55 protein-coding genes and 3 tRNA genes (1 of these 58 running past the window's edge) are annotated in these 57,671 nt (G+C 47.8%); 34 read left to right on the plus strand and 24 right to left on the minus strand.

The features are described 5' to 3' along the window. Positions 1 to 136: 136 nt before the first annotated feature. Positions 137 to 586: an RDD family protein gene (locus tag AC4IE7_RS06445; RefSeq protein ID WP_490775995.1), complete on the minus strand. Its 450-nt coding sequence runs from the start codon at positions 584 to 586 to the stop codon at positions 137 to 139. A gap of 142 nt (positions 587 to 728) precedes the next feature. Here AC4IE7_RS06445 and AC4IE7_RS06450 point away from each other — a divergent pair, with 142 nt between their 5' ends. From AC4IE7_RS06450 to cmoB, 6 genes are all read left to right on the plus strand, one after another. Continuing rightward, positions 729 to 1,124, plus strand: a complete 396-nt coding sequence (locus tag AC4IE7_RS06450; RefSeq protein ID WP_490775996.1) for a PilZ domain-containing protein — start codon at positions 729 to 731, stop codon at positions 1,122 to 1,124. 541 nt (positions 1,125 to 1,665) lie between these two features. After that, the gene (locus tag AC4IE7_RS06455) at positions 1,666 to 4,224 is read left to right on the plus strand and encodes a PAS domain-containing sensor histidine kinase (RefSeq protein ID WP_490775997.1); all 2,559 of its coding nucleotides are present in this window, start codon (positions 1,666 to 1,668) and stop codon (positions 4,222 to 4,224) included. Between the two features lie 2 nt (positions 4,225 to 4,226). Then, positions 4,227 to 4,859 (plus strand): response regulator transcription factor, encoded by a 633-nt coding sequence (locus tag AC4IE7_RS06460; protein ID WP_490775998.1) that lies wholly within the window; start codon positions 4,227 to 4,229, stop codon positions 4,857 to 4,859. A 4-nt stretch (positions 4,860 to 4,863) separates the two neighbouring features. Then, positions 4,864 to 6,150, plus strand: a complete 1,287-nt coding sequence (locus AC4IE7_RS06465) for an MFS transporter (protein ID WP_490775999.1) — start codon at positions 4,864 to 4,866, stop codon at positions 6,148 to 6,150. A 9-nt stretch (positions 6,151 to 6,159) separates the two neighbouring features. After that, entirely contained in the window at positions 6,160 to 6,885 is a 726-nt protein-coding gene (gene cmoA / locus AC4IE7_RS06470) for a carboxy-S-adenosyl-L-methionine synthase CmoA (RefSeq protein ID WP_490776082.1), read from the plus strand. Continuing rightward, a complete protein-coding gene (gene cmoB / locus AC4IE7_RS06475) occupies positions 6,882 to 7,865 on the plus strand; it encodes a tRNA 5-methoxyuridine(34)/uridine 5-oxyacetic acid(34) synthase CmoB (RefSeq protein WP_490776000.1) in 984 nt (327 codons plus the stop codon). Before cmoA ends, cmoB begins: the two co-directional genes overlap by 4 nt. Positions 7,866 to 8,218: 353 nt before the next feature. On the opposite strand, the gene AC4IE7_RS06480 is transcribed toward cmoB, so the two are convergent. Beyond that, the gene (locus AC4IE7_RS06480) at positions 8,219 to 8,611 is read right to left on the minus strand and encodes an OsmC family protein (RefSeq protein ID WP_490776001.1); all 393 of its coding nucleotides are present in this window, start codon (positions 8,609 to 8,611) and stop codon (positions 8,219 to 8,221) included. A gap of 14 nt (positions 8,612 to 8,625) precedes the next feature. After that, positions 8,626 to 10,032 (minus strand): dihydrolipoyl dehydrogenase, encoded by a 1,407-nt coding sequence (locus AC4IE7_RS06485; protein ID WP_490776002.1) that lies wholly within the window; start codon positions 10,030 to 10,032, stop codon positions 8,626 to 8,628. Positions 10,033 to 10,402: 370 nt separating this feature from the next. Between AC4IE7_RS06485 and AC4IE7_RS06490 the strand changes: the two genes are divergently transcribed. Continuing rightward, positions 10,403 to 10,855, plus strand: coding sequence for a hypothetical protein (locus AC4IE7_RS06490; protein WP_490776003.1), 453 nt, complete (start codon positions 10,403 to 10,405; stop codon positions 10,853 to 10,855). 59 nt (positions 10,856 to 10,914) lie between these two features. Here the strand turns inward: AC4IE7_RS06490 and glcE are convergent, their stop codons facing one another. Both glcE and AC4IE7_RS06500 read right to left on the minus strand, forming a co-directional pair. Then, positions 10,915 to 11,982, minus strand: coding sequence for a glycolate oxidase subunit GlcE (glcE, locus tag AC4IE7_RS06495; protein ID WP_490776004.1), 1,068 nt, complete (start codon positions 11,980 to 11,982; stop codon positions 10,915 to 10,917). Further along, positions 11,982 to 13,442, minus strand: a complete 1,461-nt coding sequence (locus AC4IE7_RS06500) for an FAD-linked oxidase C-terminal domain-containing protein (protein ID WP_490776005.1) — start codon at positions 13,440 to 13,442, stop codon at positions 11,982 to 11,984. Before AC4IE7_RS06500 ends, glcE begins: the two co-directional genes overlap by 1 nt. A 468-nt stretch (positions 13,443 to 13,910) precedes the next feature. Between AC4IE7_RS06500 and AC4IE7_RS06505 the strand changes: the two genes are divergently transcribed. The 8 genes from AC4IE7_RS06505 to AC4IE7_RS06540 all read left to right on the plus strand — a co-directional run bounded on the left by AC4IE7_RS06505 (position 13,911) and on the right by AC4IE7_RS06540 (position 22,108). Beyond that, positions 13,911 to 14,684, plus strand: coding sequence for a DUF3450 domain-containing protein (locus AC4IE7_RS06505; RefSeq protein WP_490776006.1), 774 nt, complete (start codon positions 13,911 to 13,913; stop codon positions 14,682 to 14,684). Next, positions 14,681 to 16,018, plus strand: coding sequence for a MotA/TolQ/ExbB proton channel family protein (locus AC4IE7_RS06510; protein WP_490776007.1), 1,338 nt, complete (start codon positions 14,681 to 14,683; stop codon positions 16,016 to 16,018). Before AC4IE7_RS06505 ends, AC4IE7_RS06510 begins: the two co-directional genes overlap by 4 nt. 13 nt (positions 16,019 to 16,031) lie before the next feature. Next, positions 16,032 to 16,448 (plus strand): MotA/TolQ/ExbB proton channel family protein, encoded by a 417-nt coding sequence (locus AC4IE7_RS06515; RefSeq protein WP_490776008.1) that lies wholly within the window; start codon positions 16,032 to 16,034, stop codon positions 16,446 to 16,448. Further along, positions 16,448 to 16,858 carry an ExbD/TolR family protein gene (locus tag AC4IE7_RS06520; protein ID WP_490776009.1) on the plus strand — a complete coding sequence of 137 codons (411 nt, stop codon included), beginning with the start codon at positions 16,448 to 16,450 and terminating at the stop codon, positions 16,856 to 16,858. The genes AC4IE7_RS06515 and AC4IE7_RS06520 overlap by 1 nt, the downstream gene beginning before the upstream one ends. Then, positions 16,858 to 17,475, plus strand: a complete 618-nt coding sequence (locus AC4IE7_RS06525; RefSeq protein ID WP_490776010.1) for an energy transducer TonB — start codon at positions 16,858 to 16,860, stop codon at positions 17,473 to 17,475. The genes AC4IE7_RS06520 and AC4IE7_RS06525 overlap by 1 nt, the downstream gene beginning before the upstream one ends. A gap of 44 nt (positions 17,476 to 17,519) precedes the next feature. Next, positions 17,520 to 18,707, plus strand: coding sequence for a tetratricopeptide repeat protein (locus tag AC4IE7_RS06530; RefSeq protein WP_490776083.1), 1,188 nt, complete (start codon positions 17,520 to 17,522; stop codon positions 18,705 to 18,707). A gap of 166 nt (positions 18,708 to 18,873) precedes the next feature. Beyond that, positions 18,874 to 20,961 (plus strand): TonB-dependent copper receptor, encoded by a 2,088-nt coding sequence (locus AC4IE7_RS06535; protein WP_490776011.1) that lies wholly within the window; start codon positions 18,874 to 18,876, stop codon positions 20,959 to 20,961. 235 nt (positions 20,962 to 21,196) lie between these two features. Next, the gene (locus AC4IE7_RS06540; protein ID WP_490776012.1) at positions 21,197 to 22,108 is read left to right on the plus strand and encodes a DMT family transporter; all 912 of its coding nucleotides are present in this window, start codon (positions 21,197 to 21,199) and stop codon (positions 22,106 to 22,108) included. Between the two features lie 199 nt (positions 22,109 to 22,307). On the opposite strand, the gene AC4IE7_RS06545 is transcribed toward AC4IE7_RS06540, so the two are convergent. Together AC4IE7_RS06545 and AC4IE7_RS06550 are read right to left on the minus strand one after the other, a co-directional pair. After that, a complete protein-coding gene (locus AC4IE7_RS06545; protein ID WP_490776013.1) occupies positions 22,308 to 22,595 on the minus strand; it encodes a DUF2934 domain-containing protein in 288 nt (95 codons plus the stop codon). Positions 22,596 to 22,704: 109 nt separating this feature from the next. Continuing rightward, positions 22,705 to 24,339, minus strand: coding sequence for an alpha-D-glucose phosphate-specific phosphoglucomutase (locus AC4IE7_RS06550; protein WP_490776014.1), 1,635 nt, complete (start codon positions 24,337 to 24,339; stop codon positions 22,705 to 22,707). 515 nt (positions 24,340 to 24,854) lie between these two features. On the opposite strand from AC4IE7_RS06550, the gene AC4IE7_RS06555 reads away from it, so the two are divergent. The 3 genes from AC4IE7_RS06555 (at position 24,855) to adk (ending at position 29,440) form a co-directional block, all read left to right on the plus strand. After that, on the plus strand, positions 24,855 to 26,309 hold the full coding sequence (locus AC4IE7_RS06555) for a TIGR03016 family PEP-CTERM system-associated outer membrane protein (protein WP_490776015.1): 1,455 nt from the start codon (positions 24,855 to 24,857) through the stop codon (positions 26,307 to 26,309). Positions 26,310 to 26,500: 191 nt separating this feature from the next. Then, on the plus strand, positions 26,501 to 28,408 hold the full coding sequence (gene htpG / locus AC4IE7_RS06560; RefSeq protein ID WP_490776016.1) for a molecular chaperone HtpG: 1,908 nt from the start codon (positions 26,501 to 26,503) through the stop codon (positions 28,406 to 28,408). Between the two features lie 387 nt (positions 28,409 to 28,795). Further along, on the plus strand, positions 28,796 to 29,440 hold the full coding sequence (gene adk, locus AC4IE7_RS06565) for an adenylate kinase (RefSeq protein ID WP_490776017.1): 645 nt from the start codon (positions 28,796 to 28,798) through the stop codon (positions 29,438 to 29,440). Here the strand turns inward: adk and AC4IE7_RS06570 are convergent. After that, the gene (locus AC4IE7_RS06570; RefSeq protein WP_490776018.1) at positions 29,437 to 29,700 is read right to left on the minus strand and encodes a hypothetical protein; all 264 of its coding nucleotides are present in this window, start codon (positions 29,698 to 29,700) and stop codon (positions 29,437 to 29,439) included. The two genes, adk and AC4IE7_RS06570, sit on opposite strands and share 4 nt — an antisense overlap. 58 nt (positions 29,701 to 29,758) lie before the next feature. Between AC4IE7_RS06570 and trxA the strand changes: the two genes are divergently transcribed. From trxA to AC4IE7_RS06605, 7 genes are all read left to right on the plus strand, one after another. Then, positions 29,759 to 30,136: a thioredoxin gene (trxA, locus tag AC4IE7_RS06575; RefSeq protein WP_490776019.1), complete on the plus strand. Its 378-nt coding sequence runs from the start codon at positions 29,759 to 29,761 to the stop codon at positions 30,134 to 30,136. 95 nt (positions 30,137 to 30,231) lie between these two features. After that, entirely contained in the window at positions 30,232 to 30,723 is a 492-nt protein-coding gene (locus tag AC4IE7_RS06580) for a DUF1249 domain-containing protein (protein ID WP_490776020.1), read from the plus strand. 187 nt (positions 30,724 to 30,910) lie between these two features. Next, on the plus strand, positions 30,911 to 31,558 hold the full coding sequence (locus AC4IE7_RS06585) for a response regulator (RefSeq protein WP_490776021.1): 648 nt from the start codon (positions 30,911 to 30,913) through the stop codon (positions 31,556 to 31,558). Then, entirely contained in the window at positions 31,555 to 32,184 is a 630-nt protein-coding gene (locus tag AC4IE7_RS06590; RefSeq protein ID WP_490776022.1) for a uracil-DNA glycosylase, read from the plus strand. The genes AC4IE7_RS06585 and AC4IE7_RS06590 overlap by 4 nt, the downstream gene beginning before the upstream one ends. A 159-nt stretch (positions 32,185 to 32,343) precedes the next feature. Further along, entirely contained in the window at positions 32,344 to 34,164 is a 1,821-nt protein-coding gene (gene uvrC / locus AC4IE7_RS06595; protein WP_490776023.1) for an excinuclease ABC subunit UvrC, read from the plus strand. A gap of 28 nt (positions 34,165 to 34,192) precedes the next feature. Continuing rightward, positions 34,193 to 34,825, plus strand: coding sequence for a CDP-diacylglycerol--glycerol-3-phosphate 3-phosphatidyltransferase (gene pgsA, locus AC4IE7_RS06600; protein WP_490776024.1), 633 nt, complete (start codon positions 34,193 to 34,195; stop codon positions 34,823 to 34,825). 94 nt (positions 34,826 to 34,919) lie between these two features. Next, complete coding sequence (locus AC4IE7_RS06605; RefSeq protein WP_490776025.1) at positions 34,920 to 35,351, plus strand: Hsp20/alpha crystallin family protein; 432 nt, start codon at positions 34,920 to 34,922, stop codon at positions 35,349 to 35,351. Between the two features lie 429 nt (positions 35,352 to 35,780). Here AC4IE7_RS06605 and AC4IE7_RS06610 read toward each other — a convergent pair. From AC4IE7_RS06610 to AC4IE7_RS06620, 3 genes are all read right to left on the minus strand, one after another. Beyond that, positions 35,781 to 35,867: transfer RNA gene (locus AC4IE7_RS06610), tRNA-Leu, on the minus strand. Positions 35,868 to 35,904: 37 nt separating this feature from the next. Further along, a tRNA-Cys gene (locus AC4IE7_RS06615) sits at positions 35,905 to 35,978 on the minus strand. An 85-nt stretch (positions 35,979 to 36,063) separates the two neighbouring features. Next, positions 36,064 to 36,139, minus strand: a tRNA-Gly gene (locus AC4IE7_RS06620). Positions 36,140 to 36,355: 216 nt separating this feature from the next. Between AC4IE7_RS06620 and AC4IE7_RS06625 the strand changes: the two genes are divergently transcribed. The 6 genes from AC4IE7_RS06625 to hemN all read left to right on the plus strand — a co-directional run bounded on the left by AC4IE7_RS06625 (position 36,356) and on the right by hemN (position 42,477). After that, positions 36,356 to 37,561 carry a cyclic di-GMP phosphodiesterase gene (locus AC4IE7_RS06625; protein WP_490776026.1) on the plus strand — a complete coding sequence of 402 codons (1,206 nt, stop codon included), beginning with the start codon at positions 36,356 to 36,358 and terminating at the stop codon, positions 37,559 to 37,561. A 234-nt stretch (positions 37,562 to 37,795) separates the two neighbouring features. Beyond that, positions 37,796 to 38,932, plus strand: a complete 1,137-nt coding sequence (locus AC4IE7_RS06630) for a GNAT family N-acetyltransferase (RefSeq protein ID WP_490776027.1) — start codon at positions 37,796 to 37,798, stop codon at positions 38,930 to 38,932. A gap of 150 nt (positions 38,933 to 39,082) precedes the next feature. Further along, entirely contained in the window at positions 39,083 to 39,550 is a 468-nt protein-coding gene (locus tag AC4IE7_RS06635; protein ID WP_490776028.1) for an Rrf2 family transcriptional regulator, read from the plus strand. A gap of 208 nt (positions 39,551 to 39,758) precedes the next feature. After that, positions 39,759 to 40,664, plus strand: coding sequence for a 50S ribosomal protein L3 N(5)-glutamine methyltransferase (gene prmB / locus AC4IE7_RS06640; RefSeq protein WP_490776029.1), 906 nt, complete (start codon positions 39,759 to 39,761; stop codon positions 40,662 to 40,664). A 63-nt stretch (positions 40,665 to 40,727) separates the two neighbouring features. After that, on the plus strand, positions 40,728 to 41,045 hold the full coding sequence (locus AC4IE7_RS06645) for a hypothetical protein (RefSeq protein WP_490776030.1): 318 nt from the start codon (positions 40,728 to 40,730) through the stop codon (positions 41,043 to 41,045). 46 nt (positions 41,046 to 41,091) lie between these two features. Then, complete coding sequence (hemN, locus tag AC4IE7_RS06650; protein WP_490776031.1) at positions 41,092 to 42,477, plus strand: oxygen-independent coproporphyrinogen III oxidase; 1,386 nt, start codon at positions 41,092 to 41,094, stop codon at positions 42,475 to 42,477. Between the two features lie 115 nt (positions 42,478 to 42,592). On the opposite strand, the gene AC4IE7_RS06655 is transcribed toward hemN, so the two are convergent. The 13 genes from AC4IE7_RS06655 to AC4IE7_RS06715 form a co-directional block, all read right to left on the minus strand. Beyond that, complete coding sequence (locus tag AC4IE7_RS06655) at positions 42,593 to 42,883, minus strand: tetratricopeptide repeat protein (protein WP_490776032.1); 291 nt, start codon at positions 42,881 to 42,883, stop codon at positions 42,593 to 42,595. A gap of 58 nt (positions 42,884 to 42,941) precedes the next feature. Beyond that, the gene (gene gspF / locus AC4IE7_RS06660) at positions 42,942 to 44,153 is read right to left on the minus strand and encodes a type II secretion system inner membrane protein GspF (RefSeq protein ID WP_490776033.1); all 1,212 of its coding nucleotides are present in this window, start codon (positions 44,151 to 44,153) and stop codon (positions 42,942 to 42,944) included. Positions 44,154 to 44,159: 6 nt separating this feature from the next. Beyond that, positions 44,160 to 45,716 (minus strand): type II secretion system ATPase GspE, encoded by a 1,557-nt coding sequence (gspE, locus tag AC4IE7_RS06665; RefSeq protein ID WP_490776034.1) that lies wholly within the window; start codon positions 45,714 to 45,716, stop codon positions 44,160 to 44,162. Positions 45,717 to 45,732: 16 nt separating this feature from the next. Then, positions 45,733 to 47,703, minus strand: a complete 1,971-nt coding sequence (gspD, locus tag AC4IE7_RS06670; protein ID WP_490776035.1) for a type II secretion system secretin GspD — start codon at positions 47,701 to 47,703, stop codon at positions 45,733 to 45,735. 218 nt (positions 47,704 to 47,921) lie between these two features. After that, positions 47,922 to 48,677, minus strand: coding sequence for a type II secretion system protein N (locus tag AC4IE7_RS06675; protein WP_490776036.1), 756 nt, complete (start codon positions 48,675 to 48,677; stop codon positions 47,922 to 47,924). After that, positions 48,674 to 49,168, minus strand: coding sequence for a type II secretion system protein M (locus AC4IE7_RS06680; RefSeq protein ID WP_490776037.1), 495 nt, complete (start codon positions 49,166 to 49,168; stop codon positions 48,674 to 48,676). Before AC4IE7_RS06680 ends, AC4IE7_RS06675 begins: the two co-directional genes overlap by 4 nt. Next, the gene (gene gspL, locus AC4IE7_RS06685) at positions 49,168 to 50,394 is read right to left on the minus strand and encodes a type II secretion system protein GspL (protein ID WP_490776038.1); all 1,227 of its coding nucleotides are present in this window, start codon (positions 50,392 to 50,394) and stop codon (positions 49,168 to 49,170) included. The genes AC4IE7_RS06680 and gspL overlap by 1 nt, the downstream gene beginning before the upstream one ends. Then, positions 50,394 to 51,380 (minus strand): type II secretion system minor pseudopilin GspK, encoded by a 987-nt coding sequence (gene gspK, locus AC4IE7_RS06690; RefSeq protein ID WP_490776039.1) that lies wholly within the window; start codon positions 51,378 to 51,380, stop codon positions 50,394 to 50,396. The genes gspL and gspK overlap by 1 nt, the downstream gene beginning before the upstream one ends. Beyond that, complete coding sequence (gspJ, locus tag AC4IE7_RS06695; protein ID WP_490776040.1) at positions 51,380 to 52,072, minus strand: type II secretion system minor pseudopilin GspJ; 693 nt, start codon at positions 52,070 to 52,072, stop codon at positions 51,380 to 51,382. The genes gspK and gspJ overlap by 1 nt, the downstream gene beginning before the upstream one ends. Next, on the minus strand, positions 52,072 to 52,497 hold the full coding sequence (gspI, locus tag AC4IE7_RS06700) for a type II secretion system minor pseudopilin GspI (RefSeq protein ID WP_490776041.1): 426 nt from the start codon (positions 52,495 to 52,497) through the stop codon (positions 52,072 to 52,074). Before gspI ends, gspJ begins: the two co-directional genes overlap by 1 nt. After that, positions 52,484 to 52,960 (minus strand): type II secretion system minor pseudopilin GspH, encoded by a 477-nt coding sequence (gene gspH, locus AC4IE7_RS06705; RefSeq protein WP_490776042.1) that lies wholly within the window; start codon positions 52,958 to 52,960, stop codon positions 52,484 to 52,486. The genes gspI and gspH overlap by 14 nt, the downstream gene beginning before the upstream one ends. Positions 52,961 to 53,031: 71 nt before the next feature. Next, entirely contained in the window at positions 53,032 to 53,520 is a 489-nt protein-coding gene (gspG, locus tag AC4IE7_RS06710) for a type II secretion system major pseudopilin GspG (RefSeq protein ID WP_490776043.1), read from the minus strand. A 180-nt stretch (positions 53,521 to 53,700) separates the two neighbouring features. After that, complete coding sequence (locus tag AC4IE7_RS06715; protein WP_490776044.1) at positions 53,701 to 53,952, minus strand: hypothetical protein; 252 nt, start codon at positions 53,950 to 53,952, stop codon at positions 53,701 to 53,703. A gap of 170 nt (positions 53,953 to 54,122) precedes the next feature. On the opposite strand from AC4IE7_RS06715, the gene prsK reads away from it, so the two are divergent. From prsK to prsT, 3 genes are all read left to right on the plus strand, one after another. Beyond that, entirely contained in the window at positions 54,123 to 56,228 is a 2,106-nt protein-coding gene (prsK, locus tag AC4IE7_RS06720) for an XrtA/PEP-CTERM system histidine kinase PrsK (protein WP_490776045.1), read from the plus strand. 4 nt (positions 56,229 to 56,232) lie between these two features. Continuing rightward, a complete protein-coding gene (prsR, locus tag AC4IE7_RS06725) occupies positions 56,233 to 57,594 on the plus strand; it encodes a PEP-CTERM-box response regulator transcription factor (RefSeq protein ID WP_490776046.1) in 1,362 nt (453 codons plus the stop codon). Positions 57,595 to 57,656: 62 nt separating this feature from the next. After that, positions 57,657 to 57,671: the 5' portion of an XrtA/PEP-CTERM system TPR-repeat protein PrsT gene (prsT, locus tag AC4IE7_RS06730; protein ID WP_490776047.1), read on the plus strand. Its footprint extends 2,763 nt past the window's final position; 15 of the gene's 2,778 nt are visible here — the first part of the coding sequence; its start codon is at positions 57,657 to 57,659; its stop codon lies off the right edge, out of view.

The raw sequence follows: 57,671 nt of genomic DNA on the forward strand, positions 1-57,671 counted from the left end.
ACTCAAGCCGCGATTGCGGCGTTGCACCCCTTGGTAAGGGAACAACCATTACCTGCGGGCTGCGCCTTGCACTCACGGCTTGAGCGGCTTTCTAAATACAGGGTTTATATGACGCACCACACTAGTGTGTCACTCGTCACTTTTCGACTATTACCAGACGGGTTTGTGAGAGCCTGTCGTGCCACGCCATCTTATCTCGATCGAACACTATCCAAATAAACCCCAAGCCCGCGATTAAAAGGGAGAGAATTGCTGCAAAATGACGTTTTAAAGCATCTCCCCACGCAACTGGATTGCCATCTAGGCGTACCACTTTAAGTCGCCAGGCACGCATGCCAAGTGTCTGCCCCCCCCATACCCAAAACCCTGCAAAAAACAATAAGGGTATGATTTCAAATACAAATAATTGAAATATTAAAAGCCAGGTACCACTCGGGTTACCAAAAGGCAGGGTTATGGTCGCGGTGGCGACAAACACCAGAGCGGTTAACAGCAGTCCATCATAAAATATGGCGCCGAGACGTCGGAGTAACCCAGGCGCAACAGCCTCAGTAAGATCATTTGAGATATTGGTTTTTGAAATCATTAACAGTGATCAGAAAATAAAGATGAGAAAATCTAGGGTAATCCCTAATGTCCGAGAGCAATAATCCGGATTTGAAAATTGGCAGTAACCAACCATACTTAGAGTTCATGTTGAATGGCATGCGAATACGGGGAGCCATAGTATGGAACACAGATGTGACCATAGAAAGCTGATCTCTTGTGAAATCATAATACAAGATCGCAAACTCGGTAGAATGAAAGGGATAATTCGTAACATAAGCCTTAGTGGTATGTTAATCGATATTGGCGAAAGCTCACAGCAGCTTAGTACCATTGTCGAAGTTTCTTTTCCAGTTGAGGCGTGTGGAGGCACAAGTCAATGCAGGGCCAAAGCGATGGTTGTGCACCAGCAATCGGGTTGTCTCGGGCTGATGTTCAGCGAATTGGATGCCAGTGTCAGGCAGATGCTGCGAAAAATGCTGTATGGGTATGCAACCGTGGCTGAAAGAGCATATCTCTACCAGGGTTACAGCGGCAGTAAACGGGGTATGGTCAAAGGAGTGAGTGCTACTACCTAATGAATTTTAATTACCTCCTGAAGAATAATAAATAGAAATCCAGTTAACTGGATAGTAATTCAAAGACGCTTCGAGCGTCTTTTTTTTTGCCTGAAAACTACATTTTAAAACGCTATTTTAATGTTGCACTGCAGTGATAATTATCAGGCTGTTGATGGGAGGAACTAATTTGAATGCCTTTTTTGTCGACAATCTGTTCTACCCGGACTTATTCAGGTATGTTGTGCATTCATTCCGCTGAAAAGAGCAAAAATAAGCCTTTGATTTTCAATAGTATAAAACCTGGATTCTGCAGCTGACCGCTGAAATCTTGCATCAGGTAATGATATCCCACTTCAAATAATGGTATTTATGCTCACCGAATGGGTGAACTCACTTACGCTACATGAATTTATGAAAAATCTCAGCGCACCATGCTGCATTGTCGATCTTGTTAAAGGAATAGCCGGTAGTGACACAGAGCCTTGCCAGGCACACCGGGATTTTCTGAATGCAGTTGTAGACCAGGTAGTCTGCGATCCCTGCACTGGATGTGCCTGATATGAGTGGTTTAAGAGGTGTTAAGTGGCAAGCGAGGTTAGCCGCTGTTCCTTTGCCGGCACTCTCTCTATTTGTAGGCATATTATGCGGACTGTTGATGTGGTTGGTGCTGGAGCCCATTCAGGATAAGCGCCTGGCGAAAGTTTTTCATGAAGAGCTGGTCAGAAGGCTGGATGTTCGGGCGGTTGAGACTCGCTACCGTTTCGAGCAGTTTTTGCAAGAGTGGCAATATATTGGAAACGGCTTGTCCAACCACTGGCGGATAAAAAATTATCTCAGTTCGCACTCATGGATTGATACTGAATCTGAAAATACAGAGATAATTCGACACAATCAGGTGCCTGAATGGCTTGATCCTGGTAGTCCTAAACTCAGATTCTTAGAACCCAATCAGGTGGTGCTATTCAACAATCGAGCTACTCCAAGAGAAGTTTATCTGAAAAATCCTCTCACTTTCGATCTTGATCAGCTGTTCGAGTTCTACTCAGGACGAAATGAGACGCTGATTACACTGATTGATCAGCAGCCGTTCTTACTTGTCTGGTCAAATGTCTCCTATAAAAAGGAAGATCTGGCAGCCGTACTGCTGTTGATCGTGCCCGTGGATGAGCGCTTTCTAATAGAATCACAAAGCATGTCTCACGACACAGATACATTAATTGCCTTAATTGACGCTAATTCAATGAAGCTGTTGGCAAATAGTAATACCAAGTTGATTCCAATGGACTCTGTGTTAAATGACTGGCGTGAAAACTATCTTCTTACCTCTCAGGCCATAACCCGCTTTCAGTCTATGGAGCAGAGTCTTTTATTTACCACTATGGTCTCTCGAGATGCTGTGGAAAAGACTATTCATAATATTACCGAGCTAGCGCAACAAGATAGGTTTTTGGCCGCGCTGGTCTATATTGCTGTATTTTCAGTAATCTTCTATTTGATCTCTGCAAAAATCAGTCATGTATTAATGCGTATTTCCCGCTTCGGTCAGCAGGCATTGGGTATTGAGCAACCGGTATATAAGAAGGGAAATCAACTACTGCTTTTGGAAGATTGGGTAAAAGCGTTCTTTCGTCAATTGATCAGAGCCCGCGATGCACTTCGCAGTAAGCAGGAAGAGCGTTTGCGGGAGACGGAGGTGTTAAAGAGTGCCCTATTTGACAACTCCATGGTCTCTATCATTACTCTGAATCAAGAAGGGATTATCGTTGAAGTCAATGGCACGGCTATCAAAACATTCGGCTACAACAGGAATCAGTTGATTGGCCGTCATCTTGAAGAGATGGTAATTCAGCTTAGTGACCGAGCACGTTTTCGCACCATGCTCAGTGGTTGCATCAGTATGAGCGCTTCAAACAGCTCATGCAGAGGACAACCCATGCAGGCATCGACCGTGAATGGAGAGGAAAAGTCAGTTGAATGTTCTGTCATATCGATTCATCTGCAAGAGCAAACAGTTTTCAATGTCTATTTACGCGATATTTCTGGAAGAAAACAGGCACAGCGTGAAATTACCAGTCTGGCAAAACTGGCGAGTGAAAATCCAAGTCCTGTGCTACGAATCAATATGCGCGGCGTCATCCTCTATGCTAATGCTGCCAGTGAGCCGCTACTGCAGTATTGGGATTGTGAGCGGGGCCAGACTCTACCCCTATATTGGAAAAACCTTGTCGCCAGTTCCTTCAAGGAAGGGGTGACCAAAGAGTATGAAGTCAATCTTGAGACTCAGATATTCTCTCTACAGCTGGCGCCAATTCTTGAGCTTGAATATGTCAATATCTATGGTCGGGACTTCACAAGAATGCGCTTGGCTGAGATGCAGAGCCGACAACATCAATCTGAATTGGTCCATGTTTGTCGTCTCAGTACTATGGGTGAGATGTCAACCGGACTGGCTCATGAGCTCAATCAACCCCTCTCTGCAATTATAAATTTTGCCAGTGGTTGTGTTCGCCGTTTACAGTCAGGAAAAGGTGGTGAACCTGAGATAATTGATGCGATAGCTCAGATAACCGCACAGGCTGAACGTGCTGGAGAGATTATCAAAAGATTAAGAACCTTAGTGGGTAAGAGACCGCAGGAGCATGAGTTGGTCAATCTAAATCATTTGGTATTGGAGGTGGCATCATTTATCGAATTTGAAGCAAACAGGCAAAATGTAGAGGTCTCACTTCAACTCTCAGAGGGGGCTCTACCGGTTAAAGTCGATTTGGTGCAGATAGAGCAGGTTATGTTGAATTTAGTACGCAACGCCATCGATGCCATGAAACAAGTTGATCGGAATCAACGGCGACTGATACTGAAAACCGGTAGAATAGGTAGTAGGGATGCACAAGTCATTGTTCAGGATAGTGGGGCGGGAATACCTGCCAAAACACAGAAATATCTGTTCGATGCCTTCTTTTCTACTAAAAAGAGTGGAATGGGTATGGGTTTACCAATCAGTCAGAAAATTATGCAGGATCACAAGGGATTGATTGAAGTGGAGTCAGAATCTGGAAAAGGTGCAACTTTTCGGTTGATCCTTCCTTCTGATCCTGCACTTGAACTACCAGGTTTTTAGTCATGAGTAATAGATCGACAGTATTTGTAGTTGATGATGATCAGGCAATGAGGAATTCCCTGAAATGGTTGATTGAATCGGTCTCCATGCAGGTGGAAACCTTTGAATCGGCCAACGCCTTTATTCAATCCTATTATCCCGGGCGATCTGGATGCCTGCTGCTGGATGTGCGTATGCCCGGTATGAGTGGTTTGGAGTTGCAGGAGTATCTGAGAGTCAATCAGATTGCCATACCGGTGATCATTATTACCGGACATGGCGATGTGCCAATGGCAGTTCGAGCGATGAAGGCCGGTGCAGTGGATTTTATCGAAAAGCCATTCAATGATGAGTTGTTACTTGAAAGTATTCGCCACGCCATGACAGTGGATGCAAAACAGCGTGATATGCAGTCACAAAGGGCTGAAATTGCTACCAGATTAGCGAGATTGACCCCTCGGGAGCATGAGGTGATGGTTATGGTCACCAATGGCAAAGCGAACAAGGAGATCGCTACCAGTCTTGGCGTCAGCTCAAAGACGGTTGAAGCGCACCGGGCGAGAGTGATGGAGAAAATGGAGGCTGAGTCCTTGGCTGAGTTGGTAAGAATGGCAATCAATGCCAATTTGACATTGACTGAACCTACTGAAGAGTAATTTGGTGCAGAATGATCCAAGCAGGGCGCTTCTGAAGAATCCGCCCACGCTCTCCTGGACTCTCTATGACTGGGCTAATTCAGCCTTTGCCACGACAGTGATGGCAGGTTTCTTTCCGGTGTTTTTCAAACAATATTGGAGTGTTGGTGTAGCTGCCACTGAATCGACATTCAGGCTTGGCATGGCCAATTCAATGGCTAGCATTTTAATTGTTTGTATGGCCCCATTTTTAGGGGCATTAGCAGATCAGGCTGGTGCAAAGAAGCGATTTTTACTCTTTTTTGCAGCGATGGGCATTGTCATGACCGGTGCCCTCTATCTGGTTGCTTCAGGCAACTGGGTAATGGCACTGATACTCTATGGACTGGGCTTACTTGGCTTTATGGGGGGGAATATCTTCTATGATGCGCTACTGGTCTCGGTAACAGAAAAAAAGCACTATGACCGGGTATCTGCATATGGATACGCCTTTGGTTATCTGGGGGGAGGTCTACTGTTTACCTTGAACGTGCTGATGACCCTCTATCCTGGTTATTTCGGCTTGGCCGATGCTGCTCAGGCAGTAAAATTATCATTCATCAGTGTGGCACTCTGGTGGGGGCTGTTCTCCTTGCCTCTGTTTCTATTTGTCGATGAGCCTCCTGGCCCCGCACCGAAGAAAGGTTGGGTTTCTGCCAGTGTGCGTCAATTGATTGAAACATTCGCTCGCATAAAAAATCTACGTATGACTTTTCTATTTTTACTGGCTTATTGGTGTTACATCGATGGCGTGGATACGATCGTCAGAATGGCAGTGGATTTTGGGCTTTCTATCGGTTTTGATGCCAACAACCTAATGGTTGCTCTGTTGATAACGCAATTTGTAGGCTTTCCAGCTGCACTGGTTTTTGCTTCTATTGCTGCAAAGCGTGGGGCAAAACAGGGAATAATGATAGCTATCTTTGTCTATCTTTTAATTCTTGTCTGGGCTTATCGGATGGAATCGGTATGGGAATTCTACATGCTGGCAATTGCCATCGGTCTGGTGCAGGGCGGTATACAGGCCTTGTCCCGCTCACTCTATGCCTGTCTGATACCCCATAATCAATCAGCAGAGTTCTTTGGTTTCTATAACATGCTCGGAAAATTCGCAGCGGTACTGGGTCCAATGATGATGGGATGGGTTGGAGTATTGACTGGTAGTACGCGGATCTCAATCCTATCTGTCGGCATCCTGTTTATTATTGGCGGAATCCTGTTGAGCATGGTGGATGTAAAAGCTGGTGCACAAGCAGCACAGGAACTGGAATAGATCCCGGTGATGAAAAAAGACGATATTTATGCCGATGTGCAGCAGGTCGTTCCCGATTTCGTATTTGACGAGCGGGTAGCGCAAGTCTTTCCAGACATGATCAACCGCTCGGTACCTGGTTACGGGACGATCATTAATATGATCGGTACTCTGGCAAGCCAATGGGTGAGCCGAGGATCAAACTGTTATGACCTCGGCTGTTCCTTGGGCGCAGCCAGCATGGCTGTCCGCTACTCGACGCCCCATCAGGACTATCAATTGATTGCGGTGGATAACTCCATTGCGATGTTGGAACAAGCAGCCAAGCGACTATCCACCGATGTAGATTATGATCCCATCCAATTAGTATGTTCTGATGTGCGGGATGTTGTCATTCAAAATGCATCCATGGTCATCCTCAATTTTACACTGCAATTTATTCCCGCCAGAGACCGGGAGTGGTTTGTAGAACAGATCTATAACGGCATGCTGGAGAATGGTCTATTGGTTCTATCAGAAAAGATTGCTTTACCTGCAGCAGTCTCTCAGGATCTGTTTACAAAGATGCATCACAGTTTTAAGAAAGCACAAGGCTACACCGATCTGGAGATCAGTCAGAAGCGTACTGCTCTGGAAAATGTATTGATTCCTGAAACTCTTGAGAGCCATAAAGTCCGGCTTGAGAAAGTTGGTTTTACAACAGTGGAAGTCTGGTTTCAGTGTTTTAATTTTATATCATTATTGGCAATTAAATGAAGTACGATTGGGATTGGTGTGAATCCTATAGGGATCACCCTTTAGGGGCCTGGTTAACTAATCTTCCCCAACAAGTCGCCTCAATTTGGAGCGAACAACCTCACGGTGATATGGCAAAGTGGCTTGAGGCATTGCAGTCGTTACCCAAGGTGCCAGTTTCCAGAATAGATTTTAAGTCAGGCCATGTTATTGCAGGTGAGGGTTGGGATTGCACTGATGAGCAACGGGCTCAACTGCTATCTGCACTGCATATGCTGCATCCCTGGCGTAAAGGCCCATATAGGATATGTGGGATCGATCTCGATACAGAATGGCGTTCAGACTTAAAGTGGAATCGTTTGAAAGACCATATCTCGCCTCTGAAAAACCGCATTGTTCTGGATGTGGGGTGTGGCAACGGTTACCACCTTTGGCGTATCTTCGGTGAGGGTGCCGAACGGATTGTCGGCATAGACCCCACTCAGCTGTTCAATATGCAGTTTGAACTATTGAAACATTTTCTTGGCGAGCAATTTCCTGTTCATCTCTTCCCTTTGGGTATAGAACAACTACCTGCAGATTTAAAGGCATTTGACACGGTTTTCTCAATGGGTGTCTTTTATCATCGTCAATCACCTTTCGCTCATTTAAATGAACTCAAAGGTGCACTACGTCAAGGTGGTGAATTGGTACTCGAGACACTGGTAATAGAGGGGGGTAGGGGAGAGGTTCTGGTTCCGGAAGGGCGCTATGCGAAGATGCGGAATGTCTGGTTCATACCCACAGTCGAAACTCTCATGGCCTGGTTAAAACGAGCGGGATTTAGTGATATTAATTTGGTAGATGTGTCGAAAACCACGATGCAGGAACAGAGATCGACGGAGTGGATGCAATTCGAGTCCCTTAAGGACTATCTGGATCCTGCTGACCCTGACTATACTATTGAAGGATATCCTGCACCGCGCCGTGGGATATTGGTTGCTAAAAAAAATAGGGGCTAAAGCAGGCCTGATCCTGACACTGTTCCTATTAAAAAATATAACCCAGAGTAGGATGGAAATAACCTGGACAGACCTACCAATCACCCCTTAAACGAAGTTCTAAACACAAGAGAACATGAAACTGGTTTGCTTCGTGGATAAGCCTTCTATCTGAATGCAAGCTGTTTCATGTCGCTTAGTATGTAAGGGGTTTTATAAAAATAGTAGATAGGAATTACCCCAGCTAGGGTTTTCCCTAGCCAGGTAAATGGGCTATTAAAAAATTGATCAGCACTACAATGAACCAAGAGTTACAACACAGAATTGGCTCAGTAGCAGGGCTTTGATGTTTAGCGAATGGATCCTGACAGGATCTAATCAATGGTTATGGTGAATTCTGGTGCAGTATGCATATGCCTTTTCACAGCACAAAGCTCCATCGCCCTGATAATGCCACTGCGATATCGTTCAGGAAAACTATCGGGGAGTGTCAGATGAAATATGATGCTTCCAATCATCTTCTTCTTTTCATCTTCGAGACACTCCATTTTTAACCCTAGCCCCTCTGTGGAAAGCTGACGGGACTCACAGAAGTTCCAAGCGAAAATTCCAGCACAGGTTGCAAGAGATCCCAGAAACAGATCAAAAGGAGCGGGTGCACTCGCCTCCCCACCATATTTGGCGGGTTGGTCCGTCTCAATGGTAAAATCACCGACTTGGGCTTGAATACGTTTTCCGCCAGTAAAACTGACCTCTATAGAATCCATACGGTTACTCCAGGTTACAGAGGATAAAGCTCTTTGATTGGTCCAGGATTTTTAGATTCAACCTGCGCATAGAGATTGTTGAGTGCCGCCTGTAGTGCCTCCTCGATAACCGGGTGGTAGAAGGGCATGCGGATCAGGTCACCTACGCTGAGTTGTTGCGAAACTGCCCAGTTCAACAGATGAGCAAGGTTTTCCCCGCGTGTTGTAATCATTTCCGCACCCAGCATAAGTCCGCTCGCTTTATCTGCATAGACACGAATGATACCCCGGTTCTGTCCCATGATCTGGGCGCGGCCGACGGGGGCCAGCTTAACCTCACCAATGGCTGTTTTTTCCAGGTCCAACTCCTCATAACGTTTACCAATCAAGCATATATTGGGGTCACAGAAGTTGATTGCCAAGGGCACCTTTCTTTTGAATCCCTGAAGTTCAGCGTGGGCAGCGTTATAACCTGCAATTTTTCCTTCATCTCCCGCTTCGTGAAGGATTGGACGTTCACCGTTTAAATCCCCGGCAATGAAGATGTGTGAATCACCACACTGCATGGTGTTTTGGTTGTAGAGCGGGATGCCCTTGGCGTCAAGCTCAATTCCTGCGTTTTTCAGTGCCAGACCTTCAATATTCGGCGTACGTCCCAGGCTGGCGAGTACTTTGTCGACAACCACTGACTGCTCTCCGGCAGTGACCCTCAATTGCTTACCTTCTTCAGATATTTCTACGGCATGGCCCAGGTGGATTGGGAACTCTTTTTGCATGATCTCAAGAGCAGACTTGGAGACTTCCGGGTCACTGGTGCCGCCTATGGTTTGAGCCATATCGAAACCGGTAACTTTAATACCCAGTCTGTTGAGAGATTGGCCTAACTCAAGACCAATCACTCCCAGACCGATAACCGCTACAGATTCAGGCAGGTCTTCTAATTCAAAAAAGGTATCTGTGGTAAGAATATTACTTCCGAAAACTTCCCAGGCTGGGGGTATCATCGGTCTTGAGCCTGTTGCGATAACTATTTTGTCGGCGATGACTCGATCGCCATTATCGAGCTGTAAGGTATGAGGGTCGATAAATTCTGCATAAGCTTCGACAAATTTTTCACCCATGTTATCGGTGCTGTTGGAGAGTACACGATCGACAAAATTGTCTCGAAGATCCTGAACATGCTCCATCGCCTCAGGAATGTCGATGGTCAGTTCGGCATGGCCATCAACACCATATCGGTGAAGATGGGTGCGGCGATGGTAATCCTCAGCAACCTGGATCAGGGCTTTTGATGGCATGCAGCCAACCCGGGCACAAGTTGTACCTGGCTCTCCACCGTTGATCAGAAGGAAACTCTTGCCACTCGGCCCAACCTGGCCAGTTGCATTCAATCCAGCGGTGCCGGAACCGAGAATAGCGACGTCGACTCTTTTTTCTGCCACAGAAAATCTCCAGGGGAATTATTGATATGGTGCGGAATTCTAACGGCTTGGCAGCGAAATTTCAGCTTATATCAATTTGGGTTATTAGGGCCTGTTAAAACTAATCGAAAGGTACTGAGATTTATTGGCTAGGCCATGACCCAACAATCGAGGCTTAACCCCGTTTTAACTCAGTTGGACGCTGAGATTTTCCACAAACCCCCGTTCAATTGCGGTTTCCAGGCTAAAAAAGCTGTTTTGTTGAAATATTGCTGGCAGGAAATTACTTGGCCTATTGCTTAAGATTATAGGGTCGATTACTTTACCTGCTCAACTGCAATGCAGATGAAGATCATTAACAAAATAAAAAAACAGTGTGAGGAGAATATTGATGAAATGGCTGATAACAATCCTGTTGATCCCTGGTCTTGCCTTTGCTCAGCCCCCAGGGCCTGCGGCAGGGCAAGTAGATCCGCAACAATTTTTTGAACAGTCCAAACAGACCATGCTGCCTATGATCGATGAGAGTCTGCCAGCCATGGAGGAGACTAAGGCCTGCTTGGGTAAGGCTGGGGATCAGGCAGCTTTTACAAAATGTGTCGAGATCATGGTGGCACTGGAAAAAGAGATGCAGGCTAAGATGGGGCGTTCAGTTGGGATGCCGACAAAACCTCAATCCCAGGCATCCAAAAAAGTCGAGTTTAATGAGAAAAACAAGAGCAACATGCTCAAATACCTGGATCAATCCATTCTGATGGGGAATGCTATGAAAAAGTGCTTCTCATCGAGCGAATCAGCTGAGCAGATGCAAAACTGCATGACTGCTGCAAAACCTAAAGGCTAGTGGGGCGTGCGGTAAGTTCGCTAACCCTCAGAGACACCACACTAGTATGACGCACCACACTAATAATCTGGATGGTGTCTGCCGGGATTAAACAGGCCTTTAGGATCGAATACAGCTTTTAAGCTTTTTTGTATCTCTGTGATACGCGGGTGAAGCGGATGAAATACATCACCGCTTCGATCCCCATTGCGAAACAGCACTGCATGCCCGCCAAGGCTTTCAATCTGGGCGCGTATCTCTTCCGGTGGTTGCTCGGTGAAGACCCAACGCTGGGCACCTGACCATTCGTACAGTGTTGGCTCACTCAGTTTAAGTTGTGCCGTGGGCTGCATAGAGAGTCGCCAGAGTGGTTTTTGTTGATCAAAGAAGTCCAGTTTCTGGTCTCTCAGCTCTTCCCAGAAACCATGGGAGTCAGTGGCATCCATAAGCCCATATTTCTCCTGGATTCTAGTTAAACGCTGTCTGTTACATGAGAGTCGCAGACCATGCTGGTTACCCTGACTGAAAGTTGCAGATATGGGCAGTGAATGGCCAACCATTTCGATAAACAGATTACGAGCCCCGTCTGCTTCCCGCTGAAAAATCAGAGTGTGCTCTTCAGAGGGTTTGGGCAGAACCTTTACAGAGACTTCCAACAGGATGCCCAGGGTACCCATTGCGCCGGCCATGAGTCTTGAAATGTCATATCCAGCAACATTCTTCATGACCTGGCCACCAAACTCTAAAATCCTGCCTTGACCATCCAGCAGCTTGATACCCAGGAGCAGGTCTCTTGGCGCGCCTCCCCATGGTCGGCGAGGCCCACTCAGACCGGCAGCGATAGCACCGCCGATGGTGCCGCTATTAGCGAAATGTGGAGGTTCAAAAGGGAGCATTTGACCCTTTTCATTGAGTGCCTCTTCGATTTCGATTAAGGGTGTTCCCCCACGAGCTGTAATCACCAGTTCGGTTGGTTCGTAACTGACAATCCCCCGGTTTCCACTAAGTGACAGGAACAACTCATCACCTGGCGCTCTGCCGTAGAAGGCTTTGCTGTCACTGCCAACAAGGCGCAGCGGCTTAGTTTCAGCATGGGCATCCAGAACAGCCTGTTGCAGGGGCAGGGATTGATCTTGATCAGCAGTCATCAGAATCGCTCCAGATCCGGGAAGCGTAATTTACCGGCATGAACATGCATGGCACCAAATTCTGCACAGCGGGCCAGGGTTGGAATCGCTTTTCCTGGATTGAGCAGGCCATGTGGGTCAAAGACCGCTTTAACCGCATGAAAAGTCTCTAGCTCAGGGTCTGGAAATTGGGCGCACATCTGATTGATCTTTTCCATGCCAACACCATGTTCACCTGTGATTGTGCCACCAACCGCAACACAGAGTTCCAGGATCTCGCCACCAAACTCTTCAGCTTTTTCCAGCTCTCCGTGGTTATTTGCGTCATAGAGAATCAGGGGATGCAGATTACCGTCACCAGCATGAAATACATTGGCGCATGGCAGGCCATATTTCTCCGACATCTCAGCAATCATCTTTAACACTTTGCCCAGTTGATTTCTGGGTATAGTGCCATCCATACAATAGTAATCAGGGGCAAGACGACCCACTGCGGGAAAGGCATTTTTACGTCCGGCCCAAAATCGCACACGCTCTGCTTCATCTTTGGCAGTCCGCACCTCACGGGCACCTGAATCAAGCAGTATCTGACGTACCCGCATAATCTCCTCAGAAACCTCATCTTCACTACCATCGACCTCACACAGCAATATGGCAGCAGCATCGGTAGGATAGCCAGCGTGCACGAAGTCCTCAGCCGCCCGAATCGACAGATTGTCCATCATCTCCAGGCCAGCAGGGAGGATCCCCTTGGCAATGATATCTGCAACAGCCAGGCCTGCAGTTTCCACATCATCAAATGCGGCCAGAGCAACCTGTTGTCGCTCGGGGATTGGTAATAATTTGACAACAACCTCCACAACCAGCCCCAGCATACCCTCCGAGCCTGTTATCAGCGTCAACAGATCAAGGCCGGGGTTGTCCAGGCCCGTGGTGCCAATCGTCAAACGCTCGCCATCAATGGTGATCAGGGTAACCTGTAATACGTTATGCAGGGTCAGGCCATATTTCAGGCAGTGCACACCGCCGGCATTCTCAGCCACATTTCCGCCTATGGAGCAGGCGATTTGAGAAGAGGGATCGGGTGCATAATACAACCCATAGGGTTTTGCTGCCTCACTTACAGCTAAATTCCTCACCCCAGGTTCTACACGGGCCTGTCTGTTATCGCGGTCTATCTCAATAATGTGGTTGAGTCTGGCAAGGCTCAGCAAAACCCCCTCCTCATGGGGAAGGGCGCCACCTGAGAGACCGGTTCCGGCGCCACGAGCCACCACCACTATTTTATGCTGATGACAGTACTTCAGGATTATCTCCACCTGCACAGCAGTGGTGGGTAAGAGCACAATCAATGGGACCTTACGGTATGCAGATAATCCATCACATTCGAAAGGGATGAGTTCCTCTTCGCGGTAAACTACGCAATCTGAAGGCAGCATTTTTAAAAACACTGCAGCTAGGTTTTGGCGATTATGTCCCATCAGAAAATCCTGAAATCTCTTTCATCATAGATTCACACTAAAGATAAGTGATCCTACTCGCTTAGTTTCAGCTATCCCACCGGAAACTGGAACTATGAGGTAATGGTTGACCATAGGTATGTGATTCTTTCAGAAATCGGCTATAAGGTTAACCTTGGTATGTTTAGGTTTGTATGAGAGCTGAAAATAGTGGTTGGGATTGAGTGTATCCGATTGGACTCGTATGATGCGCTTGTGGTTCGGCCCGAAGGGAGCCCCGCTATGGGGACAATGCTGCGTTGCACTTCTTGAAAAGGGCATACCATTCCCCGCGAAGTGCGCCTTGCCTTGGCCCCGTAGCGGGACGCTGAGGGTTACCGAAAATACCGCACGGCCTACTAGGTTTGAAATCTTTAGTCGATGCTGGATAAATTAATTTAAAGCCATTCAACTGGGTTGCTGATGGCTGGGGCTGAATATAGTAACGCAATGAAACTATTTGTAATTTTGACGATTACTCTGGGAATCCTTTTGGCCTGCGGCAGTGGCTTGGCGGTAGATAACCTTGAGCGGGCGATTGACCTGGAAGTCGGCGGCCAAAAGGCGGCTGAGTCCTCCCAAAAGAAGGTTGAACAGTTGGATGATGAATCTCGCAAGATGCTAGAAGAGTATCGTCTGTTAAGCCAACAACTTCAGCGCACCACCATGGCCAATAAGGATTTGCAATCCAAGCTGGAGCAGCAGGCCGGGGAGATAGAACGCATCTCTCAAGAGCTGGAGGAGATCGATCGCATGCGTAGCGATATCGATCCCCTGATGAGTCAGATGCTGGAAACACTAGGACAGTTGATAGAGCGGGATACCCCCTTTCTGCCCGAAGAGCGGCGAGTGAGACAGGATGCACTGGAAAAGGCCCACGAAAACAGGACGGGGGAGATATCTGAACGCTATAGGCAGTTGCTTGAAGCCTATCAGATCGAGGCTGACTATGGCCGCAATATTGAGGCTTATCAGGCGCAGTTGGATCAGCTGGATGGTAATCAGAAAATGGTCGATTTTCTGCGTTTGGGACGGGTCGCGCTGTTTTACCAGACCCTGGATGGCAAGCAAGGGGGGGTCTGGGACAATCAACAGCGTAGCTGGCTCAAGCTCGATTCCAGTCACATGGCAGAATTGACACGGGCGATACGTATTGCCAGAAAACAGTTACCCCCCGACCTGATGGTGTTACCGCTGGTGATACCTGAGGAGGGTGGACAATGAAGAGTATACTAACCATTCTCAGCATGCTGGCAGCGCTTCTGGTCCTGCCTCCGCTCTTTGCTGCAGATGACTCATTGCAGTCACTACTTGATCAGGTGCGACAATCCCGCCAGCAGCAGCAACTCAGAGATCAGACGAGGGAAAAACGCTTTCTTGAGCAGCATGATCAGCGAACAGCAGAACTTAAGGCGATCAAACAGAAGCTCCAGACGGAGCTGGATCGTCAGCAGCAACTCCAGGCCAAGCTTGAACAACAGCAGGCAGATCTGGAGGTGCTTCGTGAAACCCATAAAGCGAGTGCCGGGACATTTGGCGAGTTATTTGGTGTTGTCAGGCAGGTGGCATCAGAGAGTCTGAACCTGTTCAGAAATGATCTCACCTCATCACAGCATCAGAATGACTTGGAAATCCTGGAGGAGATCGCCAGTAGCCAATCTCTTCCCTCCCTGGATCGTTTGCAGGATTTGTGGGAGATTTTCATGCAGCGAATCATACAATCAGGGTCTATCTGGCAGAGTTCTCTGCCGGTGATTCTTACCTCTGGTGAGGAGCAACAGGAACAGGTAACTGTGATTGGTCTCTTTAATGCACTTTCGAATGGCCGCTATTTGAGGTACCTGCCTGAAACTGCCCGCTTCGTAGAACTGAGCAGGCAACCTGCGCCACGCTTTCAATTGATGGCAAAACAGGCGGAACAGAGTAGAGGTGGTTTGCAGACACTTGCAGTGGACCCCTCAAGAGGGGCTATCCTCTCACTGCTGGTTGCCTCGCCAACCCTGCTTGAGCGGATTCAGCAGGGTGGTTATATCGGCTATTTCATCCTCTTCCTTGGACTGCTGGGCTCTCTGGTTATCCTGGAGCGATTGATCAGTCTCTATATTGTGGGACGAAGGGTTAAGAAGCAGCTTAATAGTGCTGAACCAATGGATAACAACCCCCTTGGACGTTTGCTCACGATCGATCAGGAGCAGTCTCAAAACTCATCCGATTCCCTTCAAAAATACTTGGATGAAGCGATTCTCAAGGAACTTCCAAGCCTTAGAAGGGGGCTACGTCTGTTGGCCATATTTGCTGCGGTAGCTCCTCTGCTTGGTCTCCTTGGTACGGTGACTGGTATGATTGAAACCTTTCAATCCATCACCCTGTTTGGCACAGGGGATCCCAAACTGATGTCCGGTGGTATATCACAAGCTTTGGTGACTACTGAACTGGGCTTGGCCGTTGCCATACCCATGGTGCTGCTGCATAGCTATCTTGCAGGGCGCAGTAATCGGGTGATTCGTCTACTGGATCAACAGAGTGCCGCCCTGGTTGCGGCCCGTTCCGGGAGTTGAGATGGAGATGCTGATGAGCCGGCTGCCTCTTGATGCGCTGAGTCTACTCGAGCGGGGCGGGGCGATCTTAATCGTGATTTTGTTACTCTCCCTTGTTATGTGGACATTGATCGTCTATCTCTATCTGCAGTTTTGGTGGCATGGCTCCAAGCTCGTCAAGGATGATTGTCTTCCCTGGTTGCCACTCATTATCTCCCTGGTGCAGATTCTCCCGATGGTTGGCCTGCTTGGAACCATTGAGGCGATGATCGAGCTTTTTCATGTCATAGCGCATCATGGCACAGGCAATATACGCGGCATGGCAGGGGGCATTTCACAAGCATTGATTACCACTATGGCCGGTTTGGTCGCCTCCCTATCTGGCTACTACTTCTCAAGCGATCTACAACACAGGCTGAGCTACAGCCACCATCCACAGGGGAGCGTCTGATGCGACATCAGCATGTGGATGATGAGAACGGCGATCTGGCGATCAATCTCACGCCATTGATCGATATGGTTTTTATCCTGTTGATCTTTTTTATGGTGACCTCCTCCTTTGTCAAAGAGCCCGGCGTCGAAGTGGATCGTCCCAGTGCTGCGACGGCAACAATAAAACAGCAGGCAGCGATTCTCATTGGTGTGACAGGCGAGGGAGATGTCTGGATCGACAAACGTCGTGTCGATATCCGGGCAGTGCGGGCCAATGTAGAGCGTCTGCATGCTGAAAACCCGGAGGGTGCTGTAGTTATAATGGCCGACCGAAAGGCCCCTACCGGTGTGGTTATCCGGGTGTTGGATCAATCACGTCTTGCGGGAGTAGAGAGTGTTTCAATCGCCGCATCCATGGAACAGGAGTAATGCGTTTTTTTACTGCAATAGTGATCGCTTTGGCAGTCAATCTGGCACTCTTCTTCTTGCTGGATCAGATGCTGCGTGAAAAAGCAATTGATGTAGAGAAGACGATCACCTCGGAGCGAGTGGAGTTCGTTCGCCTGCGTCGACAGCCTGATCCGCCCCCTCAGGATGAGCTTGAACCTGTGGAGGAGAAGCAGGAACCTCCACCCGCTACACCAGAGACACCACTCAAACCGATCGCGGTTGATCGTCCCGATATAGAGCAGTGGCAAATCCCCGATTTAAACATACCTTTAAGTATTGCTTCGGGGCCCTACATTGGCACACGACCTGAGTTACCGACAACTTTAGCTGCGGAGCCTGTCCCACGCATGCGCTTTCCCCCTCGATACCCACAACGGGCATTGATGCGACGTATTGAAGGCAAAGTGGTGTTGAGGTTCACCATCAATCCCGATGGATCGGTTAGTGATGCAGAGGTTGTCGAATCAGATCCTCCAGGTTACTTTGAACAGTCGGCTCTTCGCGCAATCAGCCGTTGGCAGTTTCATCCCAAGGTGGTTGATGGTGAAGCGGTTTCACGTGCGGCAACACAAACCATTAGCTATCGTCTGAATTAATGAATCCAGGAAAATATAATCTCAGTGGGTGGCTCGTGAAGACCATGTTTTGTCTACTGCTTCTGCCCACTCTTCTGAACGCCGCTGATGAGCTGCCCAAGGATGCAGCTGGAGCAGAGCGCTATACCTACGACTACCTGTTTATGATTGATGCACTGATACGAAATGAGAAGTATCAGCAAGCCAAGGTCGAATTGGACGCACTACTGGAACGCGTCAAACAGAAACCGGATGAGACAGCTTTGGCTCGGCAGGCCTATGGCTATTTAAGTATCGGACTGAAGGATTACAAATCGGCAATAGATCATTTTTTGTTCGCAGTGGAATCAGGCGCTTTGCCATCCCAGGTAACCCTTAATTTACGCTATACCCTCGCTCAGCTGTTATATCAGGAGGAGCGATATAAAGCGGGTCTAAAGCAACTGCAAGCATGGTTTGAACAGACCAAAAAACCATCTCCTGAGTCTAGGGTTCTGTTGGCAAGTCTCTACTATGCATTGAAGCACTATCGTAAGGCGATAAAACCGTTGAAAGTTGCCATCAAGCAGTCGGACTCTCCTCGTGAGTCATGGTATCAGATGTTGGTCGGGCTATATTTTGAAACAAAACAGTACAAACAGAGCGTACCTGTTTTGCAAGTCATGGTGAAAAGGTATTCTCGCAAAGCCCTCTATTGGCAGCAATTATCCGATGTTCTGCTGCAACTGGGCCGAGAACAAAAGGCGGTTGCTGTTCTTTCCCTGGCGGCAGAGAAGAATCTTGTTGATGAAGATGGCTTGATACGTCTGGCCAAGCTCTATCTTCAGTTGAACAGCCCATTGGATGCGGCTGAGTTGTTGACGAACAGACTTGAGAGTGGTGAGATCAAAACGGATAAAAGCAGTCTGAATCTACTGGTGGATGCCTGGCTTCTGGCAAGAGATCAGCAGCGTGCATTGAAGGTGCTTCAAAGATTGACAGAGATCGATAAGTCAGGAAAGCCACAGCTCAGGAAGGGACGATTGTTGATGGAGCTTGAGCAGTGGCAAGCTGCAAGGTCCAGTCTCGAACAGGGCATTAAGCTATCTTCCAAGCCAAGTTTCGATGACTGGATATTGCTGGGAAGCAGCCACTACCGCCTTGATAGCCCTGAGGCAGCCAGATCGGCTTTTGAGTCGGCCTTGAGTGTGGCTAAGAGTGAAAAATCCCAGCAACTTGCTCAACGATGGATCGACTATCTGGAATCTCGTTGATTTTTTTACGGCATATGACTCACATGACTGAGTGATTTGCCTTATTTTCTTCCATCTCATCTAAACCTAACCCAGAGATTGTTTGTGGAAACAGCGACTTGTTTGGTTGGTGTGGATATTGCTATTTAACACTGTTTGAAATATTAGAAAACATAGAGGTGAATGCATGCGACCTACAGCCTTATCATTGGCAATCAGTTCTCTTTTATCTGCCCAGCTTCTGCTTGCGGATGACCAGACCGAGAGCCTGAACGAAGTTGTTGTCGAAGGGGAGGGCGAGACCGCTCCGGCAGTGATATCAACACCAATGGATGGGACTTCTTCCGGTATTCCCGCAGATGCGGCTGATTTTCTGCGGGATATAAATGGTGTTTCCGGTACAAGAATGGGGGGGCATGGGATCGATCCAATCATTCGAGGTCAGAGTCAGAATCGCCTCAATATTCTTATGGATGGTGCCTACATACATGGTGGTTGTCCAAACCGCATGGATCCGCCTACTGCATACTCCTCGATGGAAAGTTATGACAGCGTTACCGTTATCAAGGGCTCTCAAACAGTAATTTATGGCGGCGGTGGTAGTGGTGGAACCGTATTATTTGAACGCAGCGTCCCTCAATTCGAGCCAGGCAAACCCTATCTGGGTCGTGCGGATGTTGGCTATAAAAGTAACTCCCAGACAAAAGAGGCCTCAGTTGATCTGGCAGCCGGTACTGAACTGGGATATGCACGGGGCATCATTGGTTACAAAGATGCTGAAAACTATGAAGATGGTGATGGTAACGAAGTACGTTCGTCTTTTAGTAATCAATCCGGCAATCTGATCCTGGGCTATACCCCGGATCAGAACAAAGTACTGCAACTGAATCTTGAAGCCACCCGTGAAGATGATGCCTACTATGCGGGGGCCGGTATGGACTCGCCAATGAGTGATTCTGACAATATTCGTTTGAAGTATGAGCAGAGTGATAATCTGGGGCCGCTGTCAGGTATCAAGGCAGAGATCTACTCCAGTGAAGTTGACCATCTTATGGACAACTACTCATTAAGAGAGCTGACCGCACCCATGCGCATGAGTGTACCAACCTCCTCAGATACCAAAGGTGGTCGCTTGCTGGGGGATCTGATGTTGGGTGAATCAACCCTGACAGTCGGTTTTGACTATCAGAATAATGAGCGCGATGCTGATCGTTTTTCCGGTATGCCTAACATGGATCCGGTCACGCTGCAGTCGATTATGTGGCCTGGGGCCGAGTTGGAACAGACTGGTGTTTTTGCGGAATTATCGCTGCCGGTAAGTGCGCTGGATCGAGTCAAGGCGGGATTGCGCTATGATCGGGTCGACGCCTCCATTTCCAGGGGTGACGAGAAACCGGATCTTGGTCCCAGTCCTACCCCGAACAACCTCTACGCAGCCTACTATGCTGATACATCCGACAATAAGACAGAGGACAATGTTGGCGGGTTTGTACAGTATGAAAGAGAGATAGGTGATGGCACGCTCTACACTGGATTGAGTCGTAGTGTACGTACTGCCGACGCAACTGAACGTTATCTGGCAAGTTTCGCGCGGAACATGATGACAGGAATGGACAGCAGTTGGGTGGGTAACCCGGAGCTGGAACCTGAAAAGCATCACCAGATCGAAGCAGGCCTGCGTTGGACTGGAGATGCATGGGATACGGATGTCTCCGTTTTCTACAACGATGTAAGTGACTACATCCTGCGTGACAAAGCCCGTGGTCAGGATGGTATTCTGGTGTCCAATGGTACGGCGACTATCTATCGTAATGTGGATGCGGAATTCTACGGCATCGAATGGCAGGGCGGTTACAAGATTCTCGATTCTCTGAGTACCACCGCCAGTCTCGCCTATGTGCGTGCAGAAAACAGTACAGACGATCGTCCTATTGCACAAATTTCCCCTCTCGAAGCCACACTTGGTATGGAATATAGACTAGGGTCATTGGATTTCGGTAGCAAGGTGCGCATGTCGGCCAAACAGACTCGTGCGGATCTGGAGAATGGAAGTGGTCAAGATGCCCAGGAGACACCTGGATGGGCTGTAATCGACCTCTATGGCAGCTATGAGATAACCAGCTCTGCCGATGTCAGCTTTGGCATCGACAATCTGTTGGATAAAAGCTATGCCTATCATGTTAATCGGGCAAATGCGGATCCATTCAACCCTGAAGCGATCCAGGTCAATGAACCAGGTCGTGAGGTCTGGTTGAAAGCTGGTATCAAGTTCTGATCTGGTAAGAGGTGATCTATCAGGGGGGGCATAGCTCTTCCCCTGATAGAGACAAAACCGGCCTCTTCTTCCGCTCCTGGAAGGGAGTAGTGTTCACCTCTTGAATCACTCCCTTTTGATGGATTCTCCATTAATTCCAGTCATAGTCTATGACAATTTAGATTCTACGAAGACATAGATAACCTGCGGGGATACAATCCGCCTGACCTTTTTCCTTGTTTTGCAGGCTCACTGAATGTCTCAATCAACAGATAGACCCAATCAGAGTGTGCATCACCTCTTCTGGGGTATTGTCAGTACCGTTGTCGCCTGTATTTTGTTGGCAGTAATGGATGGTTTGGGTAAATGGCTGATGCAGGATTTAGCCATGCCTCAGGTTGTCTGGGCACGCTATTTTTTCCACACTTTATTTGTCGGAATAATCTTTTCATACCGCCAGGGATTTGCTTTTGTTCGTCCGAACCGGCCCTGGACTCAGCTACTCAGAGCCATCTGTTTAATGGCTGTGACTTTGAGTCTATATAGCGCCATTCAAACGATATCACTGGCGGATGCCACTTCAATTGTCTTTTTTGCACCCGTCCTGGTGACCTTGCTCGCTGGATGGTTTTTGAAGGAGAAGGTTGGTGCAGTCGAGTGGTTTGCTGTTGCTGGTGGTTTTATTGGTGTGCTGTTTATTGTCAGGCCAGGATTTCGCGACCCTGATCCTGCACTGCTGTTAGCTTGTCTGGCTGCTGTTAGTCTCGCCTTCTATTTTGTCTTGACCAGAGCACTGAAAGGTCATGACAGTGAACAAACCACACTGTTTCATACAACATTCACCGGTGCGATTGTATTGACCTTGCTGCAACCACTCTGGTGGCAGCAACCCACCATCACTCAGTGGTTATATTTATTAACCACTGGAGCATTAGGTGCAGCTGGCCATTTTCTGCTGGTGAAAGCATTTCATATGGCGTCTGCTTCACTGCTTTCACCCTATCTCAATGCGCAGCTCGTTGCAGCGGCTCTGATTAGCCTGCTCTTTTTTGAAGATACGCTGGGATGGCCGTTCTACTTGGGCTCATGTTTGATTGTCGGTGCAGGACTGCTTGTCTGGGCACATCAGCGTGTCCTGGCAACCCTGTCTGCACGGCGATCCCTGTAGAAGATCTTTTACTGAATCCGAACTGGTGGATCAAATATTGAGGAATAGAAGTGAACACCCATCCAGGCCCATATGCACAGCCTGAATCCTATATTTTTTCGTAGATTTAACTGCTATAGACCGACTATATGCGCCCCGCATTTACAAGAATAGAGTGTGAATACGGGGCGCAAGGCTTTCGCGCAAATCTAAATGAGAGTCACTTTTTCTTCAGCAACTCATTTATGGTGCTTTCACAATCGAGCCAGTCCTGGACATCATTGCCCGGCTCGAAATTTCGAGCTTCTGCCCGATAGTAAGCCATGGTGGCAATCATCTCATAGCGCTCTCGAGGACTGATCACTGCCACTTTCGAAGATGCCTTCTTTGCCACACTCTTTTTCTTAGTGGTTTTTTTCTTAACGACTTTTGGTTTCGCCGCTTTTTTTGAAGTTGTTTTTTTCTTCGTTACTTTTTTTTCGCTCACTTTATCCTGTTTCTTATTCACAGCGGGGCTCCCCTGAATGTCGTTTGATTATTGTACCTGAAATATAGTTATTATATTCTCAACTATGGCTGATATATAGTGATCCAGTTGCAAGTTGTCCAGTAAAATTTCAGGTGATAACTGTTGGCTCAGTTCGTCCTGTTCGTTGTTCAATTTCAGCAACTGCCAAGGCTATCTCCACAAGTGGTTTCATGACCTGTTGCGTGCTCTCCATCTGCTTTTCTGGATCGGGCTGATATGCTTCAAGATAGACCCTCAAGGTAGCGCCTTCCGTGCCGGTACCTGAGAGTCGGTAGACAATCCTTGATCCATCGGTAAACCCAATGCGGATTCCTTGATTCTCAGAGCGGCTGGAATCGACCGGGTCGGTATAGGAAAAGTTGTCTGCATACTCTACCTGGTAGCCACTAATCTCATCGCCAATCAGGCTGTCGAGTTTATCAACCAGGGATTGCATGAGTGACTCTGCGGCATCTTTCTCTATCGCCTCGTAATCATACCTGGTGTAGTAATTCCGGCCATAGGTCTGCCAGTGATCCCGTACGATCAACTCTACAGATTGCTGTTTGACTGCAAGTAGATTGAGCCAAAACAGAACCGCCCATAAACCATCTTTTTCTCTGATATGGTTGGAGCCTGTTCCAAAGCTCTCTTCGCCACACAGAGTGATCTTTCCTGCATCCAGCAGGTTACCAAAAAATTTCCAGCCAGTGGGGGTTTCAAAACACTCAAGCCCGAGCTTTTCAGCAACACGATCAGCTGCTTGACTGGTAGGCATGGAACGGGCAACACCACTAATGCCAGCGCTATAGCCTTTAATCAAATGGGCATTGGCTGCTATGACTGCCAGACTGTCACTGGGCGTAACAAAAAAATCACGTCCCAGGATCATGTTTCTGTCACCATCGCCATCTGAAGCTGCACCGAAATCAGCGCCATTGCGACCTTCGGTCATCTCTACCAGTTCATGGGCATGAACCAGATTGGGGTCTGGATGGCCGGCACCAAAATCGATTTTTGGGATACCGTTAATTACCGTTCCCGGTTCTGCGCCCAGCAACTCTTCCAGAATACGTTTGGCATAGGGCCCGGTTACTGCGTGCATCGCGTCGAAGCGCATGGTGAATGCACCAGAATTGAACAGTTGATGAATGCGCTCAAAGTCAAACAGGCTGGCCATCAGCTCGGCATAATCACTTACAGAATCAATAATCTGGATAGTTGTATCACCGATGCGCTGTTCACCAGCTTTGTCCAGATCGATATCGGCGCACTCAGCAATACGGTAGTTATCAATGGATTTTGTTCTATCGAATATGGCTTCTGTTACCAATTCAGGGGCTGGCCCGCCATTGGGGGTGTTGAACTTGATGCCAAAGTCTTCATCCGGGCCGCCGGGATTATGGCTGGCAGAGAGAATGATGCCTCCGTTGGTCTGATATTTACGAATGACACAAGATGCTGCTGGTGTCGACAACAGACCTCCCAGCCCAACAATGACTTTGGCAATACCATTGGCTACCGCCATTTTCAGGATGATTTGTATCGCCTCGCGATTGTAAAATCGGCCATCCCCACCCAAAACCAGGCTGCCACCGATCAGATCGGCCTGGGTATCGAATATGGCTTGAACAAAATTCTCTAAATAGTTCGGGGTCTGAAACACCCTAACTTTTTTTCTTAATCCAGATGTCCCGGGACGTTGGTCGTCAAAGGCTTGGGTGGTCACAGTATTAATTTGCATGATTTCGGTCTATTTGTGGATTTGTTACTTGGATAACCACTATTCAAACACAACTGCTATGGTCAGTTGAAGTGTAGAGATAGCCGTTGCTCGGGAATTTCACGAAGGCCCTCAATTTTCTGAGCCAACCGGCAGCGGCAGGGTTGCAGCCCATCTATTCAGGCAGGGAAGGGCCTTTGCTCCTCTGGCTCCGCCAATAGGCCTCTCATGGATATGGGTAATATTTACACGACAAGCTGGGTATTCGGGTTAGAATTGTCAGTCAATATGGAATTTGGGTTTTTTACCAACTGACAGTCAGACTACAGATATGATGGGTTTAATCTGTGCGACAGATAACTTCTATATCTGCAAAGCATGATAGAATTCACGCCGCATTATCACTGTCATTGATGATTCCGTGCCGCTGAAGTCAACAGGCTCCTAGGGTAAGACCGGAGAGTGCATGCTGACTCAATCAGGGATGAAAGAAACAAAATGACTCAATCTAAACAGATACAGACAGGATGGATAGGATGTCTTGCGTAATATTTCGTAAATCTGACCGAATTCATAAGCTACAAACACTGGCAATGTTCAGTTTGCTCTCGTTTCCCGTAGCTTCCCTATCAGGCGAGTGGATTGTATCCCCCTCAATAGCATTAGATGAGGTCTATACAGATAATGCACTGCTGACCAGTGAGGAGAAGCAGAGTGAGTACGTTACTCGTGTAAGACCCAGCGTCTCAATCTTTCGCGAGGGTGCCAGAGCCAATCTCGATTTCAACTACTCTCCCGAATATCGATACTATAAGGAAGAGACAAGAGATAATGAGACCGTTCACCTGTTGCGTGCCAATGGTGATGTTGAGCTTGTAGAGAATCATCTGTTTGTTGATGCCTGGGCAACTTCTGACCAAACCCAGATCTCTTCCAGTCGCACCAGTCCTGATGGTTTGACGGGGCCGACTGAAAATATCGATTACTACACAGTTGGTGTCAGCCCCTACTACACAACCCGCTTCGGCAATGTCAGTGTTCTGGAAGCTCGCTATTCGGCTGATAAGGTTGATTATGAAGACCAGGATGAGGTTGACAGTACCTCACAAGAGTTTGATCTGATTCTGGGCAGTGGTACCTATTCAACTTCCCATGCCTGGGAGCTTGCAGCGAGTCATACGCTGGAGGATTACACAGGAACCAGCGACGACAAGAACAAGATCTCAATCTTCAGAGGTGAGTTTTTACAACAAATCTCACGCCGATGGGCAGTGGCGTTCGCAGCTGGCTATGAAGATTTTGATCTCATTATCGGTGAAGATGTGGATGGGGAGCTGTGGTCTGTCGGCATAGTCTTTACACCAACCAGTCGAACGAGATTTGCCTTGGGTGGTGGTGAAAGAGCCTTTGGCGATGATTACTACCTCAATTTTGAGCACACTTCCGGTCGATCCGTGTGGCGCATCGACTATAAGCGGGACTACATCAGTGCCCGTGATGAGGCGACTCGGCCCTCTTTGTTCCAGCGCCAGGATGAGTTTGGCAATGTCGTCAGAGACGCGGTTCTGGAGAATCCACCACCAGTTACTGTAACTGGGGTTTCAACCCTCAGTGCAGAATATTATGAGTCTGACCGGGTAACCGCTTCCTATGTATTCAGAACCCAAAGAACCCGGGCTGAATTAAGAGCTGGATTTACCAAGAGAGATTATGAGATCGCCACTCAGGATACTGAGGATACTACCGCATCGGTCTCACTCTATCGTTTAATCAGTCGTAAGTTTTCAGGTATCTCCCGACTCCACTGGAGAGATCACGATGAAGAACTTCAGGACTACAAAGAGTGGTCCGCCTCTCTGGGTGTCAACTATCTTCTTGGTCCTCAGACGACAATATCCACCAGTGTCACCCATCTCGATCGAGAAGGGGAGACTGAATTGACCACTTATGAAGAGAATCGTGTAACTCTTGGATTATTAATGAGATTTTAATGGTTTTGAGAATATTTGCACTGGATCTGACTGAGGGATCGAGCATCCAGTCTTGAAAAACCGATAAAAGATCCCATATTAGAGAACGATTTTCCAATCCCATGAAAAGGGCCGTTTGTGCTACTAGGTACAGGCTCTCTTTGTGGGGTGTTCTTAATCTACCTTCTTGATTACAGAGGCCGTTTTCAAATATGTCAGTTGAAGCTCAAAAGGAAACCCTGGATTTTCAGGCAGAAGTCAGCCAGGTACTCAATCTTGTTATTCGATCACTCTACAGCAATAAAGAGATCTTTCTCCGGGAATTGATTTCAAACGCCTCGGATGCTGCCGAGAAGCTGAGATTTGAAGCGCTCACCGATGAAGCGCTGTTCGAGGATGATCCCGAGCTTAAAGTTGTGGTGACCTACGATAAGGATGCCGGCACCTTGACCATTTCAGATAATGGCATAGGCATGAGCCGACAGGATGTCACCGATACCATCGGTACCATTGCAAGCTCTGGCACACGAAAGTTCTTTGAAGCGATGTCTGGGGATCAGGCCAAGGACAGCGAATTGATTGGGCAGTTCGGTGTCGGCTTCTATTCTGCATTCATTGTTGCGGAAAAAGTAACGCTACTCACCCGAAGAGCCGGCCTGGGGCAGGAACACGGTGTGCAGTGGGTATCAGAAGGTGAGGGTTCCTACTCTATTGAGAATATCGACAAGCTGAGTCGTGGAACGGATGTTGTACTTCATCTAAGGGAAGATGAAAAAGAGTTCCTGGAGGGATTCAGGCTGCGTAACGTTATCTCGAAATTTTCAGATCACATTACGATCCCTGTGGAGATGGAAAAAGAGTTCTATGGCGAGGATAAGGAGAAGCCTGAGGCCCCGGAATTCGAACGAGTAAATACAGGTACCGCCCTATGGATGCGCAATCGCTCCGATATCTCCGATGAGGAGTACAACGAATTCTACAAGCATGTCTCCCACGATTTCGAAGATCCACTGCTACACGTACACAACCGGGTAGAAGGGAATAACGAATATACCGCACTGCTCTTCGTGCCCAATCGTGCACCATTCGATTTGTGGGACAGGGATCAAAAGCATGGTGTAAAGCTGTTTGTTCGACGGGTATTCATCATGGACGAGGCAGAGAAATTGATGCCTCGCTATTTACGCTTTGTCAGAGGCGTAGTCGATTCTGATGATCTGCCGCTCAACGTCTCCCGTGAGATTCTGCAGCATAACCGCAAGATCGACACCATTCGCCAAGCCAATGTTAAACGCATTCTCGGTGCATTAGAGAAACTGGCTGAAAATGATCAGGAGAAGTATCAAGTCTTCTGGGATCAGTTCGGCAAGGTATTGAAAGAGGGCCCGGCTGAAGATTTCAGCAACAAAGAGAAAATTGCCGGATTGCTGCGATTTGCTTCCACACACAATGAAAAGGATGAACAGACCGTATCATTGGCTGACTACATCTCACGCATGCGTGAGGGCCAGGAAAAAATCTACTACATCACTGCGGAAACCCCAGCGGCAGCTCGTTTCAGTCCTCACCTGGAAGTTCTGAAGAAAAAAGAGATCGAAGTATTGCTGCTTTCCGATCGGGTTGATGAGTGGTTGGTAACCAGTCTCACTGAATTTGATGGCAAGACCCTCCAATCTGTTGCAAAAGGTGCGTTGGATCTGGGTGACCTGGAAGATAAAGAGGAGCAGGAGAGCCAGGAAAAGGAGAGTGAAGAGCATAAGGCTTTACTTGAAAGAATGCAGGAGATCCTGAAGGATTCAGTTAAGGAGATACGGGTCAGTCAGCGTTTAACTGATTCTCCCTCCTGTCTGGTGGTTGAAGAGCATGATATGAGTGCTAACCTTGCCAGAGTTCTGAAATCTGTAGGACAGGATGCGCCCCAGACAATGCCGATTATGGAGATCAACTCATCACACCCATTGGTGGAAAGGCTGGAAGCTGAATCAGATGAAGAGCGTTTCGGGGATCTGACCAAGGTTCTGTTCGATCAGGCTCAGCTGGCTGAAGGTGGGCAACTGGATGATCCGGCATCATTTGTGAGAAGACTCAACAGTCTGATGCTGAAGCTGGCAGGCAATTAATGCCGCATTAGCGAATAAAAAAACTTTGATAGGAAACGATCACTGTTTTGTTGTACCAATCTGGATTCGAGCCGAGAAGCCCTGATAATGAGATATCAGCTTTTTGGCTTGATTCAGATTGGTATGTTCTGAATAAACTAATTTATCTATAAAACAATAACTAAATTCCATCTTCTGATACTGATTCTATCATATTGTCTATGTCGGGTGATCTGCCCGCTCATGTTCATAAGTGGCCTGTATCCGCCTATTGATAGCCTCAACTGGCCCCTGCTTGCAGGGCATGGCAAACTCCAGGGTAAGATTCAGGTTAGGCTGAATTAACAGAATTGTTTCATCAGCGGGTGAAAATCCGAATATACTCATAACAACCGAAGGAGATTCATAATGCGCGTCATTCTATTGGGCGGACCAGGTGCAGGTAAGGGCACTCAGGCGAATTACATTAAAGAAAAATATAAAATCCCACAGATTTCAACCGGTGATATGTTGAGAGCTCATGTCAAGTCAGGATCAGAACTCGGTGTTGCCGCAAAAAAGATCATGGATGAAGGTGGCTTGGTCTCAGATGACATAATCATGGGAATGGTGAAAGAGCGAATTACTCAGGATGACTGTAAAAACGGTTATCTCTTTGATGGTTTTCCTCGCACGATCCCCCAGGCTGATTCACTCAAAGAAGCCGGGGTTCCTATAGATGCCGTGGTTGAGATCGATGTGCCTGACGAAGAGATCATTAAACGCATGTCCGGGCGCCGTGTTCACCTTGCATCTGGTCGTACCTACCATGTTGTCTTTAATCCACCCAAAGTGGAGGGTAAGGATGATGAAACAGGTGAGGAGCTGATTCAGCGTGATGACGACCAGGAGGAGACAGTGAAAGCACGTCTCAAAGTCTATCATGACCAGACAGAACCACTGGTTGCCTTTTACAGTAAAGAAGCTGATGCTGGTAGCTGCAAATATATAAAAATCAATGGAGTAGGTGGAGTAGACGAGATCCGAGATCAGATTTTTCAAGGCTTAGGTTAAGTCGATAGAGTCACCTGATTCTGATAAAGGGCTGCAACAGATTGCAGTCCTTTTTTTATTCCTGGATTCCATGTTTGCAGATCTACCTGTGATTGGTAGTTGCCTCCTTTTCGGTGCGATGAGTGGCCGCTATATTCAGTGTTGTCTATCTTGTAAAGGGCGCGCCATTCACTGAGAGACGCGCCTTGCAGCTGAAGACTTCCGCTGACGTTGATAGGTGCCATATATACATTACATCGTCCAAGGAATTCGGCAGGCATTGAACGCTCTATTCTGATAACATCTGTTTCATCTCAACTTCCAGTAAGGGGCTACCACGTGGCTGTAGTAGAATTAACTAAAGATAATTTTGAATCGACCGTAACCGACAATGAATTTGTAATTATAGATTTTTGGGCGCCTTGGTGCGGTCCATGCCGCTCTTTCGCTCCGACGTATGAGAGCGTATCTGAAGATCACCCGAATATTGTGTTCGGTAAGGTGAACACTGAAGAAGAGCAGGATCTGGCAATGCACTTTCAGGTTCGATCCATCCCGACTCTGATGATCTTTCGTGACAATATCATTATCTTTTCTCAGCCTGGAGCGCTCCCTGAATCAAGTTTTCGGGAACTTCTCGGTAAAGCGGGTGAGCTGGATATGAATGAGGTCAGAGCTCAAATTGAGGCTGAACAACAAAACGGCGAAAACGCCTGAACTCTGTTGTGCTCCCAAGTTTTGTGTCGGTTTAGCCGGGAAATAGAGGTGTCTACTCCAATTCGCGGTAGCTTTGGCTGACAACAGGAGTTGCCATGAGATCCTCTGACTACCCATGGAAAATGAAAAGGTTGCTCTCTCTGCGACCGACAATGGGCCGTGTCCTGGATCTCAGCGAAGAGAACTACTCATTGCTGTTGCGAATGGCCCCTGATCTTCAAGATCAGGTAGGTGAATATCGGTCGAGATTGGGAGACAGTATGGACCTCTACCTCGACGTGGTTGAGCAGACGCCTTACACCTCCCTGGTACACTTGACCTACTACTTTACCCATGTGGTAGGTGACTATCCAGATCCTGACGCGATGCTTAGGGTCTACCACGATTCAAAGCAGGTCGATGTGATTGATATACGACAATCGAGTCTGCCACTGCATCGATGGGGAGAGAACCCAACGCTTGAGCAGCGTTGGAAAATTAATCTTTTTCTTTCTAAATGGCTTCGTTATTGTGCTGAGCAGGGTCATATCTTCCGAATGGAAAATCGTGACATGAGGGGAGAATTTCCCATGTCTAAGGTCGGATGATTGACTTACTGGTCAGATATTGAAGCTTTCAAGGGACTAAATTTAACAACCTATAGTACTCGCTGTTACTACTCATTTGCGGTAAATTAGCGCTAATGATTACCACCGAGTTTAGGTTTGGGGACTGCTTCAGAGTAGTTGCCTGGATCTTTTCGCTAAGGTTAGAGGGATCTGCAGAGATGCAAATATGATAAAAGTTTTACTGGTTGATGATCATGAGTTGATCAGAACCGGAGTTAAGGGGATTCTCGATAAGGCTGAAGAGATAGAAGTTGTCGGAGAAGCCTCCACAGGTGAAGAAGCAATTGAACTGGTGAGAAAATCTACACCGGACGTTGTGCTGATGGATGTGAATATGCCAGGTATGGGGGGCATTGAGGCAACCCGTAGGGTTCTTCGCGTTAAATCCGATCTGAAGGTTATCGCGCTCACTGTACTGGATGATGATCCGTTTCCATCAAGGCTTCATGAAGTTGGTGCAATGGGATTTCTGACAAAGGGTTGTCCTGCGGATGAGATGATTCGCGCAATTCGGGCCGTCTACAAGGGACATCACTACATTGCTTCAGATGTTGCCAGAAAACACACACTGACTGAGTGGCAGGGTAATGCTGACAACCCTTTTAAAGTCCTCTCTTCACGGGAAACCCAGGTTCTGTTGCAGATTCTAGAAGGCCAGAAGAATCAGGAGATTTCAGATATTCTTTCGCTAAGCCCGAAGACTGTGAGTACCTATCGCCAACGCATCTATGAAAAACTTGATCTTAAGAATGATGTTGAATTGACTCGCCTGGCCTATCGTCACGGTATTCTTAAAGACAGCGAAAAGCATTGAAAACGTTTAATGCCAAGTGTCGCCTCTGTCCCCGGCTGGCAGAGTTTCTGGATCAGGTTGGGAATGAATATCCCGATTACCATTGCGCACCTGTAGCACCTTTCGGTGACCCGAAAGCACGTTTATTGATTGTCGGGCTGGCACCTGGAATGCATGGTGCTAACGCCACGGGTCGCCCGTTTACCGGAGACCATGCCGGAATATTGCTCTATCAGACACTCTGCGATTATGGCTTCTCCAATAAGCCGGAATCAAAAAGCCGGAAGGATCGGCTTAAACTGATTAATTGCCGGATCACCAATGCGGTGAAATGCCTGCCACCACAAAATAAACCCTTGGGTGCCGAGGTTAATCAGTGCAATAAATTTCTCAGTAATGAGCTGCTTGAACTACCTTCCTCAAGCTTGGTGATTGCCCTGGGCTCAATTGCACATCAAGCTGTAATTAAGGCATTGGGGTTGAGGCAGAAAGATCACCGTTTCTCCCATGCTGGTGAACATATACTCAGTGATGATCTGCAACTCCTCGATTCATACCACTGTAGTCGTTACAACACTCAAACTCGACGTTTGACACCAGAGATGTTTCAACAGGTATTTCATCGAGCGAAAGAGCTTCTGGGATGATCTATTTGGTCTCTGGATCATCACCCTTTGATGCTTAAATAAATAGATAGGCTGACATCCGCCTTCCATATTGAAATCAAAAGCATAGGGACAAAAAAATGTCCCAAAAATAGATTCAGTTCGCACGCTCAATAAAATTGTCATAGCATAGACGCCTGTATGGTAATTCAGCCTTTCGATCCCGCCAGTTTCTTGAAGACCCTGACCTCTCGTCCTGGGGTCTATCGCATGATCAGTGTTGATGAAAAGGTACTCTATGTCGGAAAGGCAAAAAATCTGAAGAAACGGGTCTCAAGTTACTTTACCCGCAGTCTCAATCGAAGAATTCAGATTATGGTATCTCAGATCGTAAATATTGAGATTATCGTCACCCATACTGAGGCAGAGGCGTTGATTCTTGAGAATCAACTGATTAAGTCACTCAAGCCCAAATACAATATTCTTCTAAGAGACGATAAGAGTTACCCCTATATTCATCTCTCAGTGGATCATGGCTATCCGGCTCTCTCATTCAAACGTGGTGCGCGAACAGGTAAGGGGAGATATTTTGGGCCTTTTCCCAGTGCGGGTTCCACCAGGGAGACCCTGCAATTGCTGCAGAAGCTCTTTCCGGTACGTCAGTGTGAAGAGAGCTTTTATCGCAACCGCTCCAGAGCCTGTCTGCAGTATCAGATTAAACGTTGCAGTGCACCTTGTGTCGGCTTGGTCAGTGAGCAGGAGTATGATCAGGATGTAGAGCACGCGATTATGTTTTTGGAGGGAAAAACCAATCAGGTAGTCGATGCATTGGTAACTCGCATGGAAGAGGCATCCCAGAAGCTGGAATTTGAGCAGGCAGCACGTTATCGGGATCAGATAAAGAGTTTGCGCCGAATTCAGGAGCGTCAATATGTGAGTGGTGAATCGGGGGATCTGGATATCGTCGCCATTGCAAAACGTGGTGGTAGTGCCTGTATTCAGGTGTTCTATATTCGCTCTGGCCGGAATCTGGGGAATAAATCCTTCTATCCCTCCGTTCCCCAGGATGATCCGGATGAAGCGGTTTTAAGGGCATTCTTGACCCAATACTATCTTGAAAAACCACTTCCCAATGAAATTATTCTAAGTGCCCGGTTAGAGGAGCAAACCTTACTCGAAGAGGTTTTCAGTCAGCAGGCGAAGCGTCGTATTCGCATTAGTACAAATGTGCGTGGAGAGCGAGCCAGGTGGCTAAAAATGGCTATCAGCAATGCCAGTCTGGCTCTGCAAAGTCGAATAAATGCGCAATCAGATATGGATCAGAGACTTCAGTCATTAGTGAAGGCCCTGGATCTGCAAGCACTACCTGAGCGCATGGAGTGTTTCGATATCAGCCACACCCAGGGAGAGTTGACGGTTGGATCCTGTGTGGTTTTTAACCAAGAGGGCCCACTGAAGTCCGATTATCGCCGTTTCAACGTTGAAGGTGTGACGCCGGGTGATGACTATGGGGCAATGAGCCAAGTCCTTGAACGTCGTTACCGCAGGATAAAGAGAGGGGAGGTGGCTCTACCTGATCTGCTGTTTATCGATGGCGGCAAGGGACAATTGAGCTCGGTTCACGAACGATTGCAGGATTTAGGACTATCCGGATTGACCCTGGTTGGTGTGGCTAAGGGGGCAGATCGTAAAGCCGGCATGGAGCGTCTCTTCTTGTTGGGGCGCAAGGCACCTATTATACTGCCAGCAGATTCGCCGGCACTTCATCTTATACAGCAAATAAGGGACGAAGCTCATCGATTTGCGATCACAGCGCATCGCCAGAGACGCTCCAAAAGTCGCAATCGCTCTGTTCTTGAAGAGATTGCTGGTATAGGTCCTAAGCGTCGACAGAGGCTTATGAGGCAATTTGGTGGTCTACAGGAGCTCGCGAGGGCTGGCGTGGAAGATATCGCCCGGGTAGAGGGCATCAGCAATGGGTTGGCAGAACAGATCTACCAAGCCTTTCATGATACAACATAACAAGTAACATAACGGCAGAGAACTATACATGTGGAACATCCCTAACATCTTGACCCTTTTAAGGATTGTTCTGATTCCTGTGTTCGTTCTACTATTTTATCTACCGGTGGAGTGGGCCAGACTCAGTTGCGCATTTGTATTTTCTATTGCCGCTGTGACAGATTGGCTTGATGGTTATCTGGCCAGGCGGTGGGGGCAGGTCTCCCCACTAGGCGCTTTTCTTGATCCGGTTGCAGACAAACTGATGGTTGCCGTATCACTGCTGCTTTTAGTTCAGGCTGAGCCGACTCCGGCGCTGGCGATACCAGCTGCAGTCATTATCGGCCGAGAGATTACCATTTCAGCGCTTCGGGAGTGGATGGCTGAACTGGGTGCGCGAGCAATGGTAGCTGTCTCAGTGATAGGTAAGTTTAAGACCGCAGTTCAAATGGTTGCGATTCTACTGCTTATTTTCGATCAGCCGCTTTGGGGGATACCTGTCTACACGGTTGGATTTGTTTTGATCTATGTAGCAGCCATACTGACATTATGGTCCATGGGCCTATATTTAAGATCTGCCTGGCCCAGTCTGCTCGGAGAGAGGCAGGTCAGTGGTAGTCTTGAGGTTAAAACGGTTTCTGTCGATGATATTGATGGGTCAACAAGTCATGTCAACGACTAAACTTAAAACTGAATTCGTTGAATAGAGTTAACTACTAGCCAGACAGAAATAGCGACTGCCTGGTATGCAATAAATGCGAAGCAGGAGGTGACTTATGAACAAATTTGCTCCACTGTTTGGTTTAGCGCTTGGTGCCTGGCTTACGTTACCGGTTAACGGGCAGCCATACCCATACCCCATTGGTGGTGAGCCGTACCACAGGCCGCCTATAAACAGCGGTTCAGGATTCCACACTCAACGTGCTCTTAGATTCAAACAGGATCAGGATGAACGTGGCTATCACCTTCGTATCAAGGCCCAGGGATACTCTGCTGATGCAATCCAAGTGAAAATTGTCGGCCCCTATCTGGTGGTAGAGAATCAAGAGGCTCATCAGATCGAAAACAGGCATCAGCGCGGCTACAGTTTCTCCAGCACTTCCTCCTCTATGCGCCGCCGCTTCAGGTTACCAGCGGATGCCGATGTGGCAGCAATGGCAAGGAGCGAAGAGGATGGGGTTATTGTCATTACCTTGCCTTATCGTTAGATATTCTTGGTATAGATTTGCAGCATCGACTACAAACTAGGCAATGAGGGCTTTTTCTTAATATGGGAAAGCTCCATTTCAATTGCTTCAACAGCTTTACAAGCAGATTTTAATTCCGCCCGCTGTTCATGCAGAGCTATCTCTGGAAACGGGGCGTCCGGGGGCAAAACGATTGGCTAAAGCCATAGAACAAGGCTGGCAGGGGAGAATGGATATTGAAGTTGCGAAACAGGAGATAGGCGTGGTGCCCATAGGTACATTCAAAGCGCACAGGGAAACATCTCTCAAGTGCACTCATATTTCGCAGGGGCGGCGTCTAGACTCGTCTTTACAGAGCGTTTGATATGGGGCTGAAAAATGTTGCTCGAATTCCTGAGATATTTCTGCCATTCAAATTGTCAGAAGATTCTGAGATGCAGAATTTTAAAATGGTGCCCGGGGCCGGAATCGAACCGGCACGACCCTAAGGTCGAGAGATTTTAAGTCTCTTGCGTCTACCAATTTCGCCACCCGGGCCGGTTGGCGTGTTTTTGCGGATTTCACAACAGAAATATGGAGGCTGAGCCCGGAATCGAACCGAGGTCCACGGCTTTGCAGGCCGCTGCATAACCACTCTGCCACTCAGCCATATAGGGTGGGATTCTATCATCTATTCCTGATGAATCGAATCGACACATAAAAAAGCCCCGGTTGTGCCGAGGCCTTATAGAATTGGAGCGGGAAACGAGACTCGAACTCGCGACCCCAACCTTGGCAAGGTTGTGCTCTACCAACTGAGCTATTCCCGCTTCGTTCAGGAAGGGCGTATTCTAGCTTCTGATTAGGATCTGTCAACCTTTTCCAACAGATATTCTTCAGTGAGTCATGGTTCTCGTCTACCGATCTGCATAGTTATCAATCTGGATGCTGCTCAAGTAATGCGCTCTACAAACCGATAACCCTGTGTAAGCTACCATTTATTAAGGGTTGAATGTTGTGAATGTGGTTTCTGAGTAAGGTCGCTAATGATTAAGCAGATAGATGTTGGCGAGCTTAGGGTCGGGATGTATGTCGATAAGCTCGACACGTCTTGGATGAACCATCCGTTTTTAAGAAATCAGTTTAAAATCAATGAAATAAGTGACGTAGGTAAAATAAAAAAATCGGGCGCCAAAGTTGTATATATCAATACTGAGAAGGGCCTGGATGTCAGCTCTGAAGTTGATGTAAATCAACCCATTGCAGTTAAAAGAACCGAACTCGAATCGAGTCCCGACCAGGCGCCTGCATCAGTTTCCGTAGCAGAAGAGATGGAGAAGGCGCTCATTGTCAGGCAGGAGGCGGGAAGGGTTATCACGAACATAATGGCAGATGTCAGGCTTGGAAAGCAGGTAGATACCGAGCAGGTCAGTCCGGTTGTTGAACAGATGCTCGGTTCAATCTTCAGAAATCAGGATGCTTTTCTAGGATTGACGCGAATTCGCGACATGGATCAATACACTTTCGAACACTCAATAAGTGTCTCAGCACTGATGATTGCATTCGCCAAGAAGCTTGGACTGGATGAATCAGTCATCTGGGAGGTAGGTGTTGGCGGTATATTGCATGATATAGGAAAATTACAAGTACCAGAGAAGATATTGAATAAACCTGGGCGCCTTACAGAAGATGAGTTCTCTATTATGAGAGGACATGTGGGTTTTGGAACCCGTCTGGTTGATGAGACTGATGCAATTCCAAAAAATGCACTCAGAGTCCTTTTGCAACACCATGAACGTCTCAACGGCACAGGTTATCCTGGAAGGCTCTCTGGAGAAGAGATCAGCCTCTACGGCAAGATGGCTGCAATAGTTGATGTATACGATGCGATTACCTCTGATCGTGTCTATCATAAGGGAAAAATGCCAAGTGTAGTTTTACGCCAGTTGATCGAATGGAGCGGGGAAGGGGTGTTCGATCAAGAATTGGTACAGCGGTTTATACAGTGTGTGGGTATCTACCCGGTGGGTACAGTCGTGGCCTTGGAGAGCCAGCGACTGGCTGTGGTTATTGCGTCTCCACAAAAGGCGCTGCTGAACCCGGTACTTAACGTTATCTACGACCTTTCTCAAGACTGCTTTCTAACGCCAGAATATCTCAATCTCGCTGAATCTGCTTCTGGGGATCGAATTCTAAAACCTGTCTCTCCGGAACAATACAATATTCAGATTGCTGACTATCTGGATCAATAGGCTATCCCTGTTTTGATGGGCAACCAGTGTGGTGCTTCATACTAATATGAAGCACCACACTGGTAAGTTGCACTATTGCTGTAACTCGATTTTGAGTTTATACCCCTTCAGAAATGTTGCGATATCTCTTCCTATAGTTAAGGATTGGGAGAAATATGCCATGCTATCTCTCGGTTTTTACAAGCCTTAGGGTTGGTCTATTTTATATTCTCAGCCAGAGCTTGGATTGGAATCATGCAAATCGCTTTTCATGAACGGATAGATGATTTTGAGGCAAATACATGGAATCGCCTTGTTGTGGATGAGAATCCATTCCTGAAGCATGAGTTCCTCGCGGCACTTGAGCACAACGATTGTGTTGGTGAACGGTTTGGTTGGCGCCCCCGACATCTGAGTATTCATGATCAAGGGCGGTTGGTTGGATTATCACCGCTCTATATCAAGGACAATTCATATGGTGAGTTTGTTTTTGACCATGCCTGGGCCGATGCCTACCAGCGGAATGGATTGAATTATTACCCGAAACTGGTCAGTGCCACACCCTATACACCCGCCTACGGAGATCGCTTATTGGTTGATCCTGATGCGGATATTGAGCAGGTTAGGCGGCTGATGGTAGAGGCAACATTGGGTTTGGTAGACGAGTTGGGGCTATCTTCCATGCATTGGCTGTTCACCACCAAGGAGGAGGGGGAGACCTTAAAGTCGATGGGCATGTTTGAACGCCTGGGTGTCCAGTTTCATTGGAGTAATCCCGGGTATTCTGACTTCGACCATTTCTTGTCCTGCTTGACAGCCAAACGCAGAAAAAATATCCGACATGAACGCAGGAAGGTGTCAGATTCCCAAATTCGTTTTCGTGTGGTCACTGGAGATGAGGTGAATGAGGCTGAATGGGCGCTATTTACCCACTTTTACAGTAAGACCTTCGAGGAGCGTTACAGTCTGCCAACCTTAAATCAGGGTTTTTTTCAGGAAATCGCACAAAATATGGGCGATCAGATCGTTCTTGTGTTTGCCTACGATGGCTCACGTTGTGTCGCCGGTGCGATTCTCTACCGCAGTCAATCCACGCTCTATGGGCGCCATTGGGGGGCACTGCAACACTATGACAGTCTCCATTTCGAAGCCTGTTACTACCAGGGGATATCCTATGCAATCGAGCAGGGGCTGAAACGATTCGAACCAGGTGCTCAGGGGGAACATAAAATCTGGCGTGGGTTTTTGCCGACACTGACCTACTCATATCATTCGATAGTCGATCCTCAATTTAGCAATGGTATTGAGCATTTTTTGCAACAAGAAGCCCCCGCATTATTGAATTATAGAAAAAATCTACTTGAAAGCTCTCCATATAAAACAAAACAGTAACCGTAACCCACAGAAAAATAAGAAAAAATAAATTTCCTTAATAAAAGTTGTATTTTTTCCGAATAATTGTTGACTAAATTACTGAGTTACTCTAGTCTAAATACCGACTGAATTACTAGGTAATAACTTTATACCTCTGGAGAAACACAAATGAGACTGTCTACAAAAGGTCGTTACGCGGTTACAGCTATGTTAGATCTGGCACTTAACGGAAAAACTGGTCCAGTTACCCTTGCAGAAATATCTGAAAACCAGGGTATTTCACTCTCCTACTTGGAACAGTTATTTGCAGCCTTGAGAAGTAAGGAGTTGGTTCGTGGGGTCAGGGGGCCAGGTGGTGGCTACTATCTCGGCAAGAGTGCAGATGAGATTTCAATTGCCAATATTATTTGTGCAGTTGATGAGTGGGTTGAGTTCACACGCTGTGGAGGAAGGCAGAACTGTAGTGGTGGCGCCCGTTGTTTGACCCACACACTTTGGGATGATCTGAGTACAGAGATTTTCAACTTTCTCGCAGACATCTCCCTTGGCGATCTGGTCAGAAGAAATCTGAACAAGAAGCAAGAAGAGGATGGCTCACTGAGCATTGTGCCTCAATCGAGTTCACAGGCCGCATGATAGTGAAAAAAACCTCTGAAAGCGGCCCTGAATAGGGCCGCTTCAATTTGCGAAACATCGCAAATAGCGCACTGTAGATGATTGATCTGCGGTTCTACGCCATATACTGAACTGATTTTTTTAGTTTTAAGCAGCCGACAACCCATCGCTATTATGCCTGGATGGTGAAATCAGCTATCATCTGCGGTTTGATAGCCAAGCCAATTCCGTGCAATCACTACAATCCATAACAGATTTTATTCGTTGGTCAGCCAGCAGGTTCTCTGAAGCCGGTCTTTTTTTCGGCCATGGCACTGATAATGCTTTGGATGAAGCGGCTGCGCTTGTACTGCATGCTCTCCATCTTCCTCCTGATCTATCGAACATCTGGTTTTCCAGTCGCCTGACTGCTGATGAACGGGAGCGGGTATTTGAGCTGGTGAACCGCCGTATTGAACTACGTAAGCCACTACCCTATCTTACTGGGGAAGCCTGGTTCGCCGGACTCACTTTTCGGGTTAATGAACATGTGCTGATACCACGCTCACCAATTGCAGAGCTGATCGAAAATGAGTTCGCACCTTGGGTCGATTCGTCACAGGTTCAGCGTGTATTGGATCTCTGCTGTGGTAGTGGCTGCATTGGCATAGCTACAGCGGCTTACATGCCTGATTGTGTTGTTGATCTGGCAGATATTTCAGCAGATGCTTTGGCTGTCTCTAGTGAAAATGTATCACTTCATAGCCTCGATCAGCAGGTCAATGTCTATGAATCTGATCTGTTTGACGGACTACCAAAGGTTAAATACGACCTGATTCTCTCCAACCCTCCCTATGTGGGCGCGGAAGAGATGGCAGGTCTGCCTCCTGAGTATCTTCATGAGCCCAATATGGCACTCGAAGCGAATGATCAGGGGTTGGAAATTGTCAAAAGAATATTGAATCAGGCCCCTGAGTTTCTGACACCTGACGGCTTGATTGTGGTGGAAGTGGGAAACAGTGCAGAGCTTCTGATGGAGCGTTATCCCGAGGTTCCCTTTGTCTGGCTCGACTTCGCCAGAGGAGGAGAGGGGGTATTTCTGATCACTGCAGCTGAACTGTCTGAATATACAGGCTACTTTAAGGCCGACAACTAAAAAAGGATATACTGAGGCTGTCGGGTTTGGTTCTACAGATTATCTTGAGAGATTGAACAAGCGATGAGTTTGCAACGTGCACGCAGTGCTGAAGAGTATGTCGAATGGGTAAAACAGGCGGAGTTTGAAGTCGCCGACCTCAGGGACTGTTATGATTACCAAATGGAGGAGTTGGGCCGCTACCCCGCATTCCTGGAACCATTGGAGTCTGGTATCAAAGAGCTGCATCAGTCGATGGTGGATGGCGAGTATCATTTCGGTCGTGAAGATCTCCCCTTCATTGGTCTGGTAGACCGTCATGGTGATGACATTCCATTTTCAATTTTACTGCGTCAGATAAACGAAACCCACAGAAAGGGTATCGATGTTGATACTGAGTGACGTTGTTTATCAATAACAGCGACCTTGGATTTAAGAGAGACAGGCTATGGACCATTCGACACAATTCGACCTTGAACTGATAGGTAAGTACAACCAGACGGGGCCGAGATATACCTCATATCCGACTGCGGTTCAGTTTCATGACAAATACGATGAGGCTGAATATCGGCGTATTGCTATTGAGAGTAATGCCAGCGGTAGCCCATTGTCTCTCTATTTCCATATCCCTTTTTGCGATACGGTCTGTTTTTACTGCGCCTGTAACAAGGTGGCTACAAAGGATCGTGGTATGGCGGCGGGCTATCTTGCCCGGGTTCATGAAGAGCTTCGGATGCAGTCGGAACTCTTCGATTCCTCCAGGGTTGTAACCCAGCTTCACTGGGGAGGCGGAACGCCAACGTTCATCAGTCATGATGAAATGCGCCAGTTGATGGATAAGACCCGGGAATCATTTACCCTGCTGGATGATGATAGCGGTGAATACTCAATTGAGATCGATCCCAGAGAGGCGAAAGGCGATACCATTAAATTGCTTCGTGAACTGGGTTTCAACCGGATGAGTTTGGGTGTCCAGGATTTTGATCCTAATGTGCAGAAAGCGGTCAACCGCCTGCAAAGCAAAGAGGTGACACTGAGGGTACTTCAGGCTGCAAGGGACGAGGGTTTTCGTTCAACAAGTATCGATCTTATCTATGGACTGCCACATCAGACCCTGGAGAGCTTCTCATCAACCCTGGATCAGATACTTGAAGTGGATCCCGACCGTCTCTCTGTATTCAACTATGCTCATCTGCCTGAGCGCTTCAAGCCCCAGCGGCGGATCAATGAGGATGAGCTACCTCCGCCTCAAGAGAAGCTGGATATTCTGCAGATGACCATTGAGAAGCTCTCTGATGTTGGTTATGTCTATGTGGGAATGGATCATTTTGCCAAGCCTGACGATGAGCTGGTGAAGGCTCAGGTGGATGGCACCCTTTATCGAAACTTTCAAGGTTACTCCACACATGCTGATTGCGATTTGATCGGCCTGGGAGCAACTTCGATTGGCATGGTGGGGCCAAGTTATGCTCAAAATATGCGCAGTCTGGATGAATATTATCAACGCATAGATGCAGGACGCCTTGCTGTGTTTCGAGGTGTGACCCTCACACAGGACGATCTATTGCGACGTGATGTGATTACCCGTCTGATATGCCACTACACGCTCTCTATTGCTGATGTGGAGAAGCAGTGGAATGTGGATTTTAAAAGTTACTTTGCGAATGAATTGATTGGCTTGAAAGAGATGGAAGCAGATGGATTGCTTCTGCTGAAAGAGGATGCCATAGATGTGTTACCAAGAGGTCGTCTGTTGATACGCAACATCTGTATGCAGTTCGATATCTACCTGGCCAGCAAGGCATCGCAAGGTAGTTTTTCGAAAGTGATCTGATTTCTCGGTTGTATCGGCAGACTACAACAACATGACTCGGGGCTGAAAGCAGTAAGCTCTAACTACTAATCAGACCCTAAGTAAGTTCTGGTAAGTATCAGTGGTGATGTTGTCGCTAATTGGCCGGGGTTATAGCTTGCAGTGCCTTTCTATTGCCCTGTGCTGCCGATAGCTGTACCCAGTGCATAGCTTGTCGTTCGTTCTTCTCCACACCCAAACCATGATAGAAAAGATATCCCAAGGCATATTGGGCCTTGGCATTGCCGGCTGCGGCAATCGGGAAGAGTAACCGAAAAACCTTCTTATACTCTTTGATATTGTATGCCTTGTGGGCTTCAGTAAGGGTGAGTGCTATCTCATCCACCTCAGGGTCAGGTGTAGATGCACAGCCTGTCAGAATGGACAAACTGAGTAGTGCGCATAATATGAGCGAATGTCGGAGAGTGAAGCGAAGTTGCATAGGATCAGGATACCAATTGGTTGAGATCGAAAATAGGCAGTAGTATCGCCAGTACAATAACCAGCACGATGCCACCCATGACCAGAATGAGTATAGGTTCGAAGAGACCTTGTATTGTTGAGACCAAGGTCTCTATCTCGCGCTCCTGGATATCTGCTGAACGCTCGAGCATGCCCTCTAGATTACCACTGGATTCACCACTGGCAAGCAGACTGAGGGTCATCGGCGGGAAATAACCGGTTTTATCCAACGCTTGATAGAGACTGGCCCCTTCGCGAACCCGCAAAGTCGCCTCTTCAACTGCGTTACGCATGGGAAGATTGGTCAGTACCTGGGAGGCGATCCGCATCGATTCCAGAATAGGAACACTGCTGGCAGCCATGATGCTCAGGGTTCTGGAGAAACGTGCTGCATTTGCGGTGCGAACCAATCGACCTACCAAAGGGATACGTAGCATAACGCCATGCCACCAGAGTTTTGGTCCCGGTTTCTTGAGTAGATAGCTGAACAGCAAACCTAAAATCGCCAGCACTAAAATAATAGGAACGCCATAGGATCGGAAGGTGTCGCTGGTAGCCATCAAGGCTTTGGTTATCCAGGGTAGTTCTGCCGACATCGATTCAAACACCCTCGTGACCTGGGGCACGATATAGGTCAACAACCCACCGACGATGAGTAGAGAGACAATGGTTAAGAGGGCGGGATAGAAGAGGGCAAAGATAGTTTTCTGGCGCATCTGCTGACGCTGTTCTGTATAGTCGGCAAGGCGTTCCAGCACCAGTTCTAAATGACCTGACTCTTCTCCCGAGGAGACAGTTTGTATATAGACATCTGGGAAGGTCTTCGGGAACTCTTTCAATCCATCAGCCAGCGTCCTGCCTTCCAGCACTTTAGCCCGGACAGAAAGGAGTGTACGTTCTACATGCCGTTTTTCAGTTTGTTGGGCTGTGGTTTTCAGCACATGTTCCAGGGGCAGTCCGGAGCGTAGCAGGGTAGCCATTTGGCGTGTAATCAGTGCGAGTTCCATCGCATTGATATGGCGCTGGAAGAGCTTGCCTTTGTTTGTTGTAGCTGTGCCACTTGCCGAATCGATAGAGAGTGGCGTCAGACCTGATTCGCGCAACTGCTGGCGAACCTGTCTCGGGCTGTCACCCTCAAGTACGCCGCGCTGCTCTTTTCCGCTTGGATCGAGTGCTACGTATTCAAAAGCGTCCAAGGCCTATTATCCTTCTTGGGTCACGCGTATGATTTCATCAATGGTGGTGTCACCATTAAATACACGCATCATGCCGTCCTGGCGAATACTGTCGGTGAATTTCCTGGCATGTTGCAACATTTCGATTTCACCACTGCCCTTATGAATCATATTGCGCAAGGTTTCATCGATTGTAATCAACTCGTAGATACCGGTTCTGCCCGCATAGCCGTGATTGTGGCACTTCTCACAACCATTCGCTGAGTAGAGTGTTACTTCTTCAGAGGTGGGTTTTTCCAATAGTTCCAGCTCTTCAGGGGCCGCAGTATATGGGGTCTTGCAGTGGGGACATAGTGTTCGCACCAGTCGTTGTGCCAAGACACCAATCAGACTCGAAGAGAGCAGGAATGGCTCGACACCCATATCCCTGAGTCTGGAGATACTGCCAATAGCCGTATTGGTATGCAGGCTCGACATGACCATATGGCCTGTCAAACTGGCCTGTACAGCGATCTGAGCAGTTTCCAGATCACGGATCTCACCTACCATCACCACGTCGGGGTCCTGTCGCAGGATGGCCCGTAATCCTCTGGCAAACGTTAAATCGACCTTATTGTTGACCTGAGTCTGACCAATGCCATCGAGATAATATTCGATCGGGTCTTCCACTGTGACGATATTTCGACTCTGGGTATTGAGACGGCTCAAAGCAGCGTAGAGTGTAGTAGTTTTACCTGAGCCAGTAGGTCCGGTGACCAGAAAAATGCCGTGGGGTCGCCGGATCACGCCAGGATCCACCTGCTCTAGTAGTTTTTTCGACATCCCCAAATGTTCAAGATCGAGTCGTCCAGCCTGTTTATCGAGGAGACGTAATACGACTCTCTCGCCATAGCTTGAAGGGAGAGTGGAGACACGCACATCGACAGGGCGGTTCCCAACCTTCAAAGAGATACGACCATCCTGGGGAATACGCTTTTCAGCGATATCCAGTTGCGCCATAACCTTGATGCGTGAGACCAGGAAAGAGGAGACATTTCGGGGTGGGGTAAGCACTTCCCGCAATACCCCGTCTACACGAAAGCGCACAACCAGTCGGTTTTCATAGGGCTCGATATGGATATCTGATGCCTGCTCTTTAATGGCCTCGGTGAATAGCGCGTTGATCAGCCTGATAATCGGTGCATCATCATCACTGCCCAGCAGGTCTTCCGGTTGATTCAGGGCCTGGGCTGCATGGTCGAGATCCATGTCATCACCCATTGTCTCCATGATCTGGCTTGACTGGTTGGAGCCGGATTCATAGATCAGGGAGAGTTGCTTTTCAAGACTCTCCTCGTCGATCTGTTTGTATACCAGTGTCTGCCCATAGAGACGTCTGATTTCGTTGAGCACCATAATCGGAACCCCTGGCTTGAAGAGGAGTTCATAAGTATCAGTTTGCTCATCCTTGACTACAGCGACCCCATGCCGACGGGCATAGGCGTAGGGCAGTTGATCCGGTCCGTGGGTGGTTGTCTCTTCCGCGAGTAGTTCGGAGAGCGGATCTTGGGCTTCCTGCAGTGGATTCGTGGTGTTGTCTGACATGAGTTCGCCGTCCCTTCTAGAGTTCCGGCTCTTCAACGTCATCATCATCGAATGGCGGAGCAAATGTACCAAATCGAGGTGGCATGACAGGGGTCTCCTCATCATCCATCAGGTTGACCCCTTTTTGTTTCATTTCTAACTGTTGGGCGCGGAAATAGTTGTACTTATCGCTGGCAATCTGAGTGCTGACCGCCGCATCCCTGAGTACTACCGGGCGCAGAAAAACCATCAGGTTACGTTTGACTTTTGTGGTTTTATTGGCGCGGAACAGGGCACCTAAAATGGGAATGTCACCCAACAGGGGAACCTTCTCTTCGGTTTGCTGAAGGTCTTCCTGGATTAACCCGCCAAGGACGATTGTTGCGCCATCCTCTACCATCACCACGGTCTTAATGGTTCGCTTGTTGGTCACAATATCACTGGTGCCCGTGCTGGCAGAAGCATTTATGCTGGAGATTTCCTGCTCGATCTCAAGTTGTATGGAGTTACCCTCATTGATCTGTGGCTTGACCTTCAAGGTGAGTCCAACATCTTCACGCTGTACCGTCTGAAAAGGGTTAACAGAGTTGCTTGTTCCGCCGGTAGAGCTGTATGAACCTGTAATGAAAGGGACATTCTGACCAATGACGATCTCGGCTTCCTGATTATCCAGTGTGGTCAGACTCGGTGTTGAGAGTATGTTGCTTGTGGTATCACTCTCCAATGCCTGAATAAGGGCTGCAAAGTTGACCCGGTCACTATCAAAACGACCCAGTCCAATAGAGGTGCCAGGCCCAAGCGCCACCCCGGCACCAGCGGCATATGAGTTGTAGACATCGGTGATCGTGGGAGCGCCCAGGTTGATCACACCCACTGGGCCTGTACCATCCGGAGTGCCATCGACTACCCACTGTACACCAAGGCTTTTTGCCTTGTCGTAAGAGACCTCAGCAATAACCGCCTCCACCAGTACCTGAGCACGGCGAATATCTAATTTGCGAATAATGGCCTGGAGGGACTGAAAAACACCCGGTGGTGCAGTGATAATCAATGCATTCGATGCCTCATCTGCCTGGATGTTAATAGGTAGAGAGGGTTTGCCTTTGGCAGCTTTACCAGCACCTTTGGCTGTATCATCGATGTTTTCACTGACCCCGGTAAGTACGCTTACCAGGTCAACCGCGTTGGCATATTTCAGGTAGACGACCTGGGAATTACCTTCATTATCAAATGGGGTGTCCAGGTGTTCGATGATTACCCTGGAGCGCAGTCGCTCCGTGGGATCGCCACTAATCAGAACACTATTGGTTCGCTCATCAGCTACCAGTTGTGTCGCTGACTTGCTCGCACCTTTGGCCGCTCTCGGTTTGAGGCTTTCCAGAATTCGAACGACCTCTGCTGCTGAGGCATGTTGTAGGCTAACGACTTCAATGGAGCTATTACTGACCTGATCTATCTGCTCAATAATACTCATCAGTCGATCAACGTTACGGCGTCGATCAGAAATAATCAGCACATTGGTATCAGGGTAGGCAGCGAGGTGCCCTTCTTGAGGTATCAGAGGGCGAAGAATCGGCACCAATTGAGCAGAGGTTACATTCTTAACCTGGATAATACGGGTAACAATCTGATCACCTGGGAATGCTCCGTTGGCACTAAGGGTTGGAATTCCGCCCTGTTTGGCTTTGACATCCGGGACTATCTTGATGACATCGCCACTTGGGATGGTAGAGAAACCATGTACTTCCAGTATGGAGAGAAATACTTCGTAGAACTCTTTGCTATCCATGGGGTGGGCGGAAACCACCGTTACCTTACCCTTTACTCTTGGATCAATAACAAAGTTCTTACCTGTATGTTCTGAAACCGTTTTTATCAGGGCTTCAATGTCGGCGTTATTCAGGTTGAGGGTGATTTGTTCTGCATGACTGGAGGAAGTGATTGTCATGTTCAGCAGGAATGTGGTGCAGAGCAATAGCAACACTCGAGCAATTATACCTAGGCTCATTTGAGGTCTATCCATGTAAATTTTTGCCGATGTACTCATGATTGAAGCGGTCCCGTAGCAGACTGTGCACTATGCCAGTTCCGATTGAGGTCACTGGTTTGTGACAGGTTAGGGGGATATTGGTGAAATTCTTTATCCATCATGGGTTTATGTCGAATATGTAATGCATTCCATAATAGCAGATGATAGCGCATTGGCATACCAGGTAAAACAGTATGCTAAAGACGGGTGCTATAAGTTATCCTATAGCTACCATCTGACTGTTGTTTACTGATTGCCTTGAGGGCGCTTCCCAGGCGGGGATCAGAATCCGTTCCTGGTTTGATCTGTCCTTTTACCTGGAAGTTTCCATCCGTTGTGAGACTAAGTTCCCCATCTACAGATGTTGCTCCTCCCAAGTCTTTGATTTTTGCCTTGACTTCACCTTTTTGGCCGGTTGATAGATCTGCCTTCAGATCACCAACCTTGAGTGCAAAAGGGCCTTTTAAAGAAGAGTCGAGCCACTGTATCTCTCCCTCTACAGCTGTGATTTGATTCTTTGTCAGGGTTAATTGTTGAACATCAAGAGAGACATTGCCTCCTACGCCAATCTGGGACAAATCGATCATTGGTGGAATCATAGATGCGGGAATTTCACCACTGATATCCTCAATCTGAATCTGATCCCCTGATCCTATCGCGATATTGCCCTCTAGCTCCTGGCCTGCATGATTGACAATGATCTCGAAGCCGATATGACCGAAAATCAACTCAGTGGGGGTGAAACGCCATTTGAGTTTATCCACTGGTATCCCATGAACAGTGACTGCTTCCATCTTGCCACGCCAGAGGCTGCCTTTGATCGTTCCATAGGTGAAAGGTGGTTGCTTGGTGCCCGCTGTCGCCCAACCTAAAACATGCTGAGCTGGCAGTTCAATCAGCACAAACAGGAGATAAGCCACTACACCAATCAACAGGTAACTTCTCCATCTCATTTTCCATCACCTCCCCGCTGTAGAACAAGTCGCGCATTCACTAGACCGGGGCCATCCTGTCGATCGATGTTGAGTGATTCGATATCCAGGGCATATTCCTGAGTCATTTGGCCCAGCCAACGAACTAATATATCGAAAGAGGCTTGTTCAACCCAAAGCTGTACTGAGTTATCTCCTTGAGGTTTGATGCGTTTTATCAGTTGTCGTAATTCAGCCTTTTTTGCTGTTCTGTCAACCAAAGTAAGCAGGGCCTCATTCGTGCGAGAGCCTCTGTTACCCTGACTGGAACGCAGACTCTTGACGAGATCGAGGTTCCCCTTCATCCACTGCAGGGTGGATTGCTGGCTAGCTACCTGAAGTGCTTTCTGTTCGAGGTTCTGCTCGAAAGGTCGCCATATGATCAGATAGAGCAACAGAATCAACACTGCTGACCCGCCAATGATCATGGCAAGGTGTTCCTGGGGAGTTTTACTGTTCCACCACTGCTTCATCACGATCCTCCAGTGATTCTGAGGTGGGAGGTGACATTGTTGTCCGCGGCATTGGCAGAGCGGATCTCAACATTGAGCCGTTTGCTCTCGATCGTTTTTTTCAAGTTCTCCAGAGCCTGTAGCTCCTTGATGGTCAATTGTAAATTGAGTTGACCATCTCGAAAGCTGATATTTTCGAGTGTTGTATTGGGGCTGTTTTTGATGACACTCGCTGCCGGTACAAAGAGACTGGCAAACTGCGCGAAACTCCCCGACTGTCCCTGCTGCATTCTTTTTAGCTGTTGTTCCATCTGTACCCGAGGGTCAACGATACGTTTTACATTCGGAAAGGCTTGTTGGAAAGTTTGCCTGATTTGAGCATGTAACTCTGTGCTCTGTTGCTTGTAATGAAAATATTCCTGCAGGGTCGTGCCGATCGAAAGGGCGACTAAAATCATTCCAAGTGCTGCAGCCGGAAGCCAACGCTTCCATTGGAGCGTCATTTTATCGACCCGCTGATACTCTCCCTGCAGTAGATTGATCTGCTCTTTTTCTTTTAAGTTGTTGCCGAGTAGATTGGTCAAATGGGTAAGATCGTCTACCTCTCTGACGATGATTTCACACTCTGGCGCAATACTACCCAGGTCTAAACTGAGGAGGCTCTCTTTGAGCTTGTAGTGGGTCAATTTCCCGGGTGCTGACTCACCAGCCTGCTGTAATGCCAGCTTGAGAAGTTCGCCACCATTAATAGCGTCTGCGCTATATCCCAGATTGGACTGGGTGCGAATCTGCAGGCTCTGATCGCTTTGATAGAGGCTCCAGGCATCACTATCCAGAGGCAGGCCAAGCAGGTCGGGATAGAAGCCGAGGGGTTCGATACCTGCGGAATCGAGCTTTTCAAGCCAATCATCCAGTTTTTGTCTTGAGATGACGGCTACAGGTGTAATGCCATCACTGTCCATGGTGCCAGCAGCGAAGTGGAGCTGATCGATGTCCTCGGTGAGCTCATTCTCCAGTGAGAAGGGGATTGCCTGTAATAGACGCTGGCGGTTACGTGTGGGTATGTTGACCGAAGTGATCAGTATATCGACAGCAGGGATCAAGACCAGGGTACGTCGGCCCTTAGCCAATTGAGATGCTTGCGCAAGGCTGCCTTCGCCTGCTTCATTGACTCCGGCACCTTTGATCGACCAGGTGACCTGCTTACAAGATGAATCATGACACTGCAGAATGAATTGTTCAGCCATCAATAGACCCCAATAGTGCGGGATAAGACCACAACATCCTTACTGCCTTTATACAGGCGACTGACCAATTTTTGGCTGTTATTTTCCATTCGTACAACCGTCTCCAACTGAAAAAAGTGACTGTCTACAGAGATCAATGGCTCTATATCTTCAGATTTTACTTTATTTTCATCCAAAAGTTCTCTAACTCTTGCAATAAAGGATGCCGGCTCTTTGAACGGGTTCTCTTCTCGCTCACTTATAAGTTGTTCTGCATCGGCTTCAGAGAGGTCACTGATCAGACTTTGTAACACAATCTGATCGGCTGTGTTGACATTAATCGCGCTCTTCACAGGCAGAGCAATAACATGGGGCGCCAGCTTTTCATAGCTCTCCTGATCCATCTCCTTTATGAGTCTGAGTTCGGTTATGCTGGCTATGAATCCGTTAGCGGTCCGATAGGGTGGGTCCTGACTTAAATATTCAATATCTTCTGCACCATCAGGGTAGGAGGTTTTATTATCACCATCCAACCAGTCCTTTGTTGCCTGAGCAATTGACTCAGGTAATTCAAGCGCCAACAGCATGCGTTTGAATATGGCCAACTGTACACTAACCTGGTTCTTCGTTTCCTCTTCAGCCTCTGCTTCCAAGTAGAGGTTATTCAGGTTGAAGCGGCCCTGAAGGTCGGTTGTGAGAGCTTGAACCTCACCACCCTCTACTGGGGTTGGCGGTAGTTCCTGGGCCCAGTTCTCCTCCAGGCCATCGTACTTCTTTCCCTCATCATCATTCAGATCCCGTATCAACATGCCCCGGGACCAGGCTTCGCTGCCTAATGTGTAGTAGTAGGCCTGGTCGGCAGCTTGAATATTGCCAGTTCTACGGATGTTGAGTTGGAGACTATGAGTCATCGCCACAGCAGCAATTGATGCCATGGCAACAATCACAATGGCGGTGATTAGTGCGATTCCCCTCTGTTGGGTTTTCAGCCTGTGATGCGCCACCATTATTGCTTCTTTCCTTGATCAGGATTTTCGTCAGGTATGGGACGAGCCAGAGCAAACAGACGTCTTATTTTACCCCAATCCTTGAGTTCCATGTTCATTTCAATAGCAGTGGGTAAGCCAGGTTTATCTCCTGAATCGAGGTCAAAACTGTCAGGGGGCCATTGATTCTGCTTTTTCATCTCATGGTCGTAATAGACCAGCTCAAGCTCCTCTATGTTGTCGATCAATTCGTATCGGTGAGGTTCACTATCCTGGGCCCTGTCGAGTATTTTCCAGGTTAGTCGATAGAGGGTCTCTTCCTCGATTAGATAACCTACCCGTTGCATGTTGCTGCGTGGCAGTTTCATGGGATTTGCATAGCCACCACGGGTCAATTCGAGAAGAGTACCGGCAAATCCGCCAGTTATGAGTGCAGCCAGTTCGTCACCATGTTGATCACGAATGGGCCTGTCGATCGCTTGTTCGATATCCCGCTGAATCAGACTGAATGCAAGTTGCAGTTGAGACATGCGTTGACTGTACTGGCTGGTCTGATGTTCTGTTTCGAGCACCACATTAAGACCAGAATAGGCGAAGGTGGCCAGGATGGCGAAGATGGTAATTGCAATCAACAGTTCGAGCAGAGTGAATCCCCGCTCAAATCGGTTGTGAGGTTGCGGATGGTTGGCGCAAATATTTAAAGAAGTTGTCATCAGATCGGTTGTGAGAGAAAGCTGACAAGACGGGTTACGCTGTTTTCATCGTCTTTGTTACGAAACACGCGTATCTCAATTTGTCTGACCCGGTCATCCGGGGTTTTAGTGATCTCCCGCTGCCAATACCATTTCTTCAGCCCCATCTCCTCATCCCCTTTCTTGGTTCCGGTAGCAGGCCACTGGTTAGCTATCTGTAGCTCTGTGATCTGGTTCATTGCGACCCAATGGGCGAGGGTCTTGTCTCGTAAATAGGCAACATTCAACGATTGATTTGATGCAACAGCAATAATAGAGGAGAGGGCAATGGCGAGAATGGCCAGTGCGATTAGAATCTCCAGCAGGGTAAAGCCTTTGTGGCGGTATCCTGCCGATGGCCTGATACCTGGGCGATGCTTTAATCGTGTCTTATTAGGGTGAGACATGTTCCAGAGAGAGCTCTCCAAGCTCATTGCCTGTTAAACGATAGTAACTTTCAACAAGCTCAGAGCTGATTTTTATATCGAAGGAGGTCATCTCTCCGCTATTAAGCAGGATGATCTCCGGTGTCCTTTTCTCTTCGTCATCACCTTCGGGGAGTGCGGTGGCAATGCTGATTTCCAGCTCTTCAGGCAGCTGACGCTCACGAAACAGCGTATCAGAAACCGTCTCCCACTCTCCCTCATTGAGGCTGAGAAAGCCATAGCTCTCCTCAGTAATGTCCACACCGATCATAACCGATCTGAGTAAGGCCTCTTCACTGGCCAGCTCAATCAGACTGGTAAGACGCTGGGCTTCATCTTTAAGCATGTCTGCCGGCCCGTTTCGACCAAATGAGATGGCGACATAGTTGATCAAAATCCCGATTATGACCACCACGACCATTACCTCGATCAGGGTAAAGCCCATTCCCAATCCCTTGGGAGTGTGCGCTATCCAAGCCCTCGAACGAGGGCTGTTTGATGATGAGCAGGGAGGGTTCACTCCAGATTCCAGTTACCAATGTCATCGTCAGTGGATTGCAGATCCAGGCCGGCTGAGTAGACGTCGATAACACCATGAGTACCGGGGCTCAGGAACAGATATGGGTTGCCCCAAGGATCCATAGGCAGTCTGTCGAGATATCCACCTTCTTTCCAGTTTCTGGGTTCCGGGGAATCGGTCGGCTTGGTGACCAGGGCTTCAAGTCCCTGATCAGTTGTTGGGTAGATCATGTTATCCAGACGGTAGAGATTCAGTGAAGCTTCCAGTGCGCGGATATCACTTTTAGCTTTTGTTTTTCGTGCCTGTTCTGGTCTATCCATAATTTTAGGTACAACAATTGCGGCGAGGATGCTCAAAATGACCACCACAACCATCACTTCTATGAGTGTGAAACCATTGAATTTTCTAGAATATTTTCCTTTTATTGAAGAATTGCCCAAGGCTGTTGCCTGGCGGGGTATTGGGGAGACTGCATTGATGGTCATATGGTTGAACCCTGTCAATTTTCCGTGTTGATCGATAGTAAAGGTGGGCTATTATCAGGGGAATATGGGTCAGAATCCAGATTCCTGTTAAAAATCACCCTGATAGAGTGAATCGCTTCACTAACTTTGTATACTATAGCGGCTGTGGCCATAGGCTGGCATGGGGTTGGCGAAGAGATATCAATCATATCCGATCGTCAAATCTGCCGCATCAGGTAGTGTAAGCGATACCTTCCAGAGCATCCGTTGATGTAGAAACATCTGCAGTTTTTCGATTGTGCTGTCGATTATTAAAATAAAAAAAGACAACAGGGAACTGATACAAATGAGAACCACGCGCAGGGTGAGTAGAGAGGAGATTATCACTAAAGGTATATTTGCAGGGATCAATGGATGTACCATTCCCAGGCAATAGACCTTATTGTTTCTCATTACTCTAAATCTTCAAACTGCATGAGAACTACACCATTTACCCGGTACCGATAGAGTCTGTATACAACCTTTTAGGATGTCGGGTTTAATATCCCACAGTTGTAAGTCTTTGCCGGCATGTAAAAGTTCAGTGCAGATTGAGGAATATCCGAACCATTGAGGATGACTGCTTGACTATAGGAATAATCGGCTACACTTTTTCGGCATCGCTATTCCTGCTTTTCAGCGTGTTACTGCTGACAAGCTGGCGTGGCCGCATAGAAGGCACCTATCTACTTATTGCCTCTACCACCTCGGCCTGTTGGGCACTGACGGCCATCGCCTTCCAGGTTCAGGAGTCCACTCTCACAGTCAATACCTATCAACTATTTGAAATAGCGAAGAATATCGCCTGGTTTGCCTTTCTGTTCCGACTTTTGAAAACACTCAAAACCGCTGCTGGGGGTGAGACCGGTCTTTTACGCTATGCTCCGGTTGCCATTTTCTCAATTTCTGCCTTGCTGCTTGGTGTTGAATTGGTTGCGCAACTGTTTCCTGGTGTTCGCAACTGGGGCGGGACAGCCAGCTTTCAATTGGTCGGCCATTTGGGGTTTGCTGTTGCCGGCCTGATTCTGATTGAACAACTCTATCGTAGTACCCGTCCTGAGATGCGTTGGGCGGTGAAGTACCTATATATAGGGATGGGAACACTCTTCGTTTACGACTTATTCCTCTATGCCGATGCTTTAATGTTCAAGCAAGTGGATGCTACTCTGTGGCAGGCCCGGGGCTTTACCAGTGCTTTGGTTGCCCCTTTTGTGGCAGTTGCTGCAACACGAAATCCAAGTTGGTCTGTACGTGTTTTTGTCTCCAGGCAGGTAGTGTTTCATGCCACAACCCTACTTGCGGCTGGTGGATATCTGATCCTTATGGCAGCTGTGGGGTACTACATACGCTATTACGGGGGAACCTGGGGTAAGGCAACACAGATCGCCTTTGTTTTTGCCGGGATCTCTTTTTTGGCAGTTGTACTGTTTTCAGGAACCCTAAGGGGAAAGCTGAAAGTTTTTGTTAATAAACACTTTTTTAGCTACAAGTACGATTGGCGGGATGAGTGGTTGAGGGTGGTTCAGACCCTCTCTGAAGGGCCTGGTGGTGGTGAAATACGTACCCGCGTCGTTCAGGCTATCTCAGACTCTGTGCAAGCACGAGGTGGCTATTTATGGATATTGAGTGACGACGGCCGCTACCAGTGTAGCAGCCACTGGCAAGTGCCTGATCTGAGCTTTGATATCGAGTCAAACAGCAAACTGATCCGCTATTTTCGAATCAGTGATTGGATTATCGACATCGATGAGTTGTCTAGATTTCCGGAACGTTACGATAATCTCTCCATCGATCAGAAGGTAACAGCCATCGAAGGTGCCTGGTTGATTGTACCTATCAAACACCACGATGCCCTGATAGGATTCGTACTGCTTGTCAGATCACAAGCTCATCTGTCAATAAACTGGGAAGATCGTGATCTGATTAAGGCGGCTGCCAAACAGGCTGGTGGATATCTGGCGTTGCTGCAAACCTCAGAAGCGCTGAATCGTGCCAATCAGTTTGAGGCTTTCAATCGGCTCTCTGCTTTCGTGGTACACGATCTGAAAAACCTGATTGCGCAGTTGGAATTAGTCGTTAAAAATGCTGAGCGACATAGAAATAATCCTGCATTTATGGATGATGCGGTAAAGACCATCGGAAATGCTGTCAATAAAATGGGACGACTACTTGCCCAATTGAGGCAAGGTAGATTTGAATCGACTAAAACCAAACAGTTCTACATAGAGGAGTCTGCAGCTCAAGCAGTCAATGAGTTGTATGCCTATGAGCCTAAACCGAAGTTGAGTATCAAACACAACTATCTTGAAATTATTGCTGATAAAGATCGATTCACAGCCATATTGGTACACATGATTAAAAATGCTCAGGAAGCAACCGATAGAGATGGTGAGGTTAATGTCACGGTCGAGAAAATGGATGAGCGTGCAATCATTACCATTCAGGATAACGGTTCAGGTATGGAAGATAAATTCATTAAGGAGCGGTTGTTTCGTCCCTTTCAAACGACCAAGGGAAATGCTGGGATGGGTATCGGAGTTTATGAAACCAGAGAGTATGTTAATTCACTAAAAGGAAGTCTGAGTGTGGAGAGTCATATCGGCAAGGGAACAAGCTTCACAATTTCCATTCCGCTGAATCAATCATTGTCTGCAACAGGCAGACAGCCTGATGCAACTGTAGAGGCGTAATTGCGTGAGTAAAGCCAACAATCAACTAAAACCACTTATTATTGTCGAGGACGACCCAGGACTTCAAAGTCAGTTGAAATGGAGTTTCGATGGTTATGACGTACACATTGCAGGTGATCGTGCCAGCGCAATAAATCTGTTGAGAAAAACAACAGCCCCCGTCGTTACTCTGGATCTTGGCTTGCCCCCCGATCCGACGAATGTCAGTGAGGGGTTTGCCACCTTGCAGGAAATACTCAGTCTCATGCCACAGACGAAGATTATTGTGGTGACAGGGAATGATGATCGGGAAAATGCACTTAAAGCCATTGATCTAGGTGCCTATGACTTTTATCAAAAGCCGATAGATCCCGATGTACTGCGGGTGATCATTGAACGTGCTTATCATGTGCATGGCCTGGAAGAGGAGAATAGGGGACTGAACAAGATGCAACGTTACTCCCCCTTGGACGGCGTTGTGGCGAATAGTCCTGAAATGATTGAACTCTGCCGGGTTATCGAAAAGGTCAGCCCCACAAATATCACCGCGCTACTACTGGGGGAAAGTGGAACCGGTAAAGAGGTTCTGGCCAGAGCAATACACGGCTTGAGCGATAGGAGTGGTGAAAAATTTGCTGCAATTAACTGCGCCTCAATTCCAGAGAATCTTCTTGAAAGTGAACTATACGGCTATGAAAAGGGTGCTTTTACCGGGGCGTCCAAGCGGACTATAGGAAAGATAGAGTCAGCCAATGGTGGGACGCTGTTTCTCGATGAAATCGGCGATATGCCGATTGGTTTACAGGCTAAAATGTTGCGTTTTCTGCAGGAAAGAGTGATCGAGAGGATTGGTGGACGAGAAGAGATACCCGTTGATATTAGAGTGGTTTGTGCCACTAACCAGGATCTGGAGGAGAAGATAGAGCGTGGGGAGTTCCGAGAGGATCTCTATTACAGAATCAGCGAGATAATCATCAATATCCCACCTTTAAGAGATAGAGCCGGGGATGCTGTACTGTTGGCCTGGTCATTCATGTCCAAGTACGCCAAACAAAATGCTTCCAAAGTGAATGGGTTTACAACAGAGTCTTTGCGCGCAATCGAAGAATACAACTGGCCAGGGAATGTGCGAGAGCTGGAAAACCGGATAAAACGCGCGGTGGTGATGGCTGATGACCAGTTGATAACGCCGGATGAGCTTCAACTGAATAGTGATGGTGGGGATGCCATGCCGATCAATCTGAGGGCGGTCAGAGAGCGCGCTGAAGCAAGAGCCATAATACGGGCTATGAGTTATGTTGGTGGAAATGTCTCCAAGGCAGCTGATCTATTGGGCGTCAGTAGACCGACTCTCTACGATTTAGTTAATAAATACAGTTTGAAATAGAGAAAATGTTTAGGATGCAATTAGATTTAATGAAATACATGGTTAGGTATGGGAATGGATCGATGAAAAGTCTTCTC

It is taken from the genome of Candidatus Thiodiazotropha sp. AKAK3 (assembly GCF_058244645.1).

What these genes read in the sequence shown, in the direction of transcription:
- AC4IE7_RS06445 (WP_490775995.1), bottom strand. Translation starts at nt 586, where the DNA reads ATGATTTCAAAAACCAATATCTCAAATGATCTTACTGAGGCTGTTGCG.
- AC4IE7_RS06450 (WP_490775996.1), top strand. Translation starts at nt 729, where the DNA reads ATGGAACACAGATGTGACCATAGAAAGCTGATCTCTTGTGAAATCATA.
- AC4IE7_RS06455 (WP_490775997.1), top strand. Translation starts at nt 1,666, where the DNA reads ATGAGTGGTTTAAGAGGTGTTAAGTGGCAAGCGAGGTTAGCCGCTGTT.
- AC4IE7_RS06460 (WP_490775998.1), top strand. Translation starts at nt 4,227, where the DNA reads ATGAGTAATAGATCGACAGTATTTGTAGTTGATGATGATCAGGCAATG.
- cmoA (WP_490776082.1), top strand. Translation starts at nt 6,160, where the DNA reads ATGAAAAAAGACGATATTTATGCCGATGTGCAGCAGGTCGTTCCCGAT.
- cmoB (WP_490776000.1), top strand. Translation starts at nt 6,882, where the DNA reads ATGAAGTACGATTGGGATTGGTGTGAATCCTATAGGGATCACCCTTTA.
- AC4IE7_RS06480 (WP_490776001.1), bottom strand. Translation starts at nt 8,611, where the DNA reads ATGGATTCTATAGAGGTCAGTTTTACTGGCGGAAAACGTATTCAAGCC.
- AC4IE7_RS06490 (WP_490776003.1), top strand. Translation starts at nt 10,403, where the DNA reads ATGAAATGGCTGATAACAATCCTGTTGATCCCTGGTCTTGCCTTTGCT.
- glcE (WP_490776004.1), bottom strand. Translation starts at nt 11,982, where the DNA reads ATGACTGCTGATCAAGATCAATCCCTGCCCCTGCAACAGGCTGTTCTG.
- AC4IE7_RS06500 (WP_490776005.1), bottom strand. Translation starts at nt 13,442, where the DNA reads ATGGGACATAATCGCCAAAACCTAGCTGCAGTGTTTTTAAAAATGCTG.
- AC4IE7_RS06505 (WP_490776006.1), top strand. Translation starts at nt 13,911, where the DNA reads ATGAAACTATTTGTAATTTTGACGATTACTCTGGGAATCCTTTTGGCC.
- AC4IE7_RS06510 (WP_490776007.1), top strand. Translation starts at nt 14,681, where the DNA reads ATGAAGAGTATACTAACCATTCTCAGCATGCTGGCAGCGCTTCTGGTC.
- AC4IE7_RS06515 (WP_490776008.1), top strand. Translation starts at nt 16,032, where the DNA reads ATGAGCCGGCTGCCTCTTGATGCGCTGAGTCTACTCGAGCGGGGCGGG.
- AC4IE7_RS06520 (WP_490776009.1), top strand. Translation starts at nt 16,448, where the DNA reads ATGCGACATCAGCATGTGGATGATGAGAACGGCGATCTGGCGATCAAT.
- AC4IE7_RS06525 (WP_490776010.1), top strand. Translation starts at nt 16,858, where the DNA reads ATGCGTTTTTTTACTGCAATAGTGATCGCTTTGGCAGTCAATCTGGCA.
- AC4IE7_RS06530 (WP_490776083.1), top strand. Translation starts at nt 17,520, where the DNA reads ATGTTTTGTCTACTGCTTCTGCCCACTCTTCTGAACGCCGCTGATGAG.
- AC4IE7_RS06535 (WP_490776011.1), top strand. Translation starts at nt 18,874, where the DNA reads ATGCGACCTACAGCCTTATCATTGGCAATCAGTTCTCTTTTATCTGCC.
- AC4IE7_RS06540 (WP_490776012.1), top strand. Translation starts at nt 21,197, where the DNA reads ATGTCTCAATCAACAGATAGACCCAATCAGAGTGTGCATCACCTCTTC.
- AC4IE7_RS06550 (WP_490776014.1), bottom strand. Translation starts at nt 24,339, where the DNA reads ATGCAAATTAATACTGTGACCACCCAAGCCTTTGACGACCAACGTCCC.
- AC4IE7_RS06555 (WP_490776015.1), top strand. Translation starts at nt 24,855, where the DNA reads ATGTCTTGCGTAATATTTCGTAAATCTGACCGAATTCATAAGCTACAA.
- htpG (WP_490776016.1), top strand. Translation starts at nt 26,501, where the DNA reads ATGTCAGTTGAAGCTCAAAAGGAAACCCTGGATTTTCAGGCAGAAGTC.
- adk (WP_490776017.1), top strand. Translation starts at nt 28,796, where the DNA reads ATGCGCGTCATTCTATTGGGCGGACCAGGTGCAGGTAAGGGCACTCAG.
- AC4IE7_RS06570 (WP_490776018.1), bottom strand. Translation starts at nt 29,700, where the DNA reads ATGCCTGCCGAATTCCTTGGACGATGTAATGTATATATGGCACCTATC.
- AC4IE7_RS06580 (WP_490776020.1), top strand. Translation starts at nt 30,232, where the DNA reads ATGAGATCCTCTGACTACCCATGGAAAATGAAAAGGTTGCTCTCTCTG.
- AC4IE7_RS06585 (WP_490776021.1), top strand. Translation starts at nt 30,911, where the DNA reads ATGATAAAAGTTTTACTGGTTGATGATCATGAGTTGATCAGAACCGGA.
- uvrC (WP_490776023.1), top strand. Translation starts at nt 32,344, where the DNA reads ATGGTAATTCAGCCTTTCGATCCCGCCAGTTTCTTGAAGACCCTGACC.
- pgsA (WP_490776024.1), top strand. Translation starts at nt 34,193, where the DNA reads ATGTGGAACATCCCTAACATCTTGACCCTTTTAAGGATTGTTCTGATT.
- AC4IE7_RS06605 (WP_490776025.1), top strand. Translation starts at nt 34,920, where the DNA reads ATGAACAAATTTGCTCCACTGTTTGGTTTAGCGCTTGGTGCCTGGCTT.
- AC4IE7_RS06625 (WP_490776026.1), top strand. Translation starts at nt 36,356, where the DNA reads ATGATTAAGCAGATAGATGTTGGCGAGCTTAGGGTCGGGATGTATGTC.
- AC4IE7_RS06630 (WP_490776027.1), top strand. Translation starts at nt 37,796, where the DNA reads ATGCAAATCGCTTTTCATGAACGGATAGATGATTTTGAGGCAAATACA.
- AC4IE7_RS06635 (WP_490776028.1), top strand. Translation starts at nt 39,083, where the DNA reads ATGAGACTGTCTACAAAAGGTCGTTACGCGGTTACAGCTATGTTAGAT.
- AC4IE7_RS06645 (WP_490776030.1), top strand. Translation starts at nt 40,728, where the DNA reads ATGAGTTTGCAACGTGCACGCAGTGCTGAAGAGTATGTCGAATGGGTA.
- hemN (WP_490776031.1), top strand. Translation starts at nt 41,092, where the DNA reads ATGGACCATTCGACACAATTCGACCTTGAACTGATAGGTAAGTACAAC.
- gspE (WP_490776034.1), bottom strand. Translation starts at nt 45,716, where the DNA reads ATGTCAGACAACACCACGAATCCACTGCAGGAAGCCCAAGATCCGCTC.
- gspD (WP_490776035.1), bottom strand. Translation starts at nt 47,703, where the DNA reads ATGAGCCTAGGTATAATTGCTCGAGTGTTGCTATTGCTCTGCACCACA.
- AC4IE7_RS06675 (WP_490776036.1), bottom strand. Translation starts at nt 48,677, where the DNA reads ATGAGATGGAGAAGTTACCTGTTGATTGGTGTAGTGGCTTATCTCCTG.
- AC4IE7_RS06680 (WP_490776037.1), bottom strand. Translation starts at nt 49,168, where the DNA reads ATGAAGCAGTGGTGGAACAGTAAAACTCCCCAGGAACACCTTGCCATG.
- gspL (WP_490776038.1), bottom strand. Translation starts at nt 50,394, where the DNA reads ATGGCTGAACAATTCATTCTGCAGTGTCATGATTCATCTTGTAAGCAG.
- gspK (WP_490776039.1), bottom strand. Translation starts at nt 51,380, where the DNA reads ATGGTGGCGCATCACAGGCTGAAAACCCAACAGAGGGGAATCGCACTA.
- gspJ (WP_490776040.1), bottom strand. Translation starts at nt 52,072, where the DNA reads ATGACAACTTCTTTAAATATTTGCGCCAACCATCCGCAACCTCACAAC.
- gspI (WP_490776041.1), bottom strand. Translation starts at nt 52,497, where the DNA reads ATGTCTCACCCTAATAAGACACGATTAAAGCATCGCCCAGGTATCAGG.
- gspH (WP_490776042.1), bottom strand. Translation starts at nt 52,960, where the DNA reads ATGGGCTTTACCCTGATCGAGGTAATGGTCGTGGTGGTCATAATCGGG.
- gspG (WP_490776043.1), bottom strand. Translation starts at nt 53,520, where the DNA reads ATGACCATCAATGCAGTCTCCCCAATACCCCGCCAGGCAACAGCCTTG.
- AC4IE7_RS06715 (WP_490776044.1), bottom strand. Translation starts at nt 53,952, where the DNA reads ATGAGAAACAATAAGGTCTATTGCCTGGGAATGGTACATCCATTGATC.